Source organism: Dawidia cretensis, assembly GCF_018598175.1.
Classification (GTDB): domain Bacteria; phylum Bacteroidota; class Bacteroidia; order Cytophagales; family Cyclobacteriaceae; genus Ohtaekwangia; species Ohtaekwangia cretensis.
Genome location: NZ_JAHESE010000039.1, coordinates 1 through 55,783 on the forward strand (window position 1 = coordinate 1; position 55,783 = coordinate 55,783).

The window sequence follows — 55,783 nt, forward strand, 5'->3', positions numbered from 1 at the left end:
CAACTTCGTCGGCAGCTTCAGATGTTTATATGAGACAGGTGGGCTCGCGGTCGGTTTGGCTGCCGTGGTTTTTGCCGGTTTGCGCATCGCGACCGTGGTCGGTGGTGATGACGATCATCCACTGCTCGCCGTACTGTTGCTCGCGGGCTTTGATGGCTTCCCACACGCGGCCTACCTGGGCGTCGGCTTTTTTTACCGCGTCAATGAACTGCGGGCTGTCGCCGTACATGTGGCCCATGTCGTCGGTATATTCCAAATATACCCACGACAGGTCGGGGCCTTTTTCGCGGATGTAGCGGCCGGCTTCCGTGGAGACGCTTTCATCAATGTCGAACATTCTTTTTTCGCCGGCGGGATAACGTGTTTTATCCAGCTCGAGACCGTCGAAGCTATAGTCCAGTTTGACGTTGCCGGCGGCCGGCAGGCCTTCGCCGACCAGCTTGGTGCGGTTGTCGATCCATGACGAGAAGACGGCGGTTTGCAGCGACGGGTTGGCCTGCTCGGCGATGCGGAAGATGTTCCAGTAAGCATAGTTGGGCTCGCGGATGTCATTGTCCCATACGTTGTGTTTGTGCGACCACACGCCGGTCAGCACGTGGTTGTACCCCACGGCCGACACTGTAGGCGATTGGCTGAAGCCGTTTTTTTCGCCGCCCAGGTAGCTGCGGGTATAGCCCCCGCGCGCGGCGATCTCTTTTAATACGGGCATGTCGGTCTTTTCGATGACGTCGGCCGGGATACCGTCGAGGATCATAAATACGGCCTTGCGCGTTTGGGCAGAGGCGCTCAGCAGTATACAGCAGCAGGCGACTGATAACAGAAACTTAATCTTGATCATAAAATGCTTTGAAAGATTAGTAGTAAATCGGTATGGGCGCATTCGCTATCCATGCTGGTAAAGGTACTACATGAATAGATTGAATGACCATTCAAAATTGAATATCTTCGCGCAGCTAATAAAATCGGGCAGATGAATGAAACGTTAAGTTTTTCTACAGGCGAGATTATCGGATGGACGGGTGTGTTGGCATATGTTACGGCGTATGCGCTGTTGAGCCTGGGATGGATGCGTGCTGAAGGTGTGCCGTATCATTTGCTCAATGCTCTCGGCGGCCTTTGCCTGGTTATTGTTTCGTATACGCTCATGGACATGCCCAACCTGGTGGTCAATGCCCTCTGGATTGTGATCGCCGCGGCGTCGCTTTTGCGTATTTATATCGTCCGGAAAAAGAGTCAGCGACAGGTCTAAAGGCCCAGCAAGGTGAGCGCCTGCCGTTTCATGATGTTCAGTTTGCGGGTATTTTCTGTCGGTGAGTCCACCATACCCAAGTAATAATAAGCTCCTTCGATCAGTGCGAAGATGACCTCTGCCGTTTCCTTTTCATTTTTTATTTGAATGACACCGTTTGCACGGGCTTTGTGGAGCGCGTCCCGCAGTGATTCGCGCAAGGAGTCGTGCAGCGATTTAAACGATGCGCGGATTTTTTTATCGCGGTAGGTGAGGGCGTAGCAGCTATAGAATACGCTGTCGTCGAAGAGCTTGTCCCATGTGCGCGAGAAAAGATTGTCCATCAGGGTGGTAAGCTCTTTTGCCGTGGCATAGTGTCCGCCGTTGGTTTTATAGATGTCGCTATAACGTTCGAGGATGAAGTGGATCAGTCCTTCGATGAGCGCTTCGCGTGTTTTAAAATAGTGTACGATCAGGCTGGGGTTGATTTCGAGGTGATCGGCCACTTTGGCTATCGAGGCATTTTCGAGGCCTATTTTTTTGGCTACTTTATAGAAGGCGAGTATAATTTCCTGTTGTCGTACCTCCTTGAGGCTTGTTCTTCCCATCGTGTTAATGTTTTGTCAAAACTACATTAATTCAATCAGACCCGATATGAAGAGTCTGTTAAATTTTGATTGAATGGTCATTCAATATTTATTCTACCTATACCTTTGGTCGGTAAAACAACATCAATCCCTTTGCAATGAAGCAACTCTACAATCTTTCCCGCCTCGCCCACGCGGTGGTGCTCGCCTGTTTACTGGCGTGCCTTCCAAGATGGGTCATGGCCCAGAACGCCTCGTCTGCGCAGCGTATGACGCTACGTGGTACGGTGACGGATGCTGCCGACGGTTCGCCTGTGATCGGTGCCAGCATCCTGATCAAATCCACCGCTTCCGGCACGATGACCGATGTGAACGGCAGCTTTTCGCTGGACGTTGCAGCCGGTGACGTGCTGGTGGTCACGTTTATTGGATATGTCACCTCGGAGGTAACAGTCGGCAATCGTTCAACGATCGACATTCCGTTGCAAGTCAACTCTACTTCTTTGGAGGAAGTGGTCGTCGTTGGTTTTGGCGAGCAGAAGAAAGCCAACCTGTCGGGTGCCGTTGGTGTGGTCGATAGCAAGGTGCTGGAATCACGTCCTATTCAAAGTGTGGGGCAGGGGTTGCAGGGTGCTGTTCCTGGCGTGAACGTTGACTTTGGCAGTGGTGCGCCGGGTGCGTCGCCGACGATTAACATCCGCGGTATTACTTCGATCAATGGTGGCCAGCCGTTGGTCCTGGTGGACAATGTGCCCATGAGCGTAGCGGACCTGAACCTGATCGCACCGTCGGATATTAAGAGTATGTCGGTGTTGAAAGACGCATCGTCTGCTGCGATTTACGGCTCGCGGGCTGCGTTTGGTGTGATCCTCGTTACCACGAAGAGCGGTGTGCGCGAAGGTTTTACTGTAGAGTACAACAATAACTTTGCGTGGGGAAATGCTACTGTGCTGCCGAACAAAGTAGCGGATCCCTATATTTTTATGCGGACGTTGGAGACCTCTACGAACAACACACCGTGGGATTATGTAGATTATACGCCCACCCAGTATGCGTGGGCTCGTGAGCGCTCTGATAACCCGGCATCTTCCGGGCCGGTTCGTATTGATCCGGACGACAATTCGCTTTGGGCCTATATGGGCAATCGCGACTGGACGAAGTACTACCTCGACAACCCCACGCTGTCGGTGCGCCACAACGTGACGATGTCAGGCAAGTCTGGTACTACGGCGTATTATCTGTCGGGTGCGTACGATTCGCAAAATGGCGCGCTGAAAGTAGCGGATGATAAATATGATCGTTACAGTGTGCGGGCTAAGGTAAATTTTACTCCGTATAAATGGCTGTCGTTTGGTAATAATACGTCGTTGTCTATGACGGAGCGGGTCACACCTTCGCAGTTGTCGATGGAAGACCTTTTCAACCTGTTTCCGACCAGCTGGGACCGCAACCCCGACGGTACGTGGGCTAACACCGACGTAGGCCGTGCTGCCGCGAAGATGGTTGATGGTGGTCAGCGTATTACCCGGATCAATATGTTCCAAAGTACGTTTAGCAGCGAGCTGTCGTTTTTCGAACGCATGTTGCGTGTGAATGCGGACTTTACGGTGCGTCGTGATAACCTGACCAATCGCAGCAACGAAAATAAACTGCTGATCGGCTATGGGCCTGAAGATGTTCGCGAAGAGGGTAATAATACTGCTTCCCGTCTGGGTAACGGTTTGTCATATTATGTTTTGAATACCTATGCCACGTTTGAAAAAACGAAGGGCAAGCATTATATAAACGCCATTGTTGGCTTTAACCAGGAATATAGCCGGCTGGATTCGGTGGAGTCGGAGAAAGTTGGCGTGATCTCGCCGTCGATCCCTTCTATTGGTTTGGCGACAGGCCTGGCCACGGTCGATGAATCGATTCGTGAATGGGCGCTGCGCGGTGGCTTCTATCGTTTGAACTATATCTTTAATGACCGGTATATCGTTGAGTTCGATGGTCGTTATGACGGATCTTCGAAGTTCGCGAAAGACAACCGATTCGGTTTCTATCCGTCGGTATCGGCGGCGTGGAAGGTAGACGAGGAAACGTTCTGGGAGCCGGTTTCTACCGTGGTAAACACGATGAAGATTCGTGGTTCGTTTGGCTCCCTGGGTAACCAGTCGGCCATAGACGAGTATGGCTACTTTCCGCTTTCGTCGCTCAATGAGGGTAAGTATTTGATTGGCGGCGGTCTGCCGTCGACGGTATCGTCGCCCTACCTGGTGTCGAAGAACTATACCTGGGAGGACGTTAAGTCCAGCAACCTGGGGATCGACCTGGGGTTCCTGCAACAGCGTATTACAGCGTCGTTTGATGTATACCGTCGTGACACCGAAGGTATGCTGATGCCGGGCAAGGAACTGCCCGCGGTACTGGGCGTGGCCCCGCCGAAAGAAAATTCGGCAGACCTGCGCACGACAGGCTGGGAGCTGTCGCTAGGGTATGATGATGAGTTCAGTGTCGGTGGAAAATCGCTGCATACGTATGTCAGCTTTGTGATCTCGGATAACAAAACCAAGATCACCCGCTTCGATAACTCCAACCGTAGCCTGACGCAATATTATGAAGGCATGACGCTGGGCGAGGTCTGGGGTCTGCGGAGCGATGGTGTATTTAAGAATCAGGAAGAAATAGCTAATCTTGACGAGTCATCGATCATTCCCTGGGGTGCGTTGGAGATTGTAGAAGGCTGGCCTAAATATAAGGACCTGGATGGAAGTGGCACGATTGAGAAAGGTGCTACTGTAAATGATCCGAAAGATCTTTCGGTGATCGGCAATATCACGCCGCGCTTCCGCTTTGGCTTTACAGTGGGTGCCGAGTGGAACGGCTTCGACCTGCGTGCCTTCTTCCAGGGCGTGGGCAAGATGGACTACTACCCCTCCAATTACCTGTATTGGGGTTTTTATCAGCAGCCGTACGCGGGGGGCTATGCACACTTGCTGGATTTCTACCGCGGCGAAGCGGATAGCGAAGCCCTGCGTGCGCAACACTCGCAGTCGTATATCAACGCGGGCCTGGCAGACGCCAACCTGGATGCCAAGTATCCGGTGCTGCAAGCGTGGCTTGCCGACAAGAACCTAGGTGAGCGCATAGACCAGTCGCAAGGTCTTGCTATCCCTCAAACGAATTATTTGCTGAACGCCGCTTACCTGCGTCTGAAGAACGTCACCCTTGGTTACTCGTTGCCGCATGCGCTGCTGGACCGCATCCATGTCAACAAGCTACGGGTATATGTTAGCGGCGAGAACCTGACGGAGTGGTCGGCGCTGAAAAAGTACTTTGACCCGGAGGCGATCACCAACAATATCGGCAAGACCGATCCGAGCTACCAGCCGACCGGTGATCAGAACGGTTGGGGATATGCGTATCCTTTTCAACGGAAGTACTCGTTCGGTATTGAGCTTCAATTTTAATCTGTCGGATTTACATTCTTACTCTCAACAACATGAAAAAATATAGTATACTGTGTGTTGCGCTCCTGCTGGCCGCGCAGGCTTGCAACGACGACTTCCTGGAGCGTTCTCCACAGACGGAGATTAGTGAAAAGGATTTCTTTCACACGGCTGACGACCTCGATACCTATCTGTATAGTGTGTATAATTTTGGAGGTATCGGCATTTACGTGGAGGATATGTCGACGGATAATACCGCGACAACCGGTGTAACCGAGCTCAAGAACATGATGACGGGGAGCCCGACGGCTGCCAACGTTACGGGAGGATGGACCTGGGATCAGTTGCGCAAGATCAATTATTACCTCGATCACTTTGGCACGGCCACGCTGACCGAGGCGCAACGCAGTCACTATGAAGGCCTGGGCCGGTTCTTCCGGGCTAGATTTTATATGGACAAGGTAGCACGCTATTCTGATGTGCCCTGGTACGAAAAGACGTTGACGCAAGATGATCCGGACCTGTACAAGGGACGTGACACGCGCACAACGGTCGTTGATAAGATCTTTGAAGACCTTGAATTTGCCCGTCAGTACGTGGACGCAGATGCCGGCGAGGACCGTCCGGGTGCTGTCACCAAGTGGGTAGTTCGTGCTTTTATGGCAGACGCTGCCTTGTTTGAAGGCACATTTCGCAAGTATCACACAGAGCTTAACCTGCAATCAACGGCGGATAAATACCTGACGCTGGCGAGCGAAGTGGCGGATGAGGTCATCACCGATGGCGGCTTTGCGCTGTACAATACCGGCAAGCCTGAATCGGATTACGCGTCGCTGTTTACCAGCGGGAGCCTGGAAGGGAACAGTGAGATTATTCTCGGCCGTTTCTATGAGGCGGGGTTGTTAAACAGTGGTTGGTGGGGATATATGTTCGGCAACTATGAGGTGAGTCCATCGAAAGACCTGCAGCAAACCTACCTGATGGCTGACGGCACGCCGTATACCAGCCAGGCAGGTTATGCCACCCATCAGTTTGTGGAAGAGTTCGCAGACCGCGACCCACGCCTGGGGCAAACTTTTGCTTACCCGGGCTGGGAGCTGATCAATAACTCTACATACGCGCAGGGTGCCGGCATTTATATACAAGAATTGTCGCGAAACTTTACCGGGTACCACCAGATCAAAGGTTTTGTAAACAATACCGATACAGATGTGCAGAATAACCTGGATGTACCGCTGATTCGCCTGGCAGAGGTATATCTGATCTTTGCCGAGGCAAAAGCCGAACTGGGTACGCTGACACAGGGTGATTTGGACGGTACGGTGAATCTGCTCCGCGAGCGCGTGGGAATGCCGGCGCTTGCGATCAACCCACCCGTTGATCCTGTGCTACAGGCGCAATATCCCCTGGTAGCCGGTGGACTGGCGGCGGTGTTGCTGGAGATCCGTCGCGAGCGTCGTGTGGAGCTGGCGTTGGAGGGTTATCGTTCTGATGATCTGATGCGGTGGCATGCGGGTAAGCGTTCGGAGATTGAACCAGAGGGACTTTATTTCCCTGGCTTAGGTAAATATGACCTTACGGGTGATAACATCGATGATATCATCTTGCTGCCGGCCGATGCTGAGATTCCCGCGGAAGCCAATAAGGAAAAGAATTCGCTGGGTAAGACGCTGGTCTATTACCGCGTAGGCGCTATTGGCGCAGAAGGCGCTACGTTCTACCTGAAAGATGGTGAGCATGGTAACATTGCCACGGCGGCTGACCTGGGTACTTTTGAAGAGCCTAAGTTCTACTACCGGCCGGTACCACAGCCACAGGTATTGCTGAATCCTAATCTGACGCAGATCATGGGATGGTAAGGGTATGATATTGGCTCCGTTATAAAAAAGAACGCCGCCATAAACGGCGGCGTTCTTAACAATTTGGCGTAGCGTGTTTCGCTATTTATGCGGCACATGACTATTCATAAAGCGTTTTTGGGAGTTATCCCAGTTGGTAAGCACGCCGCTGCGTTTCTTATTGAGATCTTCGTTTACTTTGGTATAATTTTGAACTGCCTGGTTGTAGGTATTTACACTTTTATTGTAGGCGTCTATATCGGCCTGGGTGCGTTTAGCGGCAGGCTTGGCTTCGAAGGTTTTGCGGGCTTTTTCGTGGTCGTCGGATTTGATCATAAAATCCGACAACGCCGTAATATTTCCAGCTTCCATTACCTGAAACTCGAGTATTTTGCGGCATGCGGTTGCCAACGATCCATCGCCTTTATAGGCCTTCACGGTGTCAAGACGTGACAGGCCCTCTTCCGCGTAGCGCTTCATCGCCTCGCGGCTTTGTTCCATGCCGTTTACATCTTTATTATTCAGGGCCGTTATCATATTGCTTTCCTGTACAGTGCTCTTGAAGTGAAGAAGATACATCTTATTCACATAACTGTTCACTTTGCCGGTTTGCTGAAGCTTGCGCGTGAGTTTTGAGCTGTGGGATTCAGATAGGCGCACGTTGTGGCTTGCCGCGAACGTGCGGTAGGTGCTCGTTACCTGGTCATATGCTTCATCGAGGCGTTCGCCTGCTTTTTCCTGCATCAGCAGGTAGGCTTCCATTTCGTCGTACGAGCGCTCGGCTATCTCTTCCATGTCCACAATCTTGCGGTAATCTTCATTGAATACCGAAAGCAATACATTCCAGTATTGTACATAAGCCGTTTTAAGGGTGGCGTCGCCTTCAAAAGGTTTGAGCCTATTACCTTGCGTAATGGCTGTACGCACAGCGGCAATGAGGTCCTGGCGGCGTTTATCCATCTTACGCGCGCGGCCGCCGTGAGCCACCTCGCTCATGTAACTCATATATTTTTCCGAGAGCGTTTCTTCCAGGTCAGACAGAAAGGCCATGTGTTCTACGGCCGTACCCGCGGCATGGGGTTGTTCTTTTGTAAAACCTGAAGAGGTCAGGCTCATCAGTGCAACAATAAGCGCCAACTTAGTGTGTATCATTGTTTTTTAGATTGATTTATTTGATCGTTTATTATATAAAAGCTTTCTTCTATGTATATGTCCTGTAACAGCCGGTTTATCCAGGCGGTGTTGATATTTTTTTTATAATCGTCGGCAGGATCGGCCACCACATCACCTGGTAGCAGGTTTATGCGATAGGCCGTTGTACCGCGTGTTACAGTGGCGCCGGTCGCGAGGGTTTGTTCCTTTTGACTGGCGGCCAGCATATCTTTAAACAACAACGACTCGCTGTCGCCATCCTTCTGCATGAGCCCGGTTGCGTAGTATTGCTGTTGTTTGAATGCTCCGGAAGCTGCCACACGCTCGTCACTTTTCGCACGCACCACTTTCAGCGGTAGGAACAGAAGCGGATCGTAGTATGTCTTTTTTTGTACCGAGTCGGATGGCAGTGTATGCTCCATGTCTTGTTCGCGAACCGGCAAGGCACTTAACAGATCCGGCAGCTGAATATCGGGCACTACGCCTTTGCGTTGTATGGTTTTGCCGTTGATGCGATAGATCTTCTGCACGGTTATAGCCGTATAGCCGAAGGGGCTTTTCGTTACACCGTTGAATTTAGAGCTTGTGTTTTTAGGATCCAGTGGGTGAATCACCTGCGCCGTTGCCTTGCCACACGTGCGACTTCCAACAATAATAGCGCGATGATAATCTTTTAAGGCCGCCGCCAGGAACTCCGATGCCGATGCACTGAGCGCGTTTACCATCAATACCAGCGGGCCGTTATAGATCGTGCCACGATTTATGTCTTTCACGGTTACGATATCGCCTCCTTTGTTTTTCAGTAGCCCGATTGGCCCGGCATCTATAAAGATGCCCGCCATCGCTACGGCCTCTTGTAAAGATCCACCGCCGTTAAAGCGAACATCGAGCACTATACCTTCTATGTTTTCCTTTTTCAATTTAAGTATTGCCGCCGCCACATCGTTCGCACTCTTCGACCCTTCGGTACCGTTCCAGTCCGTATAAAATCCAGGCAGATATATATATCCTATTTTCCGTTCGTCGCCCTGCAGGACGAAGCTTTTCACGATATTATCATCGTCGGACATTTTCTCCTTTTTCAGGAGTGCTTTTGTTTGCTGACCACCCGGGCCATGAAGCTCTATTTCCAATGCCTGATGATTTGATTCGTCGAGTATAAGCCCGGCCTCGTGCGTATCGAGGCCGGCAAGCTCTACCCAGTTACCTCCTTCCCATCGCAGCCGGTCGAGCACATCGCCGGTGTGGATCGCTCCCGACTTCCAGGCGGGGCCCCCTGGAGTAAGCTGATCTACTATCAGGTCGCCCACGTCGTTGGTCTTCAGCTGAAATCCGAACAGGTATCCTTCCGTGCTCAGCTCGCTCATAAAATCTTCCATTTCCTTGGGCGAGAAGTAGTTCGTATGGGCATCGATGGCATTGGCCAGCGCCCGGAGCAGGGTTATTCCCACGTAATTCTCAAAGCCGGCGGCGTTGTTTATTACACGATTGAGCCGGGCAAGGTTTATTGTTTTTACCAGGTTGCGTGTAGCCGGCTCCTGGTTTTTCAGGAATATCGCTTCGGGATCAACGGTATTCCTGCTCCTCGTGTTTGTTAAACGGACGAGCGTTTCGTATTTAAGCAACAGACGCCAGCGCTCAAAAATAAAGGCTTCGTCTTTCGTCCAGAGGGTGTCTTCCCTATAGATTTCCTTTGCGCTGAAATCGAACGCGCGTTGTGTACCCTGGTTTATTGCCTGCGTAGCACGGGCAAGAGCCTTTTGGTAACCTTTGGTGGCTGCCGGCAGGAAGTTCCAGCTTTTGCCGTTTATTTCGTCATCGAGCTTGTCGCGATAGGTTTTCAGGGCTTGCACCTCGCCGTCAGTAAAGATGAGACGCTCCGGATCGAGGCCGTCAATAAAAAGGTCGAACACGGCTGCGGAAAATGTATCGTCTATCGCCGGCGGGCTGTAGTGCTCGGCTACGATCTTGTTTTTGAGCAGGAAGGCCTCTGTCTTAAAATTCATTGTTGCCGGTACATGTCCCTGTGCCCGGACACCGGTACAGATCGCTGCAAGCTCCAGTGTTAGGAGTAACAGGCGACGAAACGAAATACGATACATGGGCGTGAATATACTGAAAACAACCGCTTCGTGTGGTTATGGTTGATGATTATATCTGCCGGTCCCGGAAGAAATTTGATAGGGTTGGTAATTGGCGAAAAGGGGCAACAGACGCGGCGATTTAGGGCAGCTTTTTCCTTTTATTATACCCTAACGCGGCGCCCATGCCAAAGATCATGTGTGCAATGAGGAGTTGTTTGTAGTGGCCGGTATAGTCGGTTTTGGGCGGGTGGGGGTGAAGCCTGAACGTCAACATCCAGCCGCCGATACCGACCAGGCCACTGATGGTGCCTAGTAACAAACCGTTTGTCAAGGTTGGTTTGCCGAGGTTGCGCTGCCAGAGCTGATCGTAGGCCGTTGTGAAAAGCATACCTACACCGTAGTGCACCAGCCAGCCAGCCGGGCTTTTGGTGGGTATAGATTGATCGCCGGGGAGGCGGTCCAACAGCTTGTTGAGGAGCTCGGGCTCGCGGAATTGTTTGCGTTGGTGGTGTGAGACTGCGTAACTGAATGCTGTCATCAATGTAGTGCCGGTGATCGCGGCGCGTGCGACTTTGTCAAGCTGTATCATAGACCTATAAAAAAGGGCCTGTATGACAGGCCCGGTGAAACATACTAAATTTGTCGAGCCGTTAACGTGACCGTTTTTTTGTTGTTTTTTTCGCGGTCTTTCTGGCCGTTCTTTTTTTCGCGGTTTTCTTCGCTGGTCCACGACCGGTTTTTTTTGCGGTCTTCTTCGCGCCTTTTTTTGCCGGCACTTTTGCGCCGGCCTTGCGGGCTTCGGACAAGCCAATTGCAATGGCTTGTTTGCGGCTTGTTACTTTCTTACCGCTGCGTCCACTCTTCAGCGTGCCTTTTTTCTTTTCATGCATAGCACGTCCGACTTTCGTTTGTGCTTTTTTCGAATACTTTGCCATAGTCGTATTTGTTTAAGCGTGTAATTACGATGGCTTGCGAAATAATTATACCCGGCATGCCACGAATGTGGCGGCACGGTATTTTCCCGGCATGGGTAAGAACGTAAACAACCCTCCATGAAGCATCTTGTTCTGACGATATTACTGTTGGTGTCGGCAAGTGCCGCGACACTGGCTCAGTCTGGGCGAAAGGCACAAACGACTATGAAGAAATATACCCGTGTACCGGCAGGCTACCTGATGGTGTTGCGCCAGGGCGATAGCATTTTGAATGAGATCGAGGCGTTGGCGCAGGCGGAGAAGATTCCGTCGGCGACGTTTAATGGGATGGGGTTTGTGAATATCACGTTCGGGTTCTTTGATTTTAAGACGCGGCAATACGACCCGAAAGAGTTTCGCGATGTGGAGCTGGCCTCGATGCAGGGTACGATTGCCTGGCAGAAGGGCAAGGTGTCTTTGCATGCGCACGGTGTGGTGACGGATAAATCGTTTCAGGCGTATGGCGGGCACATTCTGAAAGGGGCTGTTGGTACCGGGTCGGTGGAGATATTAGTGACGGTGCATGATCAACGGCTGGAGCGGGTGTTTGAGGATGCGCTCGGCGCGAATGTGTTGAGCCTGGAGGGGACGAAGTGAGTCGGCAGTTTGAAGACTGCCATCATAGTGGGTCCAAGTCGCCCTCCCTTCGGTCGGAAGACCAGAACCAGACCTTCGGTCAGGTCTTTGGTAATGCTATGTAGAAGGTTGCGCCGTTGCCTTCTTCGGCATGGGCGCGGATCGATCCGCCGTGTTTGGTGATGATGCGTTGTACGATGGAGAGGCCGATGCCTGTTCCTTCAAATTCCCGGGGTGAGTGCAGGCGTTGGAATACGCCGAATAGTTTGTGGGCATAGTCCATGTTGAAGCCTACACCGTTGTCTTTGATGTAGTAGATAATTTCCCCTGGCTCTTCGTAGAAGCCGATCTCAATCAGGGTTCTTTCCTGGCGGCGTGTATATTTTACCGCATTTGAAATGAGGTTTATCCATACTTGCTGCAGCAGTGCGGCGTCGGCCTGAATGGATGGCAGCGTGTGAATGGTGAAGTCGATGTTGCGGCTGGGGCCTTCGGCTTCCTGGGCAGCCTTGCAGACGGCGTGGACCAGGTCGTTTACCGATATTATTGTTTTGATGAGAGGCTTTTGCCCCATGCGGAAAAATGCCAGCAGGTCGTCGATGAGCTGGTTCATGTGTTTGGCATTGGCCATCACGCGTTGTGCGATACCTTTGCCGGTTTCACTCATGCCGTCGAGGTGATTTTCCAGCAGTATGTGCAGGTAGCCGTCGATGGAGCGCAGTGGCGCGCGCAGGTCGTGCGATACGGAATAGGAGAATGCTTCGAGCTCTTTGTTGGCGGTCTCCAGCTGCGTTGTACGCTCTTGTACGCGGGCTTCCAGCGAGCGGTATAGCTCGATGTTCTCCAGGGTGACGGCCGTGATGTCGGCGAGGGATTGCAGCAGCTTCATTTCGGCCGCGTCGGGCATATGTCGGGTGGCCCAATAGTTGCCGATGGCGCCCATGGGGTTCTGTGTGCGGATGGGGACCATGGCCAGGCTTTTCACGAATGTGGGCCGATAGGCTTCGACGGGTATGCGCGGGTCGTTGTAGACATCTTCGATAACGATGACCTGGCGGTTCACCATTGCCCAGCCGCTTATGCAGGTGTCCTGCGGGAAGCGGCTGCCTTTCCAGAGCGGCGAGATGGCATCTTCGTCGGCATAGAAGCACAGGTCGCCGTCGCGTAGCACAAAGGTTGCGCCGTCGGCGCCGGTGAGCTTGCGGGCGGCGGTGCGTACGATGCGCGTGACGGTTTCCAGGTCTCGTGCCAGCGATAACTCCTGTACGGCGGTGACCAGCAGGTCGACACTGGGGTTTTCGACTATAGTTTGCATGGGAAGAAGTATTCGCAATGGAAGATACGAAAATAAATGCAAGTAACAGTAGCCTACAGCGTTGGCACGCTAAGCGAGTCGTGTTTGTTACCGTTTGGCGAAGCGGGTTGGGAGGGGCCTTACGACGATTGGCGCAGCTCGTCCTGCAGCATCTGCCGGAAGCGTTCTACCATGAAGGTACCGTCTTGCAGGGTGAACGGTTTTACAAAGTAGTCGCGGGCGCCTTGTTCCAGGCATTGCTGGCGCTCGTGATCGTTGTTGGAGGTCGAGTAGATCACGACGTGTATGTGACGGAGGTCTGGTAGCTCTTTGAGCATGGTCAGGGTTTGCAAGCCGTTGAGCACGGGCATGTTGAGGTCGAGTACAATGAGGGCAGGCAGGCCGTTGGTCGGTAGCGCTGCCAGGTAGGTGAGCGCTTCTTCGCCGTTTTCGCGAAAGACGACGGCGTCGCCCAGGCCTGCTTCGGTGAAGTACTCCTGCATGATGAAGTGATCTTCCGGGTCATCGTCTACGACGAGTATTTTATAGTCGTGGTTCATGCTGTATGGATATACGATTGTTGGGAGAGGGGCAGTGTTACCAGGAAGCTGGCATATTGGCCGGCTTCGGCGGAGGCGCTGATGCTGCCGTGGTGGAGCTCGGCAATACGTTTGCAGATGGAAAGGCCGATGCCGGTACCAGGATACCGCGCGCGGCTATGCAGGCGTTCGAATAGCTCGAAGATACGATCTTGTTGTTTGGGGTCGAAGCCGATGCCGTTATCGCGTACGGTGATGGCGAGCGCGTCGGGCGTTTGCAAACAGGTAATGTCGATCTGGGGTGTCACGCCGGTCCTGGCGTATTTCAAGGCATTCGACAGGAGGTTGCTGAAGAGCTGGCGGAGTTTGAGCGCATTGCCCCGAATCATGGGCAGTGGCTGTTTACGCACGATGGCGCCTTTGTCTCGGATCGCGATCTCAAAATCCTTCAGTAAGTCTTCGAGTATAGTATCGAGGTTTACGTCACCGAATTCAAACTCGTGCTGGTTAAGCTCGGAGTATGCCAGCAGGTCATGAATTAACTCCTTCATGCGTCCGGCGGCCTGGGTCATGTTGTTGAGGACCTGTACGCCGCTGGCATCGATGGTGTCGCGGTATTTTTGCTGCAGTACGTCGGCATAGAAGAACAGCTTTCGGAGCGGTTCCTGTAAGTCGTGCGAGGCGAGGTGCGCGAACTGCTCCAGCTCGTAGTTGCTGCGGTTGAGCGCTTCGATCTTCAGTTCCAGCTGTTGCTGATGGTATACCAGTTTTTGCTGGGTATCTTTTAATTCGGTGTTGTCTTTTAATGTTTGCTCGACCTGCTTTTGCGCGTGGATGTCGACGATAAAGCCGATCCATTGTGTCGTCATGTCGCGATCGTTCTCGGCCGGCAGAATACTGATCATGTGCCAGAGGTATTTGTCGGTGCTCTTTTGCCGCAGCCGGTATTGTGCGCGCAACGGCTTTTTTTGTATCAGCAGCTGGTTGAGGTCGGAGGCCATGCGGTGCTGGTCGTCAGTGTGTAGCACCTGCTGCCAGCTGGCGATGTCGAGCTGGGTGAGGGGGATGCCGAGGAAGTCTTGCAGCCACTTGTTGGAGAAGGTGATCGTGCCGAGGTGGTTCACGGAGAAGATCATGAGTGGCAATCGGTCGGACAGGAAACGGTAAGACGCTTCGCTTTCGCGCAAGCGTTGGGCGAGGTCTTGCAGTTGGATGTTTTTGCGGCGGATCTCGTCGTAGGGTGAGATGGGCGGTTCTTCGGCGAAGTATTGGGTAAACGATTCGAGCTTCGATGCGCTGATAATGCCGGCGAAGTTGATCTCCAGGTGGATGCTTACTTCGATGCGGGGGCCATTGCGTACAACCTTTACGTTGTCGGCCAGGCGCTTGGCGTACGATACGGCTTCCTGCCATCTGTCGGTGTAGGGCGCGGTGTCGTAGATTATGGCGGTGACTTGCTTGCGGTTGGCTTTGAGGAAGTCGATGCCCAGCATCATAAAGGCTTCCGCGCCGGACTCGATGGCGCAACGGGCGATCTCGGAGACCGCGGTGGCAAAGGTCGTTTGTACGGAAAGCGAGAGGCCACACAGTTCGGCGAGTTTCATAGACCGCTTGTGAGCCAGGATCAGGTCCATTTCATTTTCGAGGCTTACACGTACGATCTCTTTCATCGGCTCGGGTTGACGGTGGCTATGAGGATGGAGGCGTCGTCGTTACGGCGCGAAAAATCTTTATAAAGGCATGCTGCCAGAATGATCGTATCGTGTTTGAAGACGGAGGGGTATTTGGTGATGTCCCAGCGTGTGCGGATGCCATCGGAGCAGAGAATGAGGTGTTGGTTCTTTTCACCGGGAATGCGGGCATCTTTCATGGTGCCGGGGATGTTGAGACCAATGATGCCATTATAGGACATGTAATTTTTGAATTCGAGGCCGGTGTAGGTGCGGTTGCTGATGTTGCCAATACCACAAAAGGTCCACTCATTGTCCGTTTTATTATACGATGCGATTGTCCCGACCATACCCCGCGTTTTTCTTACCTGCTCGTGCACATACCGGAGCATTTCCACGGGCGATTCCGTCTGTGTGGATTGAAATGCTTGCAGTCCGGCCGTCGCCGCCTCGTGCGCCGCCTCGCCATGCCCCAGACCGTCGGCAACGAAAATACGCACGCCGTTTTTTTCATGTTTGACCAGGTGCCCGTCACCTGAGACTGTCTCGCCCGGTTTGGGAACGTTGAAACTGCGGATGCGGATATTCGCCTTTGCTGCCGGCTCACGCTTTGTTGCTGCTATTTGTGCGTAAACAATTGTGCCCCAGCCTTTGAGGGAGTATAGCTCGAAGGTGTCACTCAGGCGTTGTATGGCTCCGAGTCCCTGGCCGAGGGTGTCACGGGTAGAGATGCCATCTCTTAGCATACGCGCCGGGTCGGTCATGCCCGGGCCGTTGTCGATACACAATACCTCGAGCGCGGGATTGTCCGTACCGTTTAGCACGATGCGGTATAGCAGCTCACCGCTGCCGGCGTATTTGATGAGGTTGGATGTAATTTCCGACACGACGATGTCCACTTCGGCAACACGGGTTTTCGGAAATCCGGCCTGGACCACCCGTGAGTGGATCTCGCGTTTTACGATCGCGACATGACTCCGGTCTTCGACGCTATAGCTGGTGAAGTGTGTGGGATTATCCATTTTTCCACTTGATCACCGTAACCTTTGTTCCTTCGCCGACGACAGACTGAATGTCAAATTCACTGACCAGGCGCTTGGTGCCGGGCAGCCCCAGCCCCAGGCTTTTGCCGGTGGAGAAACCGTCTTTCATCGCCAGCGTGACATCCGGTATACCAGGGCCTTTATCTTCAAATATCAGGCGGATGCCGTTTTCTCTGCCTTTGCTGACTACCTCGATGTACACTTTTCCTCCTTTTCCATATTTCAGCATATTGCGTACCAGCTCGCTGGCCGCCGTGATTAGCTTGGTTTGGTTGACCAATCCCATGCCGATCTTCGTGGCGTATTCTTTGACGCGGTTGCGAAAGGGTACAACATCTTGTTCCTTTACGACCGGCATCACGTCCTTATTCAGTATCAGAATAGTCATCCGGAGTTCCCTCGTTTAGTGCAATCTTAGATCGAAGCAGGTCCATTCCCCGCTCGACATTTAGTGCACATTGAACTCCCTTTAGGGGTAATCCCAATTCGATAAGTGTGATCGCGACTGCGGGCTGCATGCCGACCACCACCGTCGCTGCGTCCATGATTTTGGACATCGAGGCGATGTTGCCGATGATGCGCCCCATAAATGAGTCGATTATAGATACGGCGGAGATGTCTATCAACACACCCATCGCGCCGGTCTTGCTTACCATCTGAACGAGGTCGGCTTCCAGGTTTTCTGCCAGGCGGTCATACAGGTCCACCTGGATAGTAACCAACAGAAACGGGCCCATCCGTAGTATCGGTATCTTCTCCATACTATCTTATGCGTTCTCTTTTTCGAATCTGCGTTTTTTCACAACTTCCAGCTGAAGCATGTTGAAGGCTGTGCGCAACGCGCTGGCCAGGCTGGCTTTGGTGATGATTTGGGAGAGGTCGATGCCCAGGTGGACAACGGTTTGTGCAATCTCGGGACGGATGCCGCTGATGATACACTCAGCGCCCATAAGGCGGGTGGCGCTCACCGTTTTGATCAAGTGTTGCGCTACCAGCGAGTCGACCGCCGGCACGCCGGAGATGTCGAGGATGGCGATACTGCTGCCGCTTTCAACAATCTCCTGCAGCAAGTTTTCCATTACGACCTGGGTGCGTGAGCTGTCGAGGGTGCCGATGATGGGCAGGGCGAGGACGCCGTCCCACACGCGGATGACGGGTGTCGAGATTTCTGTGATTTCATCAGTCTGGCGAAGGATTACTTCTTCACGGCCTTTGATAAAGGTTTCAAAGGTGACGATGCCAAAATTATCGATCAGCTTGCCGATCCGGATGGTTTGCGTAAGCACCGTCGCGGGATCTTTTATTTCTTGTTGCAGGGTATCAATCAGGGCGTCTTTGAGGCTGAATACATAGGTGCCGGTTTCGCGGGGCGAAAATCCTTGCTTGGCACGTGATGCGGAAATGCCGGCCAGGATGTCCAGTACGGTGTCGAAATGTGACGACTGCGCGTCGCTCAGGTTTTCATCGGAGAGGTTGGCCAGCAACGCATCCAGCAGCTCTTCGGACTGTACGCGCAGATCATCGTTGCTCATGAGATCTTCGCGCAGGCCTTCTTCGGCTAGCTGGTTTTGCATCCACAGTTCTAAAATTGCCGTCTTTTTCTTCTGGAGAACTTTAATAGATTCGTTTTTCATGAATGGTTATGGGAAGCGTGAAGCAGGCACGCATGCAATATCCCGACCAAATTAAAATAACCGCTATATATGGCATTTTGACGTTTATTGGGGAATTTCATGCACGTAGCCATCTGGTTATAAGTGCATTAAATTCCCCAAATAGTGTATTTGATGCTACAGGGTTTCGCGGACTTCCCCACAGGTTAACATTTTGTCGCCGAAGTAGGGATTGCGGATGGTTTTGCTGTCGCTGAGCCAGAAGGCGCCTTCATTGTTAAAGGCCATGGGACAAAATTCATAGTAGGCGGTTGTGCTGCCGAGGCCGTAGGCTTTGATGGCTTGATAGAGCGACTGGGTAAGGTTGCTGAAGGCCTTGCGCTGGTCGTCGAGGTTGGCGGGCGAGGTTTGCATGGCCTTAAGCGTTGTGCTAATGCCTTCCCGGTAGGTCATCCAATCGTGGTGGGCGGCACCGTCGACCAAGGTCATGTCCACCGATTCCAGGGCCATTTGTACTCCCTGGGAAGCACTCTGTACACGTGCAGCGTCGGAGGCTACAAATGATTCTTTCAGCTGCAGGTATGCCGTAAAGACACCCGCGAGCTGTTGCTGAAACGCAGGGGCTACTGTGTATTGCGGTTTGCTGGCAGTAGCAGTGTCGACGGAAGTGGCGGCATGGTCTTGGTCTTCTGCGGGAGCCTCGGGTGTTTCCTTTTTCGAGGGGCTACACGCCATGACTGCGGCGAGCGTGGCGATGGCGAAGAGTCGGGAGATTGATGTTGTGTTCATAGTATTGGATTGCGTTATAAAGATAAAAGATTCAGACGGTTGTGTGTATTGTTTATAGTCCATGTTTCAATACGTGCTCGCTGTACAGCAAGTAGGCGCCGCGCGAGACCAGTGTATCACCCGGTTGCAGGCCGCCGGTGATCTCGACCCATGCGGCGTCTTCGCGGCCGATGGTGACCGGGCGGCGTTGATAGGTATGGGCGGTGGTGCGGATATATACCTGGGCCTGTTTGCCCTTGCGGATTACGGCATTTTGCGGAGCGGCCAGCACGCGGGTAGTGCCGGGTGCGAGGAACACCTGGACAGACTGTCCGGGACGCAGGGCATTGTCCGGGTTGGCCAGGCGCGCGCGTACGATTGTTACCTGACTGTTGGCGCGATATTCGGGGCTGATGAATTCCACGACGGCGGTACGCGGTGCGGCGTCGTTGCCGACGGGAAGTACCTGCACGGTGTCGCCGGGGTGTACGGTGGTTGCCTCGCCGGTATAGAGCTCGGTTTCTACCCACAGCCTGGTCAGGTCTTCGATGCGGTATAATACGCTGCCCTCGGCTACTTCCTGGCCTTCGGTTACTTGCAGCGCAGTGATCAGGCCACTGATGGGCGCCTGGAATACGAGACGCTCGCGGGGGTTGCGGGTGGTGGCGAGGTGGTCAAGCTGGCGCGGTGTCAGACCGTATTGCAAGAGCTTTTGGGCGGCGGCGCGCGTAAACGTGGCGTATTGCGGGTGTTCTCTTCCCAGGGCTGCCTCTTGCTCGAGGGCCAGCAGGTACTCACGTTGCAACACGAGCAGCGGTTCGCTGTAGAGCTCGTACAACGGCTCGCCTGCGCGTACCGGGCGGCCAGTCTCTTGTATGTATAGTTTTTCGATACGGCCGCCGGCGCGGCTGCTGATGACGCGGGTGCGGGTCTCGTCGACTGTCAGGGTGCCGTTTACCACGGTGGCGCCGAGTGCGCGCAGGGTGATGGGCTGGACGGCGAGGTTGGCGAGCTGTTCCTGCGTGGCGGAGAGCATCAGATCGTGCTGCGTAGCGGGTTTTGCTGCTGCGACGGCGTGGTGATCGTGGCCGGCAGGGGTGCCCTCATTGTTGTCGGGCGTACAGGCCGGCAGCAGTAGGGCCAGCGGGAGAGAGATCAATTGTAGGAGACGCATGGTATCAGGGGTTAAGAAGGCCTTCACTGTCGACTAAGTATTGCGCCTGGGCGGCGATGGTTTCCGTGGAGGTGAGCCCTTTGCGGATGGCGATCCACTCGTGGTGCGCGATGCCGGTGGTGACTTTGCGGGCACGGAAGGTACCGTTGTCTTGTACGAAGACTATTTTGTCGAGGCCGAGGTCCACCACGGCTTGACGCGGCACCCACAGGGCTTCTACCGGGTGTGTGGTGAATGTAGCCTGTATAATTTGTCCCGGGCGCAAGCCTTTCGTATCGGGTGAATGTACCCGTACCGTTACGAAGGGTGCGCCGTCCCGGTAAACGGGTTCTATCACGGCTACCGTCCCGATTCGTTGTTGGCCCTCGACTATCAGCTGCACACTGTCCCCGGGCGCTATAGCGTTGGCAGACTCTGCCGGCAGGGTGAGCTCGATGCGCAGGGCATTTGCGCTGGCGATGCGGTAGAGCGCCTGACCGCGGGCGATGTAGTCACCTTCGCGCGGCAGCCTGGTTTGTGCCGGGGATGTGGCGGTGGTGGCGCCGGCGTTCATCGGGTCGCCGGTGCCGGCGACTATTGTTGCCGGTGTCTCTGATCCTGTCAGGATATATCCGTCGTAGGGGCTGTGCAGGGTAAAAGATTGGACGGGCTCGTTCCGGCGCAGGATGTTTTCGATTTGCTGCGTGGTAGCGCCGAGGAGCAGCAGCTTGCGTCGGGCTCCGGCCAGGAGGTCGCTGCCGGGGTCGTGTTGGACGAGGTATAGCAACTCGCGTTGGGCCGTCATCAGCTCGGGACTATATAGCTCGGCGATGGGCTGGCCTGCGCGGACCGGTTGGCCACTGTATCGCAGGTATACTTTTTCGAGTCGTCCGCCGAGGCGGGCGGTGATGGTGCGCAGGGCGCGGGTGTCGTAGGCTACGGTTCCCGGCGCGGTATAGGTGAGGGGCATTGCTTTGAATATTCCCCTGACCGTGGACGTGGAGGCGAGTACGTGCTCGTTGGGGGCTTGCAATGTGCGGGCAAGCGCGGGTGTGATCTCGACGGCTTCGCCATCGCGCGCCTGGCGTACCAGGTCCATGCCACATACGGGACAGGTACCGGGTTGTTCGGACACCACCGTCGGGTGCATGGGGCAGGTATAGAGGTCGTGGTGCGCGTGGTCGGCCGGGCGGCAGGCGGCAGCCAGGAGCAGTATGACGAGCGCCGGCAGTATATTATTGATCCAGTTCTTTTTCATAGCGTACGAGCAGGCTATAGTACTCAGCGGTCTTTTCGAGGTATTCCAGGCGGGCCATGTTCCAGGCCTCCCAACTGTCGACTACCATGGGCAGCTGTTCGAGGTTCTCTTCGTAGGCCAGCATGCGTGTGTCGTAGTTGTGACGCAGGGCGGGCAAGATCCTGGTGCGGTATCGCTCCCGTTGTTGTTGCAGGTTGGTGAGCCGTGCGCCCAGGCCGCCCAGCATGCCCCGAGCGTCGAGCAGTCGCGCTTCGCGCGAACGTTGCAGGGCTTGTATTTCGTATTGCATGCCACGGGCTTCGGCGGTGTACATGCGTGACGACCATGGTGCAATAGGGATGGAGACCATGGCCATGGCGGTGAACTGTCGCGGCATGTCGCGCCCGAGTGGCTCCATGTGGTCGAAGCGTAACTTGAAATCTGGACGTGCCTGCAGCCGCTGGTAGCGCTGGTTGAGGCGAATGGCCTCGATGCTGCTGTTCAGTTGTCGCAGATCGTTGCGTTGTGCGCTCAGCACGGTTGTATCGGGTGTGCTGGCCGGCGTAAAGGCAATAGTCAGTGTCGTGTCGACTGCCAGCGGGGCGGTGGCGGGCAGGTTCATCAGCGCTTTGAGGCGATAACTTTTTTCGGCGATGTCGCCTTGTGTTGTGAGTAGCTGGTTCTGCACTTCCTGGTATTTGCTTTCAGCTTCGTAGATGGCGCCAAGGCTACCCTGGTTGTAGGGATAGCGTATGCGTGCCAGCTTGAGCAGCAATTTCAAGATTTGTTCATTCTCTTGTAATACGGCGATTTTCTTTTCGTCGACGATCCAGCTATAGTATAGCTCGCGCGCTTCGGCGCGTAGCGCGTTGAATTGGTTGGCGCGGCCATGCTGTTCGATCGTGGCGCGTGCGGCCAGGTAATCCTTCTTTGCGTTGAGCCGGGCGGTATTGGGAATGGTTTGCTCTACCGATATCATGATAGAACCTTTGTCGCGGTCGCCCATCATCTCGTCGACCTTTGTGCCGGGGTAGGGCGTCATGAACGTACCGACGCCGACCATCGGGGCCATCCACGCGGTGGCGCCTTCGCTGTAGGCTTGCATGGCCTGGGCGTTGTGGTCGTATTCCTGGAGCATGGGGTGACGGCTTACGTGTGAGAGCACGCTGTCGAGGGACATGACTTGTGCCTGGGCAGTTGTTATCAGTAATGCTGCGATGAGGCAGAGCACCAGACGAAATGCACGTCGGGAGTCTGAAGACTCCCATTGTGGCAGGCACAAGTCTCCGCCCCCGGGGCGGGGGCTAAGACTTGCGCCAGGGTTTACGTTAAAGCAGTTTTCCATATTTGCGGAGTTCATATTCTTTGGTCATGAGGAAGATGAGCGGTGTTACCAGCAGGATGTGTGTGGAGGAGGTCAGTACGCCGCCGATCATGGGTAGTACGATGGGTTGCATGACGTCACTGCCGACGCCCGTGGCCCACAGTACGGGCACGAGGCCAAACAAGGCGACGGATACTGTCATGAGCTTGGGGCGCAGTCGTTTGGCGGCTCCGGCGATGACGTATTCCTGGAGGTCCTGGCGTGTGATGTTTTCGCGGCTGTTGCCGCGGAGCGCGACCAGCTGGCGCATGGCATCGTTGAGGTATATGACCATGACGACGCCGGTCTCGACGGCAATGCCAAACAGCGCGATAAAGCCCACGGCCACGGCGACGGACAGGTTGGTGCCATAGAAGTATACCATGTATGCGCCGCCGATCAGCGCAAACGGTACGGTGACGAGGCTTAGGAATGCTTCGCGCAGCGAGCGGAAGGCCAGGTATAACGCGATGAAGATGATGAGCAGTACGATCGGGAGGATGAAGGTGAGGGTCTGGCGGCCGCGCAGGAGATGCTCGTACTGACCGCTCCACTCGAGGTGGTAGCCGGGGGGTAACAAGCCTGCTTGCCGGCTGAGGGTGGCCATGGCTTCTTCTACCGTGCTGCCCAGGTCGCGGTCGCGTACGTTGAAGAGTACAGCGCCGCGCAACATGGCATTCTCGGAGGTGATCATGGGCGGACCGTCTTCCAGGGCCAATGTTGCCACGGCGGACAGGGGTACCGTGCCTTGCGTGGGTGTTCGCAAGGGTATACGCCGGAGCTGGTCGAGGCTGTTGCGATAATCTTGCGCCAGGCGCACGCTGATGGTAAAGCGCTGCCGGCCTTCCAGGGTTTGGGCAATGGGCGTGCCACCGAGTACGTACTCGACCGTCATGTTAATGTCTTCTACGGTCAGTCCATAGCGGCCCAGGGCCTCGCGATCGGGCGTGACGGTCAGGTAGCTGCCGCCGGTTACGGGGTCAACGTAGAGATCGTGGACACCAAGTATGGGACGCAGCGCCTGGCGCACGCGTTCGGATACTACCTGGATGCTGTCGAGATGCTGGCCATATACTTTTACGCCTACGTCGGTGCGGATGCCGGTGGCCAGCATGTTGATGCGGTTGATGATGGGTTGTGTCCAGCCGTTCACCACGCCCGGGATCTGGAGCCTGGCGTCGAGCTCCTGGACGAGTGCTTGTTTCGTCATGCCGGGGCGCCATTCGGATTTAGGCTTTAGCAGGATGATGGTCTCGATCATGCTGAGGGGCGCGTTGTCCGTCGCGGTGTTGGCGCGGCCGGCTTTGCCGAGTACGTGGGCTACTTCGGGCACGGAGCGGATGATCTTGTCCTGTACTTGCAGAATGCGCTTAACCTCTTCGTTGGAGATGTCGGGTAGAGTGACGGGCATGAACAAGATGGACTGTTCGTCGAGGGGTGGCATGAACTCGTGGCCGAGGCTCATGAGCAGTGGTACCGAGATGACGAGCGCGGCGATGTTGACGGCCAATGTTGTTTTGCGCCAGCGCAGGCACACGCGGAGGATGGGCTCATAGAGACGCTCCAGCCAGCGGTTGACCGGGTTGGCATTTTCTTTTGGAAACCGGCCCTTCATAAAGAACGAGAGCAGTACGGGGGCAAGCGTGACAACCAGGATGGCGTCGATTACCAGGATGAATGTTTTGGTAAATGCCAGTGGATGAAAAAGCTTGCCTTCCTGGCCGGTGAGCAAAAATACCGGCAGAAACGAGGCGATGATGATGATGGTAGAATAGAATACACCGCGGGATACTTGCCGTGATGCGCGCTCGATGATGGCCAGGCGCTCGCTTTCTTCCAGGGGTATATAGTTTCTTTTTTTGCGTGCGAAGAGCATGGTGTTATTCGTTTGGAGTTTCGGGGTTCAGCTCATGAAAGCGGTGGGAGAGGTGTTTGTACGCATTCTCGGCCAGGATGATGCCGTTGTCGACGATCACGCCGATGGCCAGTGCTATGCCGGTGAGCGACATGATGTTGGACGTTATGCCAAAGGCATTTAACAGAATGAAGCTGATGGCAATGGTCAGGGGCAGTTGTACCAGGATGCTGACGGCGCTGCGCCAATGGAACAGGAACAGGAGTACGACGGCGGAGACGACGATCATTTCTTCGATCAGCGTGCGCCGGATGGACGAGATGGATTCCTCGATCAGCTCGCTGCGGTCGTATACAATGTTGAACTTTACGCCGCCGGGGAAGCCTTTGGCGACTTCGGTCATTTTTTCTTTGACGCGCCGAATGACTTCGTCGGCATTTTCGCCGTAGCGCATGACGACGATGCCGCCTACGACTTCACCTTCACCGTCGCGGTCGAAAATGCCGAGGCGTGCTTCGCCGGTCATTTGGACTGTGGCGATGTCGCCGACGGTAATGGGGGTGGTGCCGGAGGTCTTGACGGGGATGCGCTCGATCTCTTCTAGGGAGTGGAGGTAGCCGGTGGTTTTGATGATATACCCGATGTCGCTCAATTCGAACTTACGCCCGCCGGCCTCGTTGTTGCCGGCGCGTACGGCACGGATGACGTCGGCGACGGACAGGTTGTAGTAGGTAAGGCGGTGCGGGTTGAGTGCCAGCTGGTATTGTTTCTGAAAGCCGCCGAACGACGCAATCTCGCTGACGCCTTGTACGGGTTGCAGCGCAAATTTGATATACCAGTCCTGCAGCGCGCGTTGTTCGCCTAGGTCCATGCCGGGCGCGTCGAGTGTATACCAGAGTACATGGCCCACGCCGGTACCGTCGGGACCGAGTGTGGGTGTGATGCCTTCGGGCAACAGCCGGCTGGCGTAGTTGAGGCGTTCGAGTACGCGCTCGCGGGCCCAGTATACATCGGTGTTATCTTCAAAGATGACGTAGACGAAGCTCATGCCGAACATGGAGGTGCCGCGCACATATTTTACTTGCGGGAGCGCTTGCAGATTGGTGACGAGCGGATAGGTTACCTGGTCTTCGATGAGCTGGGGGCTGCGGCCCATCCATTCGGTGTAGACGATGACCTGGTTTTCGGACAGGTCGGGGATGGCATCGATCTTACTGGTGCGTACGGCGTGTATGCCCCAGACAAATAAAGCGGCGGCCAGCAACAGGATTAAGACCCGGTTGCGCAGGGAGAAGGAGATGAGGTTTTCGATCATGATGGGATCGAGGTAGTGCTAAATGAATGTATGGAGTAAGTGGTTGGCTGTGGTGGATCCACAGCAGTCTCGGCAGTCTGAAGACTGCCATTAGACGGGGCACAAGTCTCCGCCCCGAGGCGGGGCTAAGACTTGCGCCAGCAAGACCGGATCAAATACGGAAAACTTGAAGTGTCGCGGGGCGATCGTCGTGTAGGGGTGGTGGATCGTACAGTTGGAACGAAGCTGTAGCGGTTGATGTAGCGGGGATGATATCCGCTATGAGTATTGGATATTGGATGACCAGCGGCACAGGGTGTGTCGTGAGGTCGAAGTGGGTGACGTCGTTTTTTAGCTTCTGGGCCTTGTGTACAATGAGGGTGTCGTCACAGCACGAGGATTTGGCGTGGTGACAGGGTGGAAGCTTTTGCTCCATGGGGCAGGGGGATGCCTTTTCCAGGAAGGCCACGTTATCGACCCGGCCACCGCAGAGGTGGACGCCTACCACGAAGCTGGTGGAGGAGGCCAGCACCAGTAGGGCGAGGAGAAGTGACGATATGGTCCGGAGCGGTTTCACGTTGTTTGTTCAAAGATACGTGTTTTTACCTGGATTTGTTTCGGGGAGCCGCAGCCTCCCGTTCAGGAGGCCTTTTCGGCGCGATAGCCTGCTTTTTGAAGCGATTCTTGTACGGTATGTGCGTCGGTGTTGTTGGTGACCGTCAGGGGGCGTGTGGGCTGGGTGAGGTCTACCTGCCAGTTGCCGGTGCCCACGGCCTCGTCGAGGTAGGGCGTTACTTTGGCGACGCAGGCCGAGCATTTGATATTGGTAGTGAATGTTTGTGTACTCATGGTTGTGCTTGTTTGCTGTGTAAAGAAACGGAAAAGAGGGGTGTTTGGCTTTATACTTTTCCGGGTATGGTTTACAGAATTCCTGTTCAGAGCTTCCGGGCTTTTAATCGCAGGCTGTTCGCCACTACGCTGAACGAGCTGAGTGCCATGGCGGCGCCGGCCACCATGGGGTCGAGCAGAAATCCATTAACAGGGTATAATATGCCGGCGGCGATGGGTATGCCGATGACGTTGTATATAAATGCCCAGAAGAGGTTCTGGCGAATGCCCTGCACGGTCTGTGTAGACAGGGTCAGCGCTTTGGGAATGGCTTGCAGGTCGGATGTGATGAGGGTCATCTTGGCCACGTCCATGGCGATGTCGGAGCCTTTGCCCATGGCGATGCTGACGTCGGCTTGTGCCAATGCCTGCGAGTCGTTGATGCCGTCGCCGGCCATCGCGACGACGTGTCCCTGCGCTTGCAACTTTTCGATGTAGGCTGCTTTCTGGTCGGGCATGACTTCGGCTTCGTAGTGCGCAATGCCTGCCTGCCGGGCAATGGCGCGTGCAGTCTGGGGGTTGTCGCCCGTGAGCATGTATACGGCGATTCCTTTTTCTTGCAGGGCTTCTACTGCGGCCCGCGAGGTGGGTTTGAGGGTGTCGGCGATGGCGATCAGCGCGAGGACGCGTTGGGCGTCGGCGAAGTATATTACTGTACGGGCCTGTTCTTGCAGCTGTTCTGCTTGTGCTTGCAAGGTCGGTGGTATAACAATCTGGTGTTCGGTGAGGAGTCGCGTGTTGCCTGCGTAGTACGGTATAGTTTGATGCGTGGCGACTACACCGCGGCCGGGGAGCGCTTCGAAGTGTTGCAGGGGTACACCTTGCGTGCCGGCGTCTTTCAGGTGACGTACAACGGCGGCGGCAAGCGGATGCTCCGACGATGTTTCGAGGCTGTAGAGTACAGAAGCTGCCAGGGTGTTATCGGGGCCATGCTGCCACAACAAGTCGGTTACACGCGGCTTGCCTTCGGTGAGCGTACCGGTCTTGTCGAGTACGACGGCTGTTACCTGGTGGGCGCGTTCGAGGCTTTCGGCATCGCGGATGAGGATGTTGTTTTCGGCACCTTTGCCAACGCCGACCATCAGGGCTGTAGGAGTGGCCAGTCCCAGTGCGCACGGGCAGGCAATGACCAACACGGTGACGGCTGCCAGCAGGCCATGGGTAAAAGCATGCTCGCCACCGACCAGCATCCACGTGACAAAGGTGAGTATCGCCAGGGTAATCACAATGGGGACAAAGATGCCGGCGATTTTGTCGGCCAGCTGTTGCACGGGGGCTTTGCTGCCTTGCGCCTCTTGTACCATACGGATGATGCGGGCCAGGACGGTGTCACTGCCTATCTGCCGGGCTTCCAGCCGGAAGCTGCCGCGTTCGTTGACGGTGCCGGCGAATACTTTGTCGCCGGCCTTTTTTGATACGGCGATCGACTCGCCACTGATCATGCTTTCGTCGACATACGACGTTCCCGATTCTACCACGCCGTCGACGGGAATACGTTCGCCGGGGCGCACGACGACGATGTTCCCGATGCGCACGGCAGCGATCGGCAGTTCCTGCTCGATTGTATTCTGTACAACCAAAACAGTCTTGGGTTGAAGGCCCATGAGCTTGCGTATGGCGGACGAGGTACTGGCTTTGGCGCGTGCTTCGAGCAGTTTGCCGATGGAGAGGAATGCGATGATGACGGCAGCGGCTTCATAGTATACATGGGCGTGTACCCCGCGGGCATGCCAGTAGTCGGGGAAGAATGTATTAAACGTGCTGAATAGAAAGGCAATGCTTGTCGACAATGCTACCAGCGTGTCCATGGTTGCCTGGCCGTGCCGCGCCTGTTTCCAGGCGTGTGCAAAGAAGCTGCGGCCGAGGTAAAATACGATGGGCGCGGTGAGGACCAGCGATATATAGGGCGTGTAGGCGTAGTCCATAAAGAACATGCCGAGGATCACGACGGGCGCGGACAGGATACATGCCCACAGCGTGCGGGTCTTGAGCGCGGCATAGTGTTTTTGTTGCGCGTCGGCGGCCTGGGCCTGCGGGTCTTCGGTGTCGATGACGAGGTCGTAGCCGATGGAACGTACTGCGGCCTGCAGGGCCTGTGGCTGTGTTTGGGTTGTGTCGTATTCTACCAGCGCCGTTTGGTTGGCATAGTTGACAGAGGCGGAATAAACACCGGGCGATGCGGCGAGCATCGACTCGACGCTGCCGGCACAGGCACCGCAGGTCATTTCCAGCACCGGGAAGGTGGTGCGTGTGCGGGGCGTGGCTTTGCCGGGGTGATTGTTTGTTGTTGTGGTCATAAGCAACCGGTCATATTTACACTGCAAGTATACCGGAAAGCCGGCCAGCCGGTTTTACAGAATTCACCGAAGGGGTTATATAATTACCGTCAGGCGATCTTGTCCAGGGGCTTGCGTTGTGCTTCGGACTCACGGCTCTTTTTGAGCTCGGAGGGTGTCAGGCCCGTTACCTTTTTGAATTGGCCCGAGAGGTGTGCCACGCTGCTGTAGCCAAGTGTGTGGGCGATTTCGCTCAGGCTGAGCTCGTCGTAGAACAGCAATTCTTTGACGCGCTCGATCTTTTGGCGGATGATGTAGTGCTCGAGGGTGATGCCTTCGACGGAGGAGAAGAGGTTGCTCAGGTAGTTGTATTCGTAATGCAATGCTTCGGACAACAGGTGTGACCAGTTGAATTTGCGGTCGATGCCGTCGGGGTTGTGGACGATGCGGATGACGGTGTTTTTGATGCTTTCAATAAGCCGCGCACGGCGGTCGTCGATGCGCTCGAATCCTAATGCTACCAGGCTGGTGTCGAGGTGCTCGATCGTTTGCGGGGGGATGTCGGTTTGAGGGATGGTCACTTCGCCCAGGGTTACATGGTCGGGGTGGAGTCCGATCTGATCGAATACCTGCGTGACGGCGGTGATGCACCGGTTGCAGACCATATTTTTTATGAAGAACGTCGTTGCCATGGACAAATATGCGGATTCGGAGGGGGTAGAGGTTATAAGATTCCTGGAATTAGTTGTAGAATTTTAACACAGGAGGAGACCGGGTGGTTCAGTGCTCAGGGCCAGTTGTCACGGTAGACGTAGCCATTAAAAAGGTATCATTTGTGTTCAGAAGCCATTTTTCCAGAATGCTGTAGCCTCAATTTGTGTCGATTGTAGGAGGTGATGTAGCCTCTGGAAATTTCGTACGGTCAGCCCTGGTGTAAATCTTTGCTTCTGCATTCCGGGACACCGGGGGCTTCGAAACAAAAAACCTGAAAACTAAGGTAGAGAGAAATTTTGATATCCACTGTTCTGTCGTAGCTGGTTTATCGCATTCTGTTACTTTAAACACAACGTTATGAAACAACGAAGCATTACTATTACTATTACTACTACCCTTATACGATATACGGTGCTGCGCTTTGGGCGCGTGGCGGTGGGGCTTATGGCCATCATCCTTTTGCTCTGCAGTCCGGCCTTTGCGCAGACCGTTATTTTTGATGACTTCAATTACACAAACGCGGATGATCCGGCGATTGAGAGCTTTAACAAGTGGCACATTGTGAATGACCTGAACAGTGGACCTCCGTCGGGTGCCGATTATCTGAAGTCGAATGTTACGTTTACCACGGACGGTATTATGGAGCTGCGTTGCTCGAATGCGGGCACGCCTGCCAGCGCCACACACTCCCGTATTGAAACGGGCGCCGATGTGAATTACTTTGAAGGTACTTATGCAGCACGGGTGTATTTTGACAATGCACCGCGCAACAACCAGGACCCTATCATTCAAACGTTTTATGCCATTTCGCCGGCGGCGGGTGGTGCTAATCCGGCGACGTACGCGGAGGTGGACTTCGAGTATTTGCCGTGGGACGCATGGAGCGGTATGTACGGCGGTACGTATAACAACGCCATGTGGATGTCATCGTATGAGTCGTCTAACGTGTTGCCCAGTGGCGAGGGCCTTGATAACGCGCACGTTATTTTGAAACAGGACCTGGCGGGGTGGCATGACCTGGTGTTCCGGTTTGTGGACGACGTGAACGTGGAGTATTTTATCGACGGCGTAAAAAAAGCCAACGTGTCGGTGCGGACATCGGATGGCGTATCGGTATATCCGGATTACAATATGCTGGTGAGCTTTGCCAACTGGGCGTATCCGCCGATCGATGGTTCGACGTTTGGTCCTTCTACACAGCAACGCAGCAGCACGATGAAGGTGGATTGGTTCGTGCATGTGAAGGATCAGAGTAAGAGCCCTGCGGAAGTGCAGGCCATTGTGGATGAGTTTCGTGGTCGCGGTGTCAGGCGCCGCAACCGTCAGGGTCAGGAGTATGTTTCTACGCCGCAGCCTCCAACGGGTGTGGTGACGGTCTATAAACACTGCGACTTTGGTGGTTATGCTGTTGGACTGCAGGTGGGTTCGTATACGCTGGCGCAGTTGCAAGCGTTGGGTGTTGTTGACAACGATATTTCGTCGGTAAAAGTACAATCGGGTTACCAGGTGACTTTCTATGATAACAATAACCTGTCGGGTACGTCGTTGGTGAAAACGGCTGACGACAACTGTCTGAACAACGAGGGCTTTAACGATGTTGCCAGCTCGGTCGTGGTAGCGCCGGTGGCAGTGCCACCTTTCTCGATCTTGCGTCAGGCAGAGTCGTATAGTTCGGCCGCTGCCGTGTCGATTGTAACGACGACTGATCCACAAGGTGGTGCGCAACATGTGACGGCGATCGATACTGACGATTGGCTGGCGTATGCAAACATTGCGATTCCGGAGAGTGGCAATTATACGGCGGAATATCGCGTGTCGAGTGTGAATGGTGGTTTGATTGCTCTGGATTTAAATGCCGGTGCGATCTATCTGGGTGAAGTGACTGTACCGCCTACGGGTAGTGCCAGTACCTGGACGACGGTGCAGCATACAGTATATATCACGGCTGGGACATACGCGGTTGGCTTGTACGCGGGTACCGGTGGTTGGAACATCAATTGGTGGAAGCTTACACGACAGGCGGCTGCGCAAACTGTTGTGGCTGCTGCCGAGGCTGATGTTGTTTCCTGGGAAGTATATCCGAACCCTGTGCAAAGCAGCTTGAGCTTGTCGCGTGGCTTTGTGGGTGGTCGTGTGGTGATTACTGATCAGACGGGTAACAAGGTGTTGACAAGTGTTGTCAATGATGGCGCGTTAGATGTATCTACGCTGCGTCCGGGTCTTTATAATGTGATTGTTACGAAGAATAAGAAGACGGTAAGCCGTAAGTTTATCAAGCAGTAGTAGTGTCTGCTCGATTTGTTTATATAGTTCGCGCCGGCAGGGATCCTGCCGGCGCTTTTTTATGTCATTTTGCCTATGTAACCCGGTATAAAAGTGAATGCAAGAATGCTTCCAGGGCGGTATTAAAGGCGTCGGGATTTTCGAGGTTGCTGACGTGGCCGGCACCTTCGATGGTCTGCAGGTGTGAACCGGGTAGGAGGTCGTGCATTTTGCGCGCGGCTTCGATCGGCGTGACTTTGTCTTCGGAACCTACGAGGATCAACACCGGACAGGTAACGGTCGGCAGCACGCCACATGTATCTTTACGGGCGGCCAGGGCCATGAGGGTTTTCGTGACGTTGTCGTCGGATGCCCTGGCAATGGTTTTCCGGATATGGTCTACGGCTTCGGGCTTGTCGAGGTGCGAGGCAGGAGCAAAGAGATTTTTAACGGACTCTTCGGCGTAGGGTGCCATGCCTTTCTCGCGTATGGAGTCGATTGCCTTCTTGCGTTTCTCGCGGGCGGCGTCGGTGTCGGCGAAGCACTGGGTGTCGGCCAGGACGAGCGCGGCAAAACGCTCGGGTGCTTTTTCAATGGCGTGCAGGGCTATATATCCACCCATGGATAATCCACACACTACGGCCTGGGGTATACGCAGCGCGTCGAGGAAGAGTATAAAGTCGTGGGCGAACTGGGAGATGGTAAATTCTGCAGTGCCGGCGTCGGAGCTGCCATGGCCGCGCACGTCGTAGGCGACGACGCGGTAGGATTCTTTGAGGGCTTCGAATTGAGGCTCCCACATGTTTTTGCTGAACGGAAAACCGTGCAGGAACACCACGGGTATGTCGCTGTGCCCTTCGTCAAAATAGCTTACTTTATTTCCATTGATTTCGGTCTCTTTGGCAGCGAAGGGCATATCGTTCAGGGGTTTAGATGGGTTACCGGGACTAAAAATAGGTAAAAAACTGTGCCTTCTGTCTGTCGGAAGTGTCGTACAGTATAGCAATTTGGCCGAAATGTCGAAATTCCTTGTGGCGTAGGCATTCTGGCCCGTACTTGGCTTTATTCTTCGCAGAAACAAAACACGACGATCATGAAAAAGTATGCAATGACATTTGTATGGCTTCTGGCCTGTACGCTGGTATTTGCCCAGCACGGTGGTGACCATAAAGACAAAGGACATAAGGGCCCGGGCGATCCGAAAGCCGCCGCAGCTAAACACGCTGACAAATTGAAAGCCGATGTGGCCCTCGACGATACGCAGTATATTAAGGTGAAGGCTGTCTACGAACAATACGAACAGGAGCAGTCGACCGTGCGCCGGGACACGTCTTTGACCAAAGGCCAGGAGAACACCCGGATGAAGGCATTGCGCGATAACCGCGACGCCAGTTTAAGAGCGGCCCTCACGGCTGAGCAATGGAAGAAGTGGGAAGCGCTGAAGCAGGAGAAGAAGGATGCCAAGAATGCCCGGAAGGATGGGAAGAAGGGAAAGGATGGCGCCGGGAAGGGAAAGAAGGAGTGATGGAATTGCGCTTGCGCTTGGAGAGGGTGTCCGGTGGGCACCCTCTTTTTTTGGGTTTGGGATGTGGTTAAGATGGGGTGTGTATGTCTTTAGTAGGGCTTTAGTATGGCTTTGATACGGGTATGACCCTGCCTCGCCAGTCTGAAGACTGGCATCAGGGTAGGTCCAAGTCGCCCTCCCTTCGGTCGGAAGACTTGAACCAGATCCGTGTTTAAGCTTGCGCTAGTGATGGTTGGTTGGCTGGGGTTGGTACGGGGACGTTTTCAGGGGATTCGTTGATAAACAGGAGGTTATCGCCCTGGATGGAGAGGGAGAAGTTGTGGGTGAGGAGGGCTTTGAAGACGGCCTGGGAGCAGCCGGGTTTCATGCGGTCGTGGAGCTCAATGATGAGGCAGCGGGTGTAGGGGAGCCAGGATTCGTAGTTTTCGCTGAATACTTCTTTTTCGCTGCCTTCGATGTCGAGCTTGAGGATGTCGATTTGGGTAATGCCGTGGGTTTGCAACAGTTCGGGGAGGGACATGGCCTCGAGTACGGTGCCTGTGGCATTCTTTTCGATCATGAAACCGCGGTCGCCGTAGCCTTTGTCGACGACGTGAATCTGTTCTTTTTTGTGCCAGATGGCGCTTTTAACGGGCGTGATCTGGGGGTAGGGGCGCACATTGTCGGCCAGGACGACAAAGTTGTTTTCGTCGGGCTCGACGCTGATGATGCGGGCGTTCGGGTAGCGGTTTGCGAAGAAGATGCTGGTCATGCCGATGTTAGCGCCACCGTCGATGATAACGTTGGGCTGTATGGTTTTTGGAAGCGACAGGTCGTAGAGGCGGCGCAGGAAGATCTCGCGGAAGGAGATTCCGTCGGCCCGTTGTGGGCGGAGACGGAAAGGATGCTGGATGCCCGGCAACGAGAGGCTGCTGGTCATGCGGGTCCGGACCTTGAGGTAAATAACAAGGCCGCGCCAGCCGAAGGCTGTGAGGCAGTTGATCAGTAATCCGAACATAACGTCGTTGTTTTATCGGCCCCCGGAAGCACGCGTGCGGAATGTTGCACCCGTATTTTTACTTTTGCCGGAAACCGGTGCTGTGGGTTTTCCGGGCGTACTTTCTTTGGTTTGAGCAAAGAAAAGCATTTTGCGGCCTATTGTAAACTCATCCGGCATATTCATAAACTAATACGGTCAAACGAAACTTTGTGGACAACAGATCGGCTGAAGAGGTAAAAAGACCCATCGTGATGCTGGCCAATGGCCATCCTCCTTTTGATACCCGCATTTTTATAAAAGAAGCCCGGTCATTGGTGCAGGCGGGCTACACGGTGTCGATGATCCTGCCGCACACACAGGACACCGAAAAGGACGGCGTGCGCTTGTATGCGGTTAGACCCCTGGGAGGAGGTTTCGACAAGCTTTTTGTCAGTCCCTGGCGCATATTGGGTAAGGCATTGAAGCAACCCGCCCGGTCGGTATTTTGCATTCATGACTCGGACATCCTGGGTGTGGGGGTGATCCTCAAGCTGTTTGGCCGCAAGGTGGTATACGATGCGCACGAAGACACCCCGTTACAGATCAGTTACCAGCATTGGTTGCCACGCTGGCTGCGAGGGCCGTACGCTACGTTTTATTACCTGCTCGAAAAACTTTGTGGGGCGTGGTTTGACGCGATCATTGTCGCGGAGCCGGTCATTGCGCAATATTTTCCCAAACACAAGACTTACCTGATCCGCAACTTTCCGTTGGCGCATGCATTCCGTACGCATGTGCCGGTGCCGTATAGCACACGGCCACAGGCGTTGACATCGGTGGGCACGTTGAGCAAGGTGCGCGGGTTGATCGAGATGTTGGAAGGCGCGCGGCTGGCGGCGTTACGTGCGTCGTTCGAGTTTGTGTTGGGGGGTAAGTTTGCACCGCAGTCGCTGCAAGCGGAGGTATTGAAGGAGTATACGGTGCGCTTTCTGGAATGGCTTTCGTTTGACGCGATGGTGGAGGTGTTGTTTGCTTCGCGGGTCGGTATTATCATTCCCAATCCTATTGAGCGATACAAGACGAACTATCCGGTGAAGATGTTTGAGTTTATGGCGGCCGGGTTGCCGGTGATTGCGTCGTCGGCGGGGGAGTCCGCGGCGTTTATCAAAGAGGCGGATGCGGGCATTCTCGTTGATCCCCTGAATGTGCAGGAAGTGGCGGACGCTATTGTTTGGTTATTCACGCATCCGGCGGAAGCCGAAGCGATGGGGCAACGCGGGCAGGCGCTGATCTTCAGCAAGTATAACTGGGAGAAGGAGAACGAGACGTTGTTGGAGGTATATCGTAGTATTTCGTCTTAGGCACGTTAGGCAGGCTTGATGCGGTCGGGATTATCTTTCAGAAAGGCTTCCCATGAGCTGGTGGCGCGACGCGGTTTTGTCTGCGGGCGTTGCGCCGAGGCACTGCCTGCGGTTAGTTCGGCTTTGCCAGCCTGGAAGTGGTGGCATACGGCTACGGCCAGGGCATCGGTTGCGTCGAGCAGCCTGGGCATCTCCTCGATGGCAAACAGGCTCATCAGCATTTTTGCAACCTGCTCTTTGGAGGCATTACCATTGCCCGTGACGGATTGTTTGATCTTGCGGGGGGCGTATTCAGCAATCGGAATGGAGCGCGACAACGCTGCTGCCATGGCAACGCCCTGGGCACGGCCCAGCTTGAGCATGGACTGCACGTTTTTACCAAAGAAAGGTGCTTCCAGGGCTACCTCGTCGGGGTTGTACTCGTCGATGAGGCTCGAGACCCGCTCGAAGATCTTTTGGAGCTTGAGAGCGTGGTCTCCGTATTTGCTCAGATGAATGACGCCGAACTGAATGAGCTCGACTTTGGGGCGACGCACGGCTATCAGGCCATACCCCATGACGGTTGTGCCAGGATCGACGCCTAAGATGACTTTGTCCGTGATAATATTTCCCACGGGGACAAGATAGGCAGCAATCCGGAAATTATTGAAATTGCGTCATGGTTTACCTTTTGGCATTCCTCGCGGGAAGCTATGTGAGCTTCATCCTGGGGCTTTGCCTCGGGTGGCGGCGGCTGTTTTCGCTTCCGCCGGGTCCGGCGCGGCCCCTGATACACCGGGTGTCGGTAGTAATTGCTGCGCGTAACGAGCAGGGGTGTCTGGAAATGCTGCTGCAAGATTTAACCCGCCAGACGGCTACGAACTTTGAGGTGATCGTGGTCGACGACCATTCTGACGATGCGACGGTAGCCATTGCCGACAGTATCGCGCAAGCAGACAGTCGGTTCCGGTGCATTCCGGCATCGGGAGAAGGGAAGAAGGCTGCGTTGACGACGGGTGTCCTCCATGCCACGGGTAGCATCATTGTTACCACCGATGCTGACTGCCGGGTGCTGCCCGGATGGCTGCAGATGTTGACGGCACGGTTTGCCGACTCGCATACGCAATTGGTGTGCGGCGGTGTGGCTATTCGGGCCGACACTTTCTTTGCCACCTTGCAATCCCTGGAGTTTCTTAGTTTGATCGGCTCGGCGGGTGCGGCGATGGCGTTAGGATTTCCCATCCTGTGCAACGGTGCGAACCTGGCTTTCCGTAAGATGACTTTTCAGGAAGTGGGCGGCTATACGGGCAACTTTCATGTGGCGTCGGGCGATGACGAATTTTTGTTGCGCAAGATTGGCGCGCGCTATCCCGGATCGCTGTATTTCATCACTCACCCTCAATCCGTTGTGACTACCCGTGCGGCGCGGACACTGGGCGCTTTTGCCCGTCAGCGGTTGCGATGGGCGGGTAAGTGGCGGCATAATACATCGGCGTATACGGTGCTGGTGGCGTTGTATGTATGGGCGATTCAAGTAACGACGTGCGCGAGTCTGGTGTTGGTCTTGACGGGAGGAACACTGCAAGGTGTTGCGGCGATCTTTCTGGCAGGCAAGTGCCTGGCGGATGCGTGGTTCCTCTGGCCAGTAGCCCGGTTCGTGGGAGTGCGTTGGCATTGGCCGGCGTTCCTGTTATTACAACTATTGTACCCTTTGTATGTGATCGCTACAGGCTTGTTATCGAACGTCCTACCGAACAGCTGGAAGGGCAGAAAGATGTGAAGTTTTTACGAGCATTGCTGATGGGATTCTTTTACCTTTACCCGTACAACACGTTATGGAGGAACTCGAGATACGGAAGCAATTTGAGATCAAGGAGATGGAGCTGAATGCTCTGCTCGAAATCACGCAGGCAATCAATAGCAACCTGCCCGAAGAATCGCTTTACAAGATCTATAACTTCACCCTCCGGTCGAATCTCAACATTACCAAGCTGGCGTTGTTTGTGTTCGACGAAGACTGGCAGTGCAAGGCCCACTTCGGCACCAAACATCCTTACTACAAGATCAAGCTGCTGCCGGAGTTCAAGACCATTCAGGATATTACGCACCTGCGTGAGTTTAAGCACTGTGAGTTTACGGAGTTCGATATCATCGTGCCGGTAGCGCACAAGACTACAACGCTGGCGCTGGTGTTTGTGGGTGGGCTCGACCAGTACGACGTGCGTTATGAAAGCGAAGACGGCATCCGGTTTATTCAGGCGTTGAGCAATATCATTATTGTAGCCATTGAAAATAAGAAGCTGGCGCGCAAGCAACTCGAGCAGGAGGCACTGCGCAAGGAGCTGGAGATTGCGCGCGACGTACAGCAGTTCTTGTTTCCCAAGAAACTGCCCAACACGGACGTACTGAAAGTAGAAGCGAGTTATTTGCCACACGACCGCATTGGTGGCGATTACTACGACTACATTCCCATGAACAAAAATCAGTTCCTGATTTGCGTGGCGGATGTGAGTGGTAAAGGTATACCGGCGGCGTTGATGATGTCGAACTTCCAGGCATCGTTGCGTACGCTGGTTCGGCAAACGCCGAACCTGACCGATATCGTGGAAGCCCTTAACTACCAGGTACTCGAAAATACCAAGGGCGAAAAATTTATCACGTTCTTTGCTGCCATCTATGACATCCGGCTCAAGACGATGGTGTATGTGAATGCCGGGCACAATCCGCCCATTCTGTGGGATCGCCAGCATGGCATTCGCCTGTTGGAAGATGGCTCGACAGTGCTGGGCGCGATGGATCCGCTGCCCTTCCTCAACGAAGGGTTTCTGACCGACATCGACGACTTCCTGATCTTCTGTTATACCGACGGTCTGACGGAAACCACCAATGAAGCGGGTCGCGAGTTTGGCGTCGAGACGTTGCTGAAATACTTCCAGAACGATCATATCTATACGCGTGGTCTGAAGAAGATCCACGAAGACATTATCGTCGCGCTGGACGAGTTTAAGGGTAACAAAGGGTACCACGACGACATCACGATCCTGTCGTGCCGCGTGGGGTAGTCATGATACACCGCACACCGTTTATTCTGCCGATGTTATATCCTTCGCTGGAGTGGCGCGTGCCCACGCAGGCGAAAGAAATATACCTTACCTTCGACGATGGCCCCGTGCCAGGACCCACCGAGTTTGTTTTAGATACGTTGGCGGCCGTCCGCGCCAAGGCCACGTTCTTTTGCATCGGCGACAACGTGCGCCGGCATGCTTCCGTCTTTAGCCGGTTGCTCGCGGCGGGACATGCTGTTGGTAATCATACCTTTAATCACCTGAACGGCTGGAAGACCCCGACGAATCGCTACCTGCAAAATATACAGGCTTGCGCGGAGGCCCTTGCGGCGCCCGACAACGTAAAGGCTGCGAAGCATTTGTTCCGACCGCCGTATGGCCGCATTACACGCAGCCAGATTCAACACTTGCGCGACTATCGCATTATTATGTGGGATGTGCTGTCGGTGGACTATGACAAGTCGCTGTCTGCGGAGCGTTGCCTGCGCAATACGTTGGGGGCTGTTCGTCCGGGCTCGATTGTCGTTTTTCACGACAGCCTGAAGGCTGAGCGGAATATGACCTACGCATTGCCGCGCCTGCTGGAGCAGTTGGCGGGGGAGGGGTATAGCTTTAAATCGTTGAACGAATGAAGCGTGTGCTGGTGGCGCCGCTGGATTGGGGCCTGGGGCATGCCACGCGTTGCATCCCGATCATTCGCGCGCTACAGGCCAGGGGTTGTACGGTGTTGCTGGCCGGCAGCGGTGATTCCCTGCAACTGCTACGAGAGGAGTTTCCTTCCTTATTTTATGCGGCGTTACCGGCTTATCAGCCTCGCTATCCGGCAACGGGTGGCTCGATGGTGTGGGCGATGGCGCAACAGCTTCCAAAATTTCTCACCGTGATTCGCCGCGAGCATGTAGCGCTGGAGCGTCTCGTGCGCGAGCAGTCAGTGGACCTGGTCATTGCCGACAACCGGTATGGATGTTGGTCTGCATCGGTACCCAGTATTTTTATTACACATCAATGTACGATACTTATGCCGCGTCGCTTTGGGTGGCTGGCATCCATCGTGGCGCGTATGAATCGGCGGAGTATAAAACGGTTCACGCGCTGTTGGTTGCCGGATTACCCGGGCGAGTCGAGTCTGGCGGGGAAGCTGGTGGCGTGCGGTGAGTCCCCCCATGATACCACGCATCGTTATATCGGTGCGCTGTCACGACTGTCGCCGGCCGTACCGCGGGAAAAACGTTATGACCTGGTGTGTGTGTTTTCCGGACCGGAGCCGCAGCGTACGTTGCTGGAGCAGGTGGTTATGGCGCAAATAAATCATAGCACACTGCGCGTATTGATTGTACGCGGGTTGCCGGGCGGGCGAAAGGTGCCGCCGTTGGAAACGCGGGCAGAGGTGGTGGATTTCCTGGCGAGTGACGCTTTACAAACGGCATTGGAGTCGTCCCGTTGCGTGTTGGCGCGTAGTGGTTTTAGTACGGTGATGGATCTGGCACATGTTGGCGGGAATGCTATTTTTGTTCCGACGCCCGGGCAGACGGAACAAGAGTATCTGGCTGCCAGGTTGATGGAGAAGAGAATTGCCTACAGCGTGGCGCAGCAGGATTTCCACCTGGATACGGCCTGGCAGCAGGTATCGCAGTATAGCGGTTTTGCGCCGGTTGGCGGTGCGCGCGGTATATTGCTGGATCGGGCGATTGACGAAGCTCTGATGTTATCATGAAGACCTTTCTACAAAGTGTACGGTATGCGCTGCAAGGGCTTCAGGCAGCCTTTGGCGGTCGGAACTTCCGCATTCAGCTGGGCATGGCGTTGCTGGTGCTGGCGGCTGGCTCTTATTTTTCCATTACGCGGCTGGAGTGGTGTGTGGTATTGTTCAATATAGCGTTGGTGTTGAGCCTGGAAGTCGTCAATTCGTCTCTCGAAAATTTAGTTGACCTCGTGACGCGTGAACGGCATCCGCTGGCCGGCAAGGTGAAAGACCTGGCGGCGGGCGCCGTGGTGGTGGCGTCGGGTATGGCTATCGTTATGGGGGTGATCGTTTTCTGGCCTTATGTGGAGGCTGTAGTGAATTGATTCTGTCCCTTCGTTTACCCAATTTGATCGTGCATGTCGTGTCTCAGGGCGGTTGTACCGGTGGCAGGGTATTTATAAATGTTACGCCGGCGAAAATGACTATGCGCGAACGAAAACTCTCTGTAACACCCTCACCGGAACCCAGCCCGGCAGATGCCGGCACCCCCCGGAAGAAAAAGATCCTGATTGTGGAGGACGATCAGGATATGCTCTCGATCTTATGCAAGGTCTTGCAGGACAAGGGTTACGAGGTGCTGGGGCTGCCCAGCGCGATGGCCATCGTCGACGGCCTGCACGGGAACCCCGACCTTTTTATACTGGATAAAAATATGGACGTCATCGACGGCATTGCCGTCAGCAAGTATTTACGACTGAAGTCGGGCGGACGGCGTGTGCCGATCGTGATGATCTCGGGTAGTGACAGCGAGGCGTGTGCGAAAGCCGCAGGGGTGGATTGTTACCTGGAAAAACCGATCGACGTGAGCCGGCTGCTGGCCGTCATAGAACACTTCACAGACGACACACAATCCATTGCTATTGATCGCAACAACCTGTCAGACGGAGCGCGTTTGTGCGGATGACCGTGCGATATTTGCGTAACTGAATAGTTTCCTATATATTCGGGTCAGGATCGAAGAACAAAACCATCATGCCTTATGGAAACTGCACAACCCTTTGTGATCGAGCGTACGTATAACGCTCCGGTCGAGAAAGTTTGGAAGGCCATTACCGACAAGGACCAGATGAAGGAGTGGTATTTCGACCTGGAAGAGTTTATCCCTGAAGTTGGGTTTGAGTTCACCTTTGCGGGTAAAGGCCACAAAGGCGAGCAGTACATTCATCGTTGCAAGATTCTGGAAGTAATTCCGCAAAAGAAGCTGACTCACACGTGGACATACGAAAATCATCCCGGTTATTCGACCGTTACGTTTGAGCTTTTTTCCGAGGGGACGCAAACGCGTGTGAAGTTGACTCATGCAGGGCTCGAGTCGTTTCCCCAAAACAATCCAGACTTTGCCAAAGAGAGCTTTGCCGGAGGATGGACGGAGCTTGTCGGCAAGTTGCTTCGGCAATATGTGGAGAAGTAATGCGCTTATACGATACCGGATATATACGGTATTGCTATCGTTGTCAACGATTGAAGAAAAGGACAGCGCACCCATGATCGTACCGACGACATAAGCCTGTAGGAAAGAAAGAGATTAACTGCTTACATTTAGCAGAACCTATCTACCTACGTGTTATGAATATTAATCATGCGAGAACCGTTGTTTTTATCACCGGTGCTTTTGTTACGCATTTCGGCTGGGACGCCTGGAAGGATTATTTTGAAAGCAAGGGCTTTATGTGCCTGGCCCCACCGTGGCCTTTTAAAGATGCGGCGCCCGACGTCTTGCGGCAACGCCATCCGCACGATATCGAGCTGGCAACGCTCACGCTGGGCGAAGTAATTGATCATTACGCCGCCATTGTACAAAGCTTACAAGAAAAACCTATTGTTATCGGTCATTCGTTAGGGGGATTGATCACGCAAGTGATCGTGAATCGCGGGCTGGCCGCTGCCGGTGTTGCTATTCACCCTGTGCCACCGTTGGGCGTGATTCCCTATGAGTTTTCTTTTTTGCGCGCGGGATGGAAAGCGCTGGGTCTGTTCACTTCGTTGCGTGAGACCTATTTGATGTCGTTTAAGGATTGGCAGTACGCTTTTGTTAACGGCATGCCGTTGGCCGAGCAGCAAAAGGCTTATCAGGCAAACGTTATTCCCGAGTCGAAGACTGTGGCGCGTGGTGGTCTGACGCGCGTGGCGAAAGTAGATTTTGACAAGCCGCATGCACCGCTGCTGCTCACCTCGGGATCGGAAGATACGATCATACCGGCACACTTGAATTATCGCAACTTCAAACGCTATGCGCAGAATGGATCGGTAACGGAGTACAAGGAATTTGCCGGTCGCAATCATTTTGTATTGGGCCAATCTACGTGGCAGGAAGATGCCGACTATATTCTGGCGTGGCTTGCACGGCAACACTGATCACATGAAAATACAAAGCGCTTCCCCGTGTGGCTGGGAAGCGCTTTGTTGTTATTGTTGGCAGAACGTTATACGAAGAACTCTTCGGATACGATCTTGCCATCTTTTACCTGGTATACGCATAGCTCGGGTGTGGTCATACGGGGCTGGTTTTTCATGGTTACGTCCATGGCCAAGGTAAAGGCGATGGAGTTGCCGGCGACCAGCGGATCAGAGACCTCGATGCCATGCATCTGCTCCACCATGTTATCGAATTTTTTACCTTTTTCCACAATGGCGTTCAAGCCGATGGTTTCTTTGGAAAAAGCAGGTGTAGCGTACGGCTCGATGCTTTTAGCATTGTCGGCGTACAGTTCTTTCTGGGCGCCGTCCCAATCACCTTTGCGGCAGTAGTCGGCCAGACGTTTTGCAATTTCTTTTGTTTCCATGGTATTTGAATTTTTGGGTTTAATTCCAAGGGTCAAATAACATGCCCGAGGTGACAATGGTGTGTCAGCAGCCTTTATAATGTTTAGGAAATAGCACGCCAGTTGGCGGGGTCTACGCGCCAGGCCTTCAGCGAGGTGATCTGGTCTGTGGAAATGAGGTTGTGCGACGATGCGTATGCAATCAGACTGCTATAGTCGCTGAGGCTTACCAGGGGCACATTTGCTTCCCGGAAGTTGCTTACGGCCACTTCGAAGCCATAGGTGAAGATGGATGCCATGCCCAATACTTCAAAACCGGCATCGCGCAGGGCCTGTACGGCTTTGAGTGAGCTGCCACCGGTGGAGATCAGGTCTTCGATCACGACGACGCGTTGGCCTTTGACCACTTTTCCTTCAATGAGGTTTTCCATGCCGTGGTCTTTTGGCTTCGGACGCACATACACGAATGGCAGCTGCAATACGTCGGCTACCAGGGCGCCTTGCGGCACGCCGGCGGTGGCTACCCCGGCGACGGCTTCGGCGCTGGGAAACTTTGCACGAATGGCCTGTACGAGGCCGTCGCGGATGGCGGTGCGGATGGCCGGGAAGGAAAGGGACAGACGGTTGTCGCAATAGATCGGCGATTTCCAGCCTGATGCCCAGGTAAAGGGTTTTTCGGTGTTCAGCTTAATAGCCTGGATTTCCAGCAGCATAGACGCCACGGAGGCGGCTGTTTGCTCTTGTACGTGTACGGTCGTTGCCATGGGCGCGAAGGTACTGCCAAAAATCTTTTTCGCAACCGCTTGTCTCCTTACGAATATTTTATTCTTTTGCGCTGAATGGAAGGTGTAAAAAGGAAACGGCCATGATCATTTTTATTAACGACATTCCCGTCCGGATACTCAAAAGCGACGAAATGCCCGATGGCGGCCGGATTAACTCCACTGCCGATGCCGCTGTGAGACCTTTGACGCCCGCGGATCTGATCCACCACGTATGGATCAAGAACGTGACCGATCGCGACTTTGATGCGATCATCGGTTTTCTCGACTCGAAGGTTCCGACCAATGTGCTTTCGCTGGCTCTTTCCGTGACCGACTATGCGGGTATCAAAGATTATCTGCGCAGCCGGTTTAAAGTGGTAAAAGCCGCCGGCGGACTGATCCGGAAGAAGGATAAGTTCCTGATGATCTACCGCATGAAAAAGTGGGATCTGCCGAAGGGCAAGAAGGAAAAAGGCGAACGCAACCGTACGACTGCCGTACGTGAGGTGGAGGAGGAGTGCAACGTGTCCGTGAAGCTCGGCCCGAAGATCTGCACGACCTGGCACACGTATACCATGAACAAGAACGCCTTCTTGAAAAAGACGCGTTGGTTCGTCATGGATATCGACGACGACTCGCGTATGCGCCCGGCGCTGGACGAAGATATTGAAGAGGTGCGCTGGATGAACAGCAAGGAAGTATACCACGCGCTGGAGCATTCGTATAAGTCCATCAACTACGTCTTTGAACAATACTATGCCTCGCTCGAGGTAAAGTCGACACCCCGCTAATTTGCGGGGCCGGGACAATCTTATAATTTATAGGGTAGGAACTGCGATACATCGCCGCCGTACTTGTGTACTTCGCGGATGATGGATGAGCTGATCCATGCCAATTGCGGCGTGGTGATGAGGAACACCGACTCGAGCTCGTCGTACAGCTGGCGGTTTACCTGCGAGATGCTGTTTTCGTATTCGAAGTCCGTCGTGTTGCGCAGGCCGCGCAAAAGGAAGCGGGCGTTGTGTTTGCGCGCCAGCTCGGCCGTCAGCTCGGAATAGGTGAGGACTGTGATGTTGGGGTATTGCCGGAACGCCTCGTTGATGCTGGCGATCATTTTTTCGATCGGGAAATACCGGTTGCTTTTCTGGCTGTTGTAGCCGATGGCGATGATGATCTCATCAAACATTTGCAAGCCGCGGAGGACGATGTCTTCGTGGCCTCTGGTGAAGGGATCGAAGGAACCAGGGAAAAGCGCAATGCGTTTGTTCATAACGGTACGGAAATTACGGCATCAGGTGCACGCTGTAAAGATCAAAGAAATGGTGGTCCTGGATGTCGTCAAACATATAGCTGAACTGCATGGTGGCAGGCCGGCTTCCGAACCATACGTTGCTGATATACTTGTAGAACTCGTGGTAATGTGGCGAGTTCTTGCCGATATACCCCCAGAGGATCACCTGGCTTGTTTGCTGGTTCAGGTCGAGGGCTTTCATGACCAGCATGATGTATTTGATGTAATCGGAAAACTCTTTAATCGCAAACTGATTGTAATACATCAGCTTGCCGTCTTTGCAGACGAGTATGTGGAGCTTGAACCGATCTACGTAGATATAGAGGGGCGTGTCGTCGCGGTCCTGGGATGATAGCAATGTACCTTCGATCAGGGCGGCGGACTGGTGTGTGAACACCGGCGGGTTGCTGGGGTACATGTTGAGCAGCCAGCGGTGCAAGTCTTTGTTGATGGCAAAGACGGTTACCGCTTGTGCTGTGGGATTGACTGTCGCCAGGAGGTCTTCGCGGTCGGGATCCACGTGCGCATTGAATTTCAGGTAGTCTTCCATCGATTCTTCCGCAAACAACGCCACGGGTACCTGTACGAATTTTTGATTCTTGATGGAGATTTTGATCTTTTTCCAGAACCCTGCTTTGAGTACCGCGTGTGAGTCGAACAGTTGATCGAGGAGCTGCAACAGCGCTTCGTGTGATGTGAGGTTCGGGAGGACAAAGTCTTCCAGCAGCAGGGCGCGGTTGTCGTACGGATCGACCACGAGGATCTGAAAGTCGCGGGTGCCCAGTTGGATCAACAGATGGTATTGATGAATATATTCCTCATCGAAACGCTCGTCCCTGACTTTTTTTATGAGCTTATAGTGAAGTGTGGATGGTTGCAATGTCTTCCTGTTTTCCGCTTGTGGCGCGTTTTGGGGATGGGTTCTTTGCAATAATAAAGATTTTAGCGGGGAAATCACAAGTTGGGGCGGGCAGCCTGCCGATTAAATCCTGTAAAAACCACACAGTTTGCGCACTTCAGCGGCGCTGCCTGCGAGGCGGAAAATACCATGTGCATCGGGAGCGGCTTCGGCCGCAAGTGTGGTCACCGGCAGGAAGGCGGCATCGGTCAGCAGGGAGAGCTCGGGGTCGTCGCCTACACGCAGGGTGCCTCCGGTTACCGTGGCTTCGAAAAACAGCTCCAACGCGTGGAGGGGTGGGTGAAGGAATTCGCAACCAAAGAGAAAACGGCCGGGGCGCACGTGCAGGCCGGTCTCTTCCAGGAATTCCCGCACGAGGGTATCTTCCAGTGTTTCACCGGTTTCAAGGCCGCCGCCGGGTGGTGCCCAGAAGCCGTTGGCCGATATGCCACGGTGTCTGACCACCAGCAGGTTGTCGGCCTGCCAGCACAGCCCGCAGACCCGCACACGTAGCCGGTTTCCGTAGACACGGGCTATTTCTCCGTCCATAACAATTTCGCTCAGTGTTTTCCGCTACCGCGTAGCAAAGCACGGCAGAAAGTCAGAAATTTCGATCATTCTGGCAGCATTGTTGGTATGAACTCGTTAAATTTGAAAAAAAATAGCGTATGAAGAAGTATCTGTTTCTGATAGTAATGGTGGCCTTTGCCGCCGGTGCTTATGCGCAACAGGCAAGCACTAAAAAAGTAAGCGGCCCCGTGATCACGTTTGAGAAGAAAACGCATGATTTCGGTGAGATCGTACAAGGCGACAAAGTAGAGGAGACCTTCAAGTTCACCAACACTGGCACTGAACCGTTGATCCTTACGAACGTACAGGTAACGTGCGGTTGCACAACGCCGAAAGGCTGGCCGCGTGATCCCATCCAACCAGGTGGTAAAGGCGAAATTGTAGTGGCTTTCAACAGCGCCGGTAAAATCGGTCGCCAGGACAAGGTTGTTACGGTTGTATCAAACGCCGCGAACCCTGACGAAGCAAAGATTTCCTTTACAGCACAGGTATCGGAAAAGAAACAGCCTCAATAAGCGGTCGTTTCTAAAAGGCATTCAAAGCAAAGGCTCCCGATGGGAGCCTTTGCTTTTTTTAGCGGGTTTGTCCGTCGCGGGTGTACACCGCCAGAAAAACAAACACCCAGCCGGTGATGAGCAAGATGCCGCCCACCGGGGTGATGGGGCCGAAGATGCCGGGCTGGAAGAAGCACAGCATGTACAGGCTGCCACTGAAGAGCAATACGCCAAGGAGCAGGAAAAGCGCCGCGTGGCGAAGCTTTTTGCCTGGGTAGGTTAGTTGCAGGATGCCGACGCCCAGCATGGCCAGGGCGTGGTAGAACTGGTACCGCGTGGCCAGCTCGAACGTGTCGAAACGGCCGGCTTGTACCAGGAAGGGCTTTAGCGCATGGGCTCCGAAAGCGCCCAGGCTGACGCCGGCGAAACCGAGCAGGGCGGCGGCCAGTAAGGTTGTACGGTGATTCATATACAGTAGGTAAATGTAAAAGTATGCGGCGGTTAGCGCTTGCGTTGTCGGTGTAAAGATAGCATCAGGTTGTTTTGAATAGCGATGTTCCGATGCGGAGCATTGTACTGCCCTCTTCTATGGCAATTTTATAGTCGCTGCTCATGCCCATGGACAGGATCGTCATGCTGGCATTGGATGGCAGGTTTTCGTGCTGCAGGCGATCGAAGAACGTTTTGAGCGAGCGAAATTCCCGGCGCACCTGTTCTGTGTTGTCTGTGAGCGAGCCCATGCCCATGAGCCCTTGAATGCGAATGTGTTGATAGTTGCGCAAGGCCGGCGAGGTGATCAGCGTGCGGGCTTCCTCTTCGGTCAGTCCGTATTTAGTCTCTTCCTGGGCTATGTGTACTTGCAACAGGCAGTCGATGACGCGTCCGGCTTTGCCGGCCTGGTTGTTGATCTCTTCGAGCAGGCGAGGGCTGTCGACGGAGTGTATGAGTGATACAAAGGGAGCGATGTATTTTACCTTGTTGGTTTGCAGGTGGCCGATCAGGTGCCAGTGAATGTCCTGGGGGAGCTGTTCGTACTTGCCGATAAGCTCCTGCACGCGGTTCTCGCCAAAGTCCCGTTGTCCGGAAGCGTACGCCTCCTGGATCTTGTCGAGGGGTTGGGTCTTGCTGACGGCCACCAAACGACAGCCCGGCGGCAAAGTTTGCCGGAGATTCGTGATGTTATTCTTGATATTCATGCCTATTTTTGCCCGTTATATCCATCAAAGCTAAAGCAAAAATATGGCGATCCTGGGAACCTTGCTGAAAAAAGGAATACGCATTCGAGAAATGCTTGAACAGGAATATACGTCTCCGTTCGACTTGCAGAAAAAAGAGCTCAAAGAGCTGCTGATCACCGCCAGTCAGACGGAGTTTGGTAAGTATTACAACTTTGCCGATACACTGAACAGCTTCCGCAAGGGAGACAAGGAATTCTATCGAAGGTATAAGGCGCATGTGCCCATCCATAGCTATAACAAAATCTATGGCGATTGGTGGAAGCTTGCGCTGAAGGGTGTCAAGAATGTGTGCTGGCCGGGACGTGTCAAATATTTTGCGCTAAGCTCGGGTACGTCGGAGGCTTCGTCAAAGTACATACCGGTGACCAAGGATATGACCAAGGCGATGCAGAAGACCAGCGTCCGGCAGATTCTTACGCTATCGAAATATGATCTGCCGCCGGCGATCTTCGAGTCGGGCATTCTGATGCTGGGAGGGAGCACGCACCTGAACCACAAGGGCAGCTATTTTGAAGGTGACTTGAGCGGTATTCAGGCGGCCAAGATTCCGTTCTGGTTCCAGCATTTTTACAAGCCGGGCAAGCAGATCGCCAGAACCCGCAATTGGGATGCGAAGCTTGACGAGATCGCTCGCAAAGCCAAGGACTGGGACATCGGTATCATCGTTGGTGTACCGGCCTGGATCCAAATCCTGATGGAGAAGATCATCCAGTATCACCGCCTGCAGAATATACACGAAATCTGGCCCAACCTGATGGTATATGTGCACGGTGGGGTTTCGATCGATCCATATCGCAAGGGTTTTGAGAAGCTATTGGGTCGCCCGATCTATTACATCGAGACCTACCTGGCGTCGGAAGGTTTTCTTGCCTTCCAGGCGTTTCCCAACCGGCGCTCTATGCGCCTGGTATTGAACAACGGGATTTTCTATGAGTTTGTGCCGTTTGAAGCACGTAATTTTGATGCGAACGGCGAGATCTCGCCTGACGCCGAGACCTTTATGATCGACGAGGTGGAAGAAGGTAAAGAATATGCCATTCTGATGTCATCGTGCGCCGGGGCCTGGCGTTATCTGATCGGCGACGTTATCAAGTTCACCTCGCTGGAAGAAGCGGAGATCGTGATTACGGGGCGGACCAAACACTTCCTGAGCTTGTGCGGTGAGCACTTATCGGTAGACAACATGAACAAGGCTATCGAATTGGTGGCCAATGATTTTAACATCGTCGTCCCGGAGTTTACGGTAGCCGGTATACCACACGGGTCGTTGTTTGCACACCACTGGTTTGTCGGCACTGACGACGAGGTTGATCAGAAGGCCTTAAAAGAGAAAATCGACCTGCACTTAAAAGAATTGAACGACGACTATGCTGTAGAGCGGAGCGCTGCGTTGAAAGAGGTCATTGTCGATGTCTTGCCTGTCAAGACGTTTTACGACTGGATGGAATCGAAAGGGAAAGTAGGGGGGCAGAATAAATTTCCGAGGGTGATGAAAAACGCACAGCTCGACGACTGGAAAATGTTCCTCCAAACCCAGGTGAATGGAAATCGTCATTAATGGAATTGTGTCCGGCATCGTGCTGGCATTTCTTATTGGCCCTGTATTTTTTACGATCATCCAAACGAGTATCGAACGTGGGTTTACCAGCGGCGTGCTGGTAGCGGTGGGAGTATCGTTTAGTGACGCTTGCTATATCTTCTTTTCATACCTGGGCCTGGTGCAGTTTATGGAGGCGGAGAAGTTCCGGCATTACCTTTCGTACGCTGGTGGTGGTGTGTTATTGCTTTTTGGTTTGTATTACCTATTGGTCAAAAGCCGAAAGCTGGTTCGTTCCGAAGCCGGTCATATACGTTCGCGGGGATGGCTGAGCCTGGTAGCGAAAGGTTTTATCATCAATGGCCTGAGCCCCATGGTCTTGTTCTTCTGGATTGCCACGGTAGGGGTAGCCACAACTCAGTTGGCGTATCATTCCAATCAACAGGTGTTTATTTTCTTTGCATCCATCATAGGCACCGTATTCCTGACGGATGTTATCAAAGCGAAACTGGCCGACAGACTGCGTCTACTGATGACACCGCGCGTTATTCAGGTCATGAACATGGTGCTCGGTGTTGTGCTGGTAATCTTTGCCGGTCGCTTGATTTTCTTTCCCGATAATCTACCGCATTAGTCTTGCAGGATGTTGCTGATGAAGGTAGATTTCAGTAACAACCACAGCAGAAAGAATGCCACTGCCCAGCTCACGTAGATGTAGTAATAATCAGACGTGTCTTTGAAGCGGGTCTCTTTGATCTCGGCTTTTTCGTATTGATTGATGCGGGCAAAGACCTGTTCCAGTGCGCGGTTGTCGGTCGCGCGGAAGAACTCGCCACCGCCGATGCCCGCCATTTTGCGCATGGTGCTTTCGTCGATGGTGTTCTCGACCATGTTGGGACGGCCAAAGAAATCTTTGCCGTACGGCACCATCCCTTCTTTTCCCACGACGATGGTATAGATCTTTATGCCGTAGGCTGTTGCCAATTCGGCGGCTGTGATCGGATCGATGTTGCCGGCGGTATTGTCACCGTCACTCAAGAGAATACATACTTTTGATTTGGCGTCGGACTCGCCCATACGGTTTGTGACCACGGCCATGGCGCTTCCGATGGCAGTGCCTTTGCTTTCGATCATCTCATAGGTAATGTCCTTGAGGTAAGCGCGCAAAAGATCGTAGTCGGTTGTGAGGGGTGCCATGGAAAAGGCATCGCCAGCAAATACGACCAGGCCGATACGGTCTTGTACACGGCCGTCAATGAAATTCTTTGCTACCTCTTTCGCGGCTTCGAGCCGGTTGGGCACAAAGTCTTCGATCAACATGGATTGTGAGATGTCGAGGGCGATCATGATGTCGATGCCTTCGGTCCATTGCTCGACCTTCTCGTTGCTTTTCTGCGGACGCGCCAGGCCGGTTATGAGCAAGGCGAGTGTCAGAAACATTAATACGTCGGGGATCAGGCGTAGCAGCGCGAGGGGTGAGGCATGCAGGTCTTGCCGTGTTATCGCGACGGAGAGCTTTTGGTTGGTGTTCTGCCGGATGAACCAGCGCACTAAAAATACGACGGGCACCGCCAGGAGGAACCAGAGCATCCAACTGTTTTCCCACGTGAAGGAACGAAGGGTGGAGGGGAAGAACCACTCCGGCGAGTACCACGGTGTGAGGTCCTTATCCATTTTTCACCTCCTGTAGTTTTACGGCAAAGCGTTGGTTGGCCAGGTCGCGCAGGTTGGCAAGCGATTCGGTCGCTGCCTGTGTGCTATGACCATAGATCGCCCCGTCGATGGCCTTCAGGGTGCGCGTGACGGCATCGTCTTTTAAAGCGGCTTGTATTTCGCGCGTTGTCATTTTTGTATAGGGGCGGATCTCCAGTTGTTCCATATAACGTTTCCATTGGGCCAAAACGTGCTCTGCGTTGGCTGCCGAGAAATTACTGTGTATGCCTGCCACGGAACCGCCGTATGAGATCATAAATTGCTCGTGCATCTTCAACATGCGGCGGATGCGGAAGTATTTACGGATACGCCGGCCAAAGAAGACCCATACCAGGACGGCGATCAGCAGGATGGCACCGATGGCAATCAGGGCGATGATGTAGTTGAACGCCTGGGGTACGTCGTGGTAGGTGACGTTCTCGCGCAAGGGGAGCTTGTCGATGGTTATGCTGTCAAGGCCCGGCATGGGCGACAACGCCAACCGGATGGTGTCGCGCGGTGATTTGAAGGCGGTGCAATCCTGTGGTGTGAGCAGGTATACGGGCAGGCTGAGAGACGGACGTTCGTCCAGCTCAAAGGTGGTGACGTGGTACACCACGCTGTCGTAGCTCATGCCGTCGCGTGTGTCGGTGGGGGTATAGCTGCGGTGGTCGAGCTCGAACGGCGCATAGGTAAAGGTCGAGTCGGGGAACAGCACCTGTTGACCTTGTGCGTAACGCGCGGTCAGGTAAAAGCGTACGGGGTCGCCTACACGCAGGCTGTCTTCTATGAAACCGGCCCGCACGGTGACGTTGGTGTCCTGTGCCTGGACGGCGAGCTGAAAGAACAATAGTATACAGGCGGCTAAACCGATCGTTTTCATCCTCATGTCGTCTTCATCGATTTGTTCCGCACCTTGAATAAACGCAACAACTTGGGTACATAGTCTTCGTCTGTATCGAGCGTTATGAAGTTGATCTCGTGTTTGCGGCTAAATTTCTGCAGCATGTCTTTCCGCTCGTTGTGGTGGCGGATGATCTTTTCGCGGAAGTCGCCGAAGGATGTATTGATCCACACGGTACGTTGCGTCTCTTTATCCAGCACGGGGATGATACCAAGCTTGGGGAGGCTTGTTTCGCGTTTGTCGCTGATATGAACCACGACCAGGTCGTGCCGGCGTGCCAGGGCCTTGAGGTTGTCTTCGTATCCTTCGTCGATGAAGTCGGAGATGAGTATAACAACGCTTCGGCGACGAATGGCGTTCAGGGCAAATGTAATGGCTTTCGACAAGTTGGTACCTGTCGACAGTGGCTTGAGGTTGGAGAGTGCTGAAATGATTTCGTATGCCTGCGACTGGCCTTTGGTGGGCTTTATGAAACGCTCTTTGATGTCGGAGTAGCAGATCAGCCCTACGTGGCCCGATTCTTTTACGGCTGACAGCGCCAATACGCCACAGATCTCTTTTCCAATGTCAACCTTGGTGCGTCCGGGGGAGCCGATGTCTTCGGAGGCCGATACGTCCAGAATGAAAAAGACGGTTTGCTCCTTTTCTTCTTTGAAGGTTTTCACGAACGTGCCGTGGCCTTTGGCGGATACGCTCCAGTCGATGGTTCGGATATCGTCGCCATACTGGTAAGGACGCACATCGTCGAACTCCAGTCCCGATCCTTTGAAGACCGAGTGAAAGTCTCCCTTCATCTGGCTGTTGATCGCCTTGCGTATCTGTATCTCGTACCTCCGTAACTTTTTTAGAAGCTCCTTCATATATACGGTAGCCGTTCGTTAAAAATCGCCGTTCATGCCCAGCCGGGCCGGCGTGCACAGGCACTGAAAAACCAGGCCTGCGGTTTGCTTGATCCCGGGTGGTTTGCCTGGGTCAACGCCAAAAATAGAACAATTATGATTATTTTGCCGGTGGATATGAATGAAATGATGCGGAAATGGTGCCCGGTGGTAGCCGTACTGGTGTTGCTCTCTTGTACTGCCAGGCAGGAGGTGCCACCCGGCGTGCTAAACCGGGATGAAATGGTGAAGATGCTCACCGAAATACTGATAACGGAAGACAAAGTCAGTAAGCTGGGCATCGCCAGTGACTCGGCCTATCAGGTGTCGGACCTGTTTCGGGCGCGAATATTTGAAAAGGCAGGCATGACGGACTCGCTCTTCCGGCGGTCCATGAACTATTATATTGAACATCCCAAGGAGATGCAACAGATCTATACGACCCTGGTTGACTCCCTGAATTTACGTGAGCAGCGTGCCTCGGTGGCCGCTGAAAAGAAATGATTTACCCGGAAACATTTGAAGATAAACTTGGATTTGGACAGATACGTCAGAAGCTAAAGGGCTACTGCCTGTCTGCCGCCGGGGCCGCCTGGGTGGACGACATGCGCTTCAGTCGCGAGGTGGAGGAAATCCGCACGCAGCTGCAACAGAACCTGGAGTTCCGCCAAATATTGGAGAAAAGCGAGACGTTTCCGTCCCGCTATTTTTTTGATCCGACCGACTGGCTGCAGAAGATTGCCATCGAGGGCAATTGGCTGGAGGCCGATGAGTTTCTGAATCTGGCGTACTCGCTGGAGACGGTCATGGCCGCCCGCCAGTTCCTAAGCAAAGCGCAGGATATTTACCCCGCGCTATACCGCCTGGCACAACCTGTGATGGTGACGGGCACCCTGGTGCAGGCCGTCACCAGCCGCATTGACGACAAGGCCATGGTGCGCGACAGTGCCAGCCCCGAGCTGGGCCGCTTGCGTAAGCGCTTACGCGAAGAGCAGGGACGCCTGCGTAAGCTGGCGGACCAATTATACCGTACGGCAGTAGAGCAGAAGTGGGTGCCTGAAGGAGCGTTGCCTACGATCCGCGAAGGGCGGGTGGTGATTCCCATTCAGGCGGAACACAAACGCAAGTTGAAGGGCTTTATTCTCGACGAGTCGGCCACTGGCCATACCGTGTTCCTGGAGCCGACGGAGATGCTCGACGCGAACAACGAGATACGCGATCTGGAACACGCCGAGAAACGCGAGGTGGTACGCGTTCTGCGCGGGCTTACAGACGAGTTTCGACAGCAACTGCCTGTACTGCGCGTAGCCTATCAGTTCCTTTCACAAATAGACTTTATACGTGCAAAGGCTCGTTTCTCAGTAGAGATTGGTGCCGATTTACCCTTGCTTGAAAAGCAGCCGGAGCTGGTGTGGTATAACGCCCGCCACCCACTGCTATACCTCAGCTTGAAAGGGAAGCGTGACATCGTTCCGCTGAACATCGAGCTCGACCGGCAAGACCGGCTGCTGCTCGTGTCTGGTCCCAACGCCGGTGGTAAATCGGTTTGTCTGAAGACCGTAGGACTACTGCAGTACATGCTACAATGTGGCATGCTGATACCCGTATCGGACCGGTCGCGGGTAGGTATCTTCCATGACATCCTGCTGGACATTGGCGACCAGCAGTCGATCGAGAATGACTTGAGTACCTATAGCAGCCACCTGCGCAACATGGATGTTTTTATCCGTTCAGCATCCGATAAGTCGCTGATGCTGATGGATGAGCTTGGTTCGGGCACAGACCCAGACTTTGGTGGGGCTATCGCGCAGGCAATCCTGGAAGCGCTGCTCAAGAAGCGTGTATGGGGCGTTGCGACAACGCACTATTACAACCTGAAGCTTTTTGCAGGGCAACGGCAGGGTATACGCAATGCGGCCATGCGCTTTGACGACCAGCACCTGATGCCGCTCTATGTGCTTGACATTGGCAAGCCGGGTAGCTCGTTTGCACTGGAGATTGCGCGCAAGATTGGCTTGCCGCAAGAGACGTTGCAAGAGGCGGAGAAACTCGTGGGTAAAGACCTGGCGGGGTTTGAAAAGTTGGTGCGCTCGCTGGAGCGTGAGCGCCAGGAGCTGAGCGAGCGGTTGAAGAAGACGGAGCGCCAGGAGAGCGACCTGAAGCAATCGCTGGCCAAGTATCAGACATTGTCGGGCGAGCTGGAAAGCCGGCGCAAGGAGATCATCAACAAAGCGAAGGAGGAGGCGTCGGGCTTACTGCGCGATACGAACCGCGAGATTGAAAA

At 54.2% G+C, this 55,783-nt stretch carries 57 protein-coding genes (1 of these 57 cut by a window edge); 21 read left to right on the forward strand and 36 right to left on the reverse strand.

Annotated elements, in window-relative coordinates; translation table 11 throughout:
• Positions 1 to 25 precede the first annotated feature (25 nt).
• A complete protein-coding gene (locus KK062_RS25790) occupies positions 26 to 838 on the reverse strand; it encodes an alkaline phosphatase family protein (protein ID WP_254087262.1) in 813 nt (270 codons plus the stop codon).
• Positions 839 to 970: 132 nt separating this feature from the next.
• Here KK062_RS25790 and KK062_RS25795 point away from each other — a divergent pair, with 132 nt between their 5' ends.
• A complete protein-coding gene (locus KK062_RS25795; protein ID WP_254087263.1) occupies positions 971 to 1,249 on the forward strand; it encodes a CBU_0592 family membrane protein in 279 nt (92 codons plus the stop codon).
• Here KK062_RS25795 and KK062_RS25800 read toward each other — a convergent pair.
• A complete protein-coding gene (locus KK062_RS25800; protein WP_254087264.1) occupies positions 1,246 to 1,836 on the reverse strand; it encodes a TetR family transcriptional regulator in 591 nt (196 codons plus the stop codon). The genes KK062_RS25795 and KK062_RS25800 overlap by 4 nt on opposite strands.
• A gap of 137 nt (positions 1,837 to 1,973) precedes the next feature.
• Here KK062_RS25800 and KK062_RS25805 point away from each other — a divergent pair, with 137 nt between their 5' ends.
• Entirely contained in the window at positions 1,974 to 5,267 is a 3,294-nt protein-coding gene (locus KK062_RS25805) for a SusC/RagA family TonB-linked outer membrane protein (protein WP_254087265.1), read from the forward strand.
• A gap of 32 nt (positions 5,268 to 5,299) precedes the next feature.
• Positions 5,300 to 7,105 carry a RagB/SusD family nutrient uptake outer membrane protein gene (locus tag KK062_RS25810; RefSeq protein ID WP_254087266.1) on the forward strand — a complete coding sequence of 602 codons (1,806 nt, stop codon included), beginning with the start codon at positions 5,300 to 5,302 and terminating at the stop codon, positions 7,103 to 7,105.
• A gap of 81 nt (positions 7,106 to 7,186) precedes the next feature.
• Here the strand turns inward: KK062_RS25810 and KK062_RS25815 are convergent, their stop codons facing one another.
• The 4 genes from KK062_RS25815 to KK062_RS25830 all read right to left on the reverse strand — a co-directional run bounded on the left by KK062_RS25815 (position 7,187) and on the right by KK062_RS25830 (position 11,255).
• Entirely contained in the window at positions 7,187 to 8,236 is a 1,050-nt protein-coding gene (locus KK062_RS25815) for an LIC11966 family surface protein (RefSeq protein WP_254087267.1), read from the reverse strand.
• Positions 8,233 to 10,338: a carboxy terminal-processing peptidase gene (locus KK062_RS25820; protein WP_254087268.1), complete on the reverse strand. Its 2,106-nt coding sequence runs from the start codon at positions 10,336 to 10,338 to the stop codon at positions 8,233 to 8,235. The genes KK062_RS25815 and KK062_RS25820 overlap by 4 nt, the downstream gene beginning before the upstream one ends.
• A gap of 121 nt (positions 10,339 to 10,459) precedes the next feature.
• The gene (locus KK062_RS25825) at positions 10,460 to 10,909 is read right to left on the reverse strand and encodes a hypothetical protein (protein ID WP_254087269.1); all 450 of its coding nucleotides are present in this window, start codon (positions 10,907 to 10,909) and stop codon (positions 10,460 to 10,462) included.
• A gap of 61 nt (positions 10,910 to 10,970) precedes the next feature.
• Positions 10,971 to 11,255 (reverse strand): DUF6496 domain-containing protein, encoded by a 285-nt coding sequence (locus KK062_RS25830; protein WP_254087270.1) that lies wholly within the window; start codon positions 11,253 to 11,255, stop codon positions 10,971 to 10,973.
• A gap of 117 nt (positions 11,256 to 11,372) precedes the next feature.
• Here KK062_RS25830 and KK062_RS25835 point away from each other — a divergent pair, with 117 nt between their 5' ends.
• Entirely contained in the window at positions 11,373 to 11,891 is a 519-nt protein-coding gene (locus tag KK062_RS25835; protein WP_254087271.1) for a PPC domain-containing DNA-binding protein, read from the forward strand.
• A 79-nt stretch (positions 11,892 to 11,970) separates the two neighbouring features.
• On the opposite strand, the gene KK062_RS25840 is transcribed toward KK062_RS25835, so the two are convergent.
• From KK062_RS25840 to KK062_RS25920, 17 genes are all read right to left on the reverse strand, one after another.
• Positions 11,971 to 13,185 carry a sensor histidine kinase gene (locus KK062_RS25840; protein WP_254087272.1) on the reverse strand — a complete coding sequence of 405 codons (1,215 nt, stop codon included), beginning with the start codon at positions 13,183 to 13,185 and terminating at the stop codon, positions 11,971 to 11,973.
• Between the two features lie 119 nt (positions 13,186 to 13,304).
• Entirely contained in the window at positions 13,305 to 13,724 is a 420-nt protein-coding gene (locus tag KK062_RS25845) for a response regulator (RefSeq protein ID WP_254087273.1), read from the reverse strand.
• Positions 13,721 to 15,373, reverse strand: coding sequence for a sensor histidine kinase (locus KK062_RS25850; RefSeq protein ID WP_254087274.1), 1,653 nt, complete (start codon positions 15,371 to 15,373; stop codon positions 13,721 to 13,723). Before KK062_RS25850 ends, KK062_RS25845 begins: the two co-directional genes overlap by 4 nt.
• Positions 15,370 to 16,395 carry an ATP-binding SpoIIE family protein phosphatase gene (locus tag KK062_RS25855; RefSeq protein ID WP_254087275.1) on the reverse strand — a complete coding sequence of 342 codons (1,026 nt, stop codon included), beginning with the start codon at positions 16,393 to 16,395 and terminating at the stop codon, positions 15,370 to 15,372. Before KK062_RS25855 ends, KK062_RS25850 begins: the two co-directional genes overlap by 4 nt.
• Positions 16,388 to 16,804 carry an anti-sigma regulatory factor gene (locus tag KK062_RS25860; protein ID WP_254087276.1) on the reverse strand — a complete coding sequence of 139 codons (417 nt, stop codon included), beginning with the start codon at positions 16,802 to 16,804 and terminating at the stop codon, positions 16,388 to 16,390. Before KK062_RS25860 ends, KK062_RS25855 begins: the two co-directional genes overlap by 8 nt.
• Complete coding sequence (locus tag KK062_RS25865; RefSeq protein WP_254087277.1) at positions 16,782 to 17,177, reverse strand: STAS domain-containing protein; 396 nt, start codon at positions 17,175 to 17,177, stop codon at positions 16,782 to 16,784. Before KK062_RS25865 ends, KK062_RS25860 begins: the two co-directional genes overlap by 23 nt.
• 6 nt (positions 17,178 to 17,183) lie before the next feature.
• Positions 17,184 to 18,050: an STAS domain-containing protein gene (locus tag KK062_RS25870; RefSeq protein WP_254087278.1), complete on the reverse strand. Its 867-nt coding sequence runs from the start codon at positions 18,048 to 18,050 to the stop codon at positions 17,184 to 17,186.
• 156 nt (positions 18,051 to 18,206) lie between these two features.
• Complete coding sequence (locus tag KK062_RS25875; RefSeq protein ID WP_254087279.1) at positions 18,207 to 18,818, reverse strand: DUF3347 domain-containing protein; 612 nt, start codon at positions 18,816 to 18,818, stop codon at positions 18,207 to 18,209.
• A gap of 52 nt (positions 18,819 to 18,870) precedes the next feature.
• Positions 18,871 to 19,971 (reverse strand): efflux RND transporter periplasmic adaptor subunit, encoded by a 1,101-nt coding sequence (locus KK062_RS25880; protein WP_254087280.1) that lies wholly within the window; start codon positions 19,969 to 19,971, stop codon positions 18,871 to 18,873.
• A gap of 4 nt (positions 19,972 to 19,975) precedes the next feature.
• Positions 19,976 to 21,208, reverse strand: coding sequence for a heavy metal-binding domain-containing protein (locus tag KK062_RS25885; RefSeq protein WP_254087281.1), 1,233 nt, complete (start codon positions 21,206 to 21,208; stop codon positions 19,976 to 19,978).
• Complete coding sequence (locus tag KK062_RS25890; protein WP_254087282.1) at positions 21,186 to 22,532, reverse strand: TolC family protein; 1,347 nt, start codon at positions 22,530 to 22,532, stop codon at positions 21,186 to 21,188. Before KK062_RS25890 ends, KK062_RS25885 begins: the two co-directional genes overlap by 23 nt.
• Complete coding sequence (locus tag KK062_RS25895; RefSeq protein WP_254087283.1) at positions 22,516 to 24,426, reverse strand: efflux RND transporter permease subunit; 1,911 nt, start codon at positions 24,424 to 24,426, stop codon at positions 22,516 to 22,518. Before KK062_RS25895 ends, KK062_RS25890 begins: the two co-directional genes overlap by 17 nt.
• Before the next feature lie 4 nt (positions 24,427 to 24,430).
• Positions 24,431 to 25,720, reverse strand: coding sequence for an efflux RND transporter permease subunit (locus KK062_RS25900; protein ID WP_254087284.1), 1,290 nt, complete (start codon positions 25,718 to 25,720; stop codon positions 24,431 to 24,433).
• Positions 25,721 to 25,871: 151 nt separating this feature from the next.
• Positions 25,872 to 26,276, reverse strand: coding sequence for an HYC_CC_PP family protein (locus tag KK062_RS25905; protein WP_254087285.1), 405 nt, complete (start codon positions 26,274 to 26,276; stop codon positions 25,872 to 25,874).
• Between the two features lie 62 nt (positions 26,277 to 26,338).
• Complete coding sequence (locus tag KK062_RS25910; protein ID WP_254087286.1) at positions 26,339 to 26,548, reverse strand: heavy-metal-associated domain-containing protein; 210 nt, start codon at positions 26,546 to 26,548, stop codon at positions 26,339 to 26,341.
• A gap of 86 nt (positions 26,549 to 26,634) precedes the next feature.
• Positions 26,635 to 28,884 (reverse strand): heavy metal translocating P-type ATPase, encoded by a 2,250-nt coding sequence (locus KK062_RS25915; protein ID WP_254087287.1) that lies wholly within the window; start codon positions 28,882 to 28,884, stop codon positions 26,635 to 26,637.
• A gap of 89 nt (positions 28,885 to 28,973) precedes the next feature.
• Positions 28,974 to 29,528: a helix-turn-helix domain-containing protein gene (locus KK062_RS25920; RefSeq protein WP_254087288.1), complete on the reverse strand. Its 555-nt coding sequence runs from the start codon at positions 29,526 to 29,528 to the stop codon at positions 28,974 to 28,976.
• 406 nt (positions 29,529 to 29,934) lie between these two features.
• Between KK062_RS25920 and KK062_RS25925 the strand changes: the two genes are divergently transcribed.
• Positions 29,935 to 31,860 (forward strand): carbohydrate-binding protein, encoded by a 1,926-nt coding sequence (locus KK062_RS25925; RefSeq protein ID WP_254087289.1) that lies wholly within the window; start codon positions 29,935 to 29,937, stop codon positions 31,858 to 31,860.
• 73 nt (positions 31,861 to 31,933) lie between these two features.
• On the opposite strand, the gene KK062_RS25930 is transcribed toward KK062_RS25925, so the two are convergent.
• Positions 31,934 to 32,755 (reverse strand): alpha/beta fold hydrolase, encoded by an 822-nt coding sequence (locus tag KK062_RS25930; RefSeq protein ID WP_254087290.1) that lies wholly within the window; start codon positions 32,753 to 32,755, stop codon positions 31,934 to 31,936.
• 177 nt (positions 32,756 to 32,932) lie between these two features.
• On the opposite strand from KK062_RS25930, the gene KK062_RS25935 reads away from it, so the two are divergent.
• Positions 32,933 to 33,364: a hypothetical protein gene (locus KK062_RS25935; protein WP_254087291.1), complete on the forward strand. Its 432-nt coding sequence runs from the start codon at positions 32,933 to 32,935 to the stop codon at positions 33,362 to 33,364.
• 211 nt (positions 33,365 to 33,575) lie between these two features.
• On the opposite strand, the gene KK062_RS25940 is transcribed toward KK062_RS25935, so the two are convergent.
• The gene (locus KK062_RS25940; protein ID WP_254087292.1) at positions 33,576 to 34,361 is read right to left on the reverse strand and encodes an FkbM family methyltransferase; all 786 of its coding nucleotides are present in this window, start codon (positions 34,359 to 34,361) and stop codon (positions 33,576 to 33,578) included.
• A gap of 191 nt (positions 34,362 to 34,552) precedes the next feature.
• Here KK062_RS25940 and KK062_RS25945 point away from each other — a divergent pair, with 191 nt between their 5' ends.
• The gene (locus tag KK062_RS25945; RefSeq protein WP_254087293.1) at positions 34,553 to 35,683 is read left to right on the forward strand and encodes a glycosyltransferase; all 1,131 of its coding nucleotides are present in this window, start codon (positions 34,553 to 34,555) and stop codon (positions 35,681 to 35,683) included.
• A gap of 5 nt (positions 35,684 to 35,688) precedes the next feature.
• Here the strand turns inward: KK062_RS25945 and ruvC are convergent, their stop codons facing one another.
• On the reverse strand, positions 35,689 to 36,240 hold the full coding sequence (gene ruvC, locus KK062_RS25950; RefSeq protein ID WP_254087318.1) for a crossover junction endodeoxyribonuclease RuvC: 552 nt from the start codon (positions 36,238 to 36,240) through the stop codon (positions 35,689 to 35,691).
• Positions 36,241 to 36,341: 101 nt separating this feature from the next.
• Between ruvC and KK062_RS25955 the strand changes: the two genes are divergently transcribed.
• The 8 genes from KK062_RS25955 (at position 36,342) to KK062_RS25990 (ending at position 42,826) form a co-directional block, all read left to right on the forward strand.
• On the forward strand, positions 36,342 to 37,442 hold the full coding sequence (locus tag KK062_RS25955) for a glycosyltransferase (protein ID WP_254087294.1): 1,101 nt from the start codon (positions 36,342 to 36,344) through the stop codon (positions 37,440 to 37,442).
• Between the two features lie 55 nt (positions 37,443 to 37,497).
• Positions 37,498 to 38,724 carry a GAF domain-containing SpoIIE family protein phosphatase gene (locus tag KK062_RS25960; RefSeq protein WP_254087295.1) on the forward strand — a complete coding sequence of 409 codons (1,227 nt, stop codon included), beginning with the start codon at positions 37,498 to 37,500 and terminating at the stop codon, positions 38,722 to 38,724.
• A gap of 2 nt (positions 38,725 to 38,726) precedes the next feature.
• On the forward strand, positions 38,727 to 39,359 hold the full coding sequence (locus tag KK062_RS25965; protein ID WP_254087296.1) for a polysaccharide deacetylase family protein: 633 nt from the start codon (positions 38,727 to 38,729) through the stop codon (positions 39,357 to 39,359).
• Positions 39,356 to 40,441, forward strand: a complete 1,086-nt coding sequence (locus KK062_RS25970) for a glycosyltransferase (protein ID WP_254087297.1) — start codon at positions 39,356 to 39,358, stop codon at positions 40,439 to 40,441. Before KK062_RS25965 ends, KK062_RS25970 begins: the two co-directional genes overlap by 4 nt.
• Entirely contained in the window at positions 40,438 to 40,794 is a 357-nt protein-coding gene (locus tag KK062_RS25975; RefSeq protein WP_254087298.1) for a diacylglycerol kinase family protein, read from the forward strand. Before KK062_RS25970 ends, KK062_RS25975 begins: the two co-directional genes overlap by 4 nt.
• A gap of 101 nt (positions 40,795 to 40,895) precedes the next feature.
• Entirely contained in the window at positions 40,896 to 41,375 is a 480-nt protein-coding gene (locus tag KK062_RS25980) for a response regulator (RefSeq protein WP_254087299.1), read from the forward strand.
• A gap of 75 nt (positions 41,376 to 41,450) precedes the next feature.
• A complete protein-coding gene (locus tag KK062_RS25985) occupies positions 41,451 to 41,882 on the forward strand; it encodes an SRPBCC family protein (protein ID WP_254087300.1) in 432 nt (143 codons plus the stop codon).
• 155 nt (positions 41,883 to 42,037) lie between these two features.
• Complete coding sequence (locus KK062_RS25990) at positions 42,038 to 42,826, forward strand: alpha/beta hydrolase (protein WP_254087301.1); 789 nt, start codon at positions 42,038 to 42,040, stop codon at positions 42,824 to 42,826.
• Positions 42,827 to 42,894: 68 nt separating this feature from the next.
• Here KK062_RS25990 and KK062_RS25995 read toward each other — a convergent pair whose 3' ends face one another.
• Complete coding sequence (locus KK062_RS25995) at positions 42,895 to 43,254, reverse strand: nuclear transport factor 2 family protein (protein ID WP_254087302.1); 360 nt, start codon at positions 43,252 to 43,254, stop codon at positions 42,895 to 42,897.
• Between the two features lie 83 nt (positions 43,255 to 43,337).
• Complete coding sequence (gene pyrE, locus KK062_RS26000; protein WP_254087303.1) at positions 43,338 to 43,997, reverse strand: orotate phosphoribosyltransferase; 660 nt, start codon at positions 43,995 to 43,997, stop codon at positions 43,338 to 43,340.
• A 101-nt stretch (positions 43,998 to 44,098) separates the two neighbouring features.
• Here pyrE and KK062_RS26005 point away from each other — a divergent pair, with 101 nt between their 5' ends.
• Positions 44,099 to 44,788 carry an NUDIX hydrolase gene (locus KK062_RS26005; RefSeq protein ID WP_254087304.1) on the forward strand — a complete coding sequence of 230 codons (690 nt, stop codon included), beginning with the start codon at positions 44,099 to 44,101 and terminating at the stop codon, positions 44,786 to 44,788.
• A gap of 20 nt (positions 44,789 to 44,808) precedes the next feature.
• On the opposite strand, the gene coaD is transcribed toward KK062_RS26005, so the two are convergent.
• From coaD to KK062_RS26020, 3 genes are all read right to left on the reverse strand, one after another.
• Positions 44,809 to 45,267, reverse strand: coding sequence for a pantetheine-phosphate adenylyltransferase (gene coaD / locus KK062_RS26010; RefSeq protein WP_254087305.1), 459 nt, complete (start codon positions 45,265 to 45,267; stop codon positions 44,809 to 44,811).
• 13 nt (positions 45,268 to 45,280) lie between these two features.
• Positions 45,281 to 46,168 (reverse strand): DUF3822 family protein, encoded by an 888-nt coding sequence (locus tag KK062_RS26015; RefSeq protein ID WP_254087306.1) that lies wholly within the window; start codon positions 46,166 to 46,168, stop codon positions 45,281 to 45,283.
• Between the two features lie 102 nt (positions 46,169 to 46,270).
• Entirely contained in the window at positions 46,271 to 46,735 is a 465-nt protein-coding gene (locus tag KK062_RS26020) for an NUDIX domain-containing protein (protein ID WP_254087307.1), read from the reverse strand.
• A gap of 119 nt (positions 46,736 to 46,854) precedes the next feature.
• Here KK062_RS26020 and KK062_RS26025 point away from each other — a divergent pair, with 119 nt between their 5' ends.
• Complete coding sequence (locus tag KK062_RS26025; protein WP_254087308.1) at positions 46,855 to 47,271, forward strand: DUF1573 domain-containing protein; 417 nt, start codon at positions 46,855 to 46,857, stop codon at positions 47,269 to 47,271.
• 58 nt (positions 47,272 to 47,329) lie between these two features.
• Here the strand turns inward: KK062_RS26025 and KK062_RS26030 are convergent, their stop codons facing one another.
• Positions 47,330 to 47,719 (reverse strand): DUF423 domain-containing protein, encoded by a 390-nt coding sequence (locus KK062_RS26030; RefSeq protein WP_254087309.1) that lies wholly within the window; start codon positions 47,717 to 47,719, stop codon positions 47,330 to 47,332.
• 64 nt (positions 47,720 to 47,783) lie between these two features.
• Positions 47,784 to 48,446, reverse strand: coding sequence for a YggS family pyridoxal phosphate-dependent enzyme (locus tag KK062_RS26035; RefSeq protein WP_254087310.1), 663 nt, complete (start codon positions 48,444 to 48,446; stop codon positions 47,784 to 47,786).
• 43 nt (positions 48,447 to 48,489) lie between these two features.
• Between KK062_RS26035 and KK062_RS26040 the strand changes: the two genes are divergently transcribed.
• Both KK062_RS26040 and KK062_RS26045 read left to right on the forward strand, forming a co-directional pair.
• Entirely contained in the window at positions 48,490 to 50,046 is a 1,557-nt protein-coding gene (locus KK062_RS26040) for a GH3 family acyl-acid amido synthetase (RefSeq protein WP_254087311.1), read from the forward strand.
• On the forward strand, positions 50,030 to 50,659 hold the full coding sequence (locus tag KK062_RS26045) for a LysE family translocator (protein ID WP_254087312.1): 630 nt from the start codon (positions 50,030 to 50,032) through the stop codon (positions 50,657 to 50,659). Before KK062_RS26040 ends, KK062_RS26045 begins: the two co-directional genes overlap by 17 nt.
• On the opposite strand, the gene KK062_RS26050 is transcribed toward KK062_RS26045, so the two are convergent.
• From KK062_RS26050 to KK062_RS26060, 3 genes are read right to left on the reverse strand one after another with little or no spacing between them, the layout of a single operon-like run.
• Positions 50,656 to 51,699, reverse strand: coding sequence for a vWA domain-containing protein (locus KK062_RS26050; RefSeq protein ID WP_254087313.1), 1,044 nt, complete (start codon positions 51,697 to 51,699; stop codon positions 50,656 to 50,658). The genes KK062_RS26045 and KK062_RS26050 overlap by 4 nt on opposite strands.
• The gene (locus KK062_RS26055; protein WP_254087314.1) at positions 51,692 to 52,606 is read right to left on the reverse strand and encodes a hypothetical protein; all 915 of its coding nucleotides are present in this window, start codon (positions 52,604 to 52,606) and stop codon (positions 51,692 to 51,694) included. Before KK062_RS26055 ends, KK062_RS26050 begins: the two co-directional genes overlap by 8 nt.
• Complete coding sequence (locus KK062_RS26060) at positions 52,603 to 53,481, reverse strand: DUF58 domain-containing protein (protein WP_254087315.1); 879 nt, start codon at positions 53,479 to 53,481, stop codon at positions 52,603 to 52,605. Before KK062_RS26060 ends, KK062_RS26055 begins: the two co-directional genes overlap by 4 nt.
• Before the next feature lie 135 nt (positions 53,482 to 53,616).
• Between KK062_RS26060 and KK062_RS26065 the strand changes: the two genes are divergently transcribed.
• Both KK062_RS26065 and KK062_RS26070 read left to right on the forward strand, forming a co-directional pair.
• Positions 53,617 to 54,003 (forward strand): DUF4296 domain-containing protein, encoded by a 387-nt coding sequence (locus KK062_RS26065; RefSeq protein WP_254087316.1) that lies wholly within the window; start codon positions 53,617 to 53,619, stop codon positions 54,001 to 54,003.
• The coding region annotated (locus tag KK062_RS26070) for an endonuclease MutS2 (protein WP_254087317.1) crosses the window boundary (this coding region is incomplete at its 3' end): on the forward strand, positions 54,000 to 55,783 show 1,784 of its 1,932 nt. The annotated region continues 148 nt past the right edge of the window. The genes KK062_RS26065 and KK062_RS26070, both read left to right, overlap by 4 nt.

Excerpts from the sequence above, each read along its gene's own strand:
- KK062_RS25810 (WP_254087266.1), top strand. The coding sequence starts at position 5,300 with ATGAAAAAATATAGTATACTGTGTGTTGCGCTCCTGCTGGCCGCGCAG.
- KK062_RS25805 (WP_254087265.1), top strand. The coding sequence starts at position 1,974 with ATGAAGCAACTCTACAATCTTTCCCGCCTCGCCCACGCGGTGGTGCTC.
- KK062_RS26040 (WP_254087311.1), top strand. The coding sequence starts at position 48,490 with ATGGCGATCCTGGGAACCTTGCTGAAAAAAGGAATACGCATTCGAGAA.
- KK062_RS25925 (WP_254087289.1), top strand. The coding sequence starts at position 29,935 with ATGAAACAACGAAGCATTACTATTACTATTACTACTACCCTTATACGA.
- KK062_RS25865 (WP_254087277.1), bottom strand. The coding sequence starts at position 17,177 with ATGGAGAAGATACCGATACTACGGATGGGCCCGTTTCTGTTGGTTACT.
- KK062_RS25895 (WP_254087283.1), bottom strand. The coding sequence starts at position 24,426 with ATGCTCTTCGCACGCAAAAAAAGAAACTATATACCCCTGGAAGAAAGC.
- KK062_RS25910 (WP_254087286.1), bottom strand. The coding sequence starts at position 26,548 with ATGAGTACACAAACATTCACTACCAATATCAAATGCTCGGCCTGCGTC.
- KK062_RS26020 (WP_254087307.1), bottom strand. The coding sequence starts at position 46,735 with ATGGACGGAGAAATAGCCCGTGTCTACGGAAACCGGCTACGTGTGCGG.
- KK062_RS25795 (WP_254087263.1), top strand. The coding sequence starts at position 971 with ATGAATGAAACGTTAAGTTTTTCTACAGGCGAGATTATCGGATGGACG.
- KK062_RS25920 (WP_254087288.1), bottom strand. The coding sequence starts at position 29,528 with ATGGTCTGCAACCGGTGCATCACCGCCGTCACGCAGGTATTCGATCAG.
- KK062_RS25900 (WP_254087284.1), bottom strand. The coding sequence starts at position 25,720 with ATGATCGAAAACCTCATCTCCTTCTCCCTGCGCAACCGGGTCTTAATC.
- KK062_RS25915 (WP_254087287.1), bottom strand. The coding sequence starts at position 28,884 with ATGACCACAACAACAAACAATCACCCCGGCAAAGCCACGCCCCGCACA.
- KK062_RS26005 (WP_254087304.1), top strand. The coding sequence starts at position 44,099 with ATGATCATTTTTATTAACGACATTCCCGTCCGGATACTCAAAAGCGAC.
- KK062_RS25815 (WP_254087267.1), bottom strand. The coding sequence starts at position 8,236 with ATGATACACACTAAGTTGGCGCTTATTGTTGCACTGATGAGCCTGACC.
- KK062_RS26050 (WP_254087313.1), bottom strand. The coding sequence starts at position 51,699 with ATGGATAAGGACCTCACACCGTGGTACTCGCCGGAGTGGTTCTTCCCC.
- KK062_RS25970 (WP_254087297.1), top strand. The coding sequence starts at position 39,356 with ATGAAGCGTGTGCTGGTGGCGCCGCTGGATTGGGGCCTGGGGCATGCC.
- KK062_RS25890 (WP_254087282.1), bottom strand. The coding sequence starts at position 22,532 with ATGGAAAACTGCTTTAACGTAAACCCTGGCGCAAGTCTTAGCCCCCGC.
- KK062_RS25875 (WP_254087279.1), bottom strand. The coding sequence starts at position 18,818 with ATGAACACAACATCAATCTCCCGACTCTTCGCCATCGCCACGCTCGCC.
- KK062_RS26055 (WP_254087314.1), bottom strand. The coding sequence starts at position 52,606 with ATGAGGATGAAAACGATCGGTTTAGCCGCCTGTATACTATTGTTCTTT.
- KK062_RS25870 (WP_254087278.1), bottom strand. The coding sequence starts at position 18,050 with ATGAAAAACGAATCTATTAAAGTTCTCCAGAAGAAAAAGACGGCAATT.
- KK062_RS25955 (WP_254087294.1), top strand. The coding sequence starts at position 36,342 with ATGGTTTACCTTTTGGCATTCCTCGCGGGAAGCTATGTGAGCTTCATC.
- KK062_RS25800 (WP_254087264.1), bottom strand. The coding sequence starts at position 1,836 with ATGGGAAGAACAAGCCTCAAGGAGGTACGACAACAGGAAATTATACTC.
- KK062_RS25980 (WP_254087299.1), top strand. The coding sequence starts at position 40,896 with ATGCGCGAACGAAAACTCTCTGTAACACCCTCACCGGAACCCAGCCCG.
- KK062_RS25860 (WP_254087276.1), bottom strand. The coding sequence starts at position 16,804 with ATGACTATTCTGATACTGAATAAGGACGTGATGCCGGTCGTAAAGGAA.
- KK062_RS25855 (WP_254087275.1), bottom strand. The coding sequence starts at position 16,395 with ATGGATAATCCCACACACTTCACCAGCTATAGCGTCGAAGACCGGAGT.
- KK062_RS26035 (WP_254087310.1), bottom strand. The coding sequence starts at position 48,446 with ATGAATATCAAGAATAACATCACGAATCTCCGGCAAACTTTGCCGCCG.
- KK062_RS25840 (WP_254087272.1), bottom strand. The coding sequence starts at position 13,185 with ATGCAAACTATAGTCGAAAACCCCAGTGTCGACCTGCTGGTCACCGCC.
- KK062_RS26045 (WP_254087312.1), top strand. The coding sequence starts at position 50,030 with ATGGAAATCGTCATTAATGGAATTGTGTCCGGCATCGTGCTGGCATTT.
- KK062_RS25965 (WP_254087296.1), top strand. The coding sequence starts at position 38,727 with ATGATACACCGCACACCGTTTATTCTGCCGATGTTATATCCTTCGCTG.
- KK062_RS25885 (WP_254087281.1), bottom strand. The coding sequence starts at position 21,208 with ATGAAAAAGAACTGGATCAATAATATACTGCCGGCGCTCGTCATACTG.
- KK062_RS25880 (WP_254087280.1), bottom strand. The coding sequence starts at position 19,971 with ATGCGTCTCCTACAATTGATCTCTCTCCCGCTGGCCCTACTGCTGCCG.
- KK062_RS25995 (WP_254087302.1), bottom strand. The coding sequence starts at position 43,254 with ATGGAAACAAAAGAAATTGCAAAACGTCTGGCCGACTACTGCCGCAAA.
- KK062_RS25830 (WP_254087270.1), bottom strand. The coding sequence starts at position 11,255 with ATGGCAAAGTATTCGAAAAAAGCACAAACGAAAGTCGGACGTGCTATG.
- coaD (WP_254087305.1), bottom strand. The coding sequence starts at position 45,267 with ATGAACAAACGCATTGCGCTTTTCCCTGGTTCCTTCGATCCCTTCACC.
- KK062_RS25985 (WP_254087300.1), top strand. The coding sequence starts at position 41,451 with ATGGAAACTGCACAACCCTTTGTGATCGAGCGTACGTATAACGCTCCG.
- KK062_RS25990 (WP_254087301.1), top strand. The coding sequence starts at position 42,038 with ATGAATATTAATCATGCGAGAACCGTTGTTTTTATCACCGGTGCTTTT.
- KK062_RS25820 (WP_254087268.1), bottom strand. The coding sequence starts at position 10,338 with ATGTATCGTATTTCGTTTCGTCGCCTGTTACTCCTAACACTGGAGCTT.
- KK062_RS25935 (WP_254087291.1), top strand. The coding sequence starts at position 32,933 with ATGAAAAAGTATGCAATGACATTTGTATGGCTTCTGGCCTGTACGCTG.
- KK062_RS25790 (WP_254087262.1), bottom strand. The coding sequence starts at position 838 with ATGATCAAGATTAAGTTTCTGTTATCAGTCGCCTGCTGCTGTATACTG.
- KK062_RS25835 (WP_254087271.1), top strand. The coding sequence starts at position 11,373 with ATGAAGCATCTTGTTCTGACGATATTACTGTTGGTGTCGGCAAGTGCC.
- KK062_RS26025 (WP_254087308.1), top strand. The coding sequence starts at position 46,855 with ATGAAGAAGTATCTGTTTCTGATAGTAATGGTGGCCTTTGCCGCCGGT.
- KK062_RS26060 (WP_254087315.1), bottom strand. The coding sequence starts at position 53,481 with ATGAAGGAGCTTCTAAAAAAGTTACGGAGGTACGAGATACAGATACGC.
- KK062_RS25975 (WP_254087298.1), top strand. The coding sequence starts at position 40,438 with ATGAAGACCTTTCTACAAAGTGTACGGTATGCGCTGCAAGGGCTTCAG.
- pyrE (WP_254087303.1), bottom strand. The coding sequence starts at position 43,997 with ATGGCAACGACCGTACACGTACAAGAGCAAACAGCCGCCTCCGTGGCG.
- KK062_RS25940 (WP_254087292.1), bottom strand. The coding sequence starts at position 34,361 with ATGTTCGGATTACTGATCAACTGCCTCACAGCCTTCGGCTGGCGCGGC.
- KK062_RS25850 (WP_254087274.1), bottom strand. The coding sequence starts at position 15,373 with ATGAAAGAGATCGTACGTGTAAGCCTCGAAAATGAAATGGACCTGATC.
- KK062_RS25825 (WP_254087269.1), bottom strand. The coding sequence starts at position 10,909 with ATGATACAGCTTGACAAAGTCGCACGCGCCGCGATCACCGGCACTACA.
- KK062_RS26065 (WP_254087316.1), top strand. The coding sequence starts at position 53,617 with ATGATTATTTTGCCGGTGGATATGAATGAAATGATGCGGAAATGGTGC.
- KK062_RS26030 (WP_254087309.1), bottom strand. The coding sequence starts at position 47,719 with ATGAATCACCGTACAACCTTACTGGCCGCCGCCCTGCTCGGTTTCGCC.
- KK062_RS25845 (WP_254087273.1), bottom strand. The coding sequence starts at position 13,724 with ATGAACCACGACTATAAAATACTCGTCGTAGACGATGACCCGGAAGAT.
- KK062_RS25930 (WP_254087290.1), bottom strand. The coding sequence starts at position 32,755 with ATGCCCTTCGCTGCCAAAGAGACCGAAATCAATGGAAATAAAGTAAGC.
- KK062_RS25960 (WP_254087295.1), top strand. The coding sequence starts at position 37,498 with ATGGAGGAACTCGAGATACGGAAGCAATTTGAGATCAAGGAGATGGAG.
- ruvC (WP_254087318.1), bottom strand. The coding sequence starts at position 36,240 with ATGGGGTATGGCCTGATAGCCGTGCGTCGCCCCAAAGTCGAGCTCATT.